Below are 57,671 nucleotides of genomic sequence, written 5' to 3' on the forward strand. Positions count from 1 at the left end.
TCTGCTATTCGAGGAGGCCGGTCAGTTCAAGACGGGCACCATTCTGCAAGACGCCGGCGCCAGCCTGCAGGTGGAGCTGCCCACCGGCAAGCGCGTCAAGGTCAAGCAGGGCAATGTGATGCTGCGCTTCGATGCGCCCGGCCCGGCCGAGATGCTGGCCGAGGCCCTGCAGGAAGCCGAGAACATCGACATCGATTTTCTGTGGGAAGTGGCCCCGCAGGAAGAATTCGACTACCAGCTGCTGGTGGACGAGTATTACGGTGAAAAACCCTCCGTCGTGCAGCAGACCGCCATGCTGATGCGCCTGCATGGCATGCCGGTGTATTTCTACCGCAAGGGCCGTGGCCGTTATCGCCCCGCGCAGCCTGACACGCTGAAGGCCGCGCTTGCCGCCATCGAGCGCAAGCGCCTGCAGGAAGAGGAAATCCGCCAGCTGGCCGCCGATCTCGAGGCCGGCCGGCTGCCGCCCGTCATTGCCGGACACGTGCCCGACCTGCTCGTGGGGGCCGACAAACAGTCGGTGGCCTGGCGCGCGCTCGATCTGGCCTGCCAGCAGACCGGCCTGTCGCCCGAGCGCCTGCTGCTGAAGGTGGGGGCGCTGCCTGGTGCGCGGGCCGTGCACGAACAGCGCTTTTTGCGTTCGCATTTTCCCGGCGGTACAGGGTTTCCGGCGGCGCTGGCCCAGTTCCAGCCGCCCGCACTGGACCATCTGCCCGAAAGCCCGGTCGAAGCCTTTTCCATCGACGATTCCAGCACCACCGAAATCGACGACTGCCTGTCGGTGCAGTGGCTCGATGACGGCCTGGCTCGCATCGGCGTGCACATTGCCGCCCCGGCGCTGGGCATCCACCCGGCCGATGCCGTGGACCAGGTGGCGCGCGAGCGCATGACCACCGTCTACAGCCCCGGCGCCAAGATCACCATGCTGCCCGAAAGCGTGGTGCGCAGCTTTTCACTGGACGAGGGCACGGTGCGGCCGGCGCTGTCGCTGTATCTGGACATCAACGTCGAGACGCTGCAGATCGCCAACGAGTTCAGCCAGGTGGACCGCATCCGCGTGGCGCGCAACATCCGCCACGACGAGCTGGAGCCCTTCGACACCGAAGCCCAGCTCGAGGCCCGTCCGGCGCCCGGCGAGCCCGATCCGCTGGCAGGGCTGCCCTTTGCCGATGCCTTCCGCCTGCTCTGGCGCTTCACGCTGGTGCTGTCGGCCGAGCGCGACCGGGTGCGTGGCCGGCCCGAGCAGCGCTCGCGCACCGACTTCACCTTCCGCATCGACGGCGAGCACGTCGACATCATTCCGCGCCGCCGCGACGCGCCCTTCGACCGTATCGTGGCCGAGATGGCCATTCTGGCCAACTCGCGCTGGGGCCGGCTGCTGGCCGACCATGCCGTCTCGGGCCTGTACCGCTCGCAGAATTTCGGCCGCGTGAAGATGTCCACCCACCCCGCCATCCACCAGGGGCTGGGCGTACCGCAGTATGCATGGAGCACCTCGCCGCTGCGCCGCTACGTGGACCTCATCAACCAGATGCAGCTGGTGGCGGTGCTGGAGGCGGAAGTGCCGCCTTTCACCATGAATGACACATCCCTCTATGCCATCGTGTCTGCTTTCGAGGCACGCTATGGCACGGTGGGCGAATATCAGCAGACAATGGAGCGTTACTGGTGCCTGCGCTGGGTGGCGCAGCAGCCCGAAAAACGTTTCCAGGCCGTGGCCATCCGTGACGAGACCGTCCGCCTGGCCGACGCCCCGCTGTATTTTCAGGTTACGGGCCTGCCGCCGATGAGTGCCGGCCAGCCCCTGCTGGTAGACCTGCTGGAATGGGACGAACTGGACCTCACCGTCCAGGCGCGTGCCGTCCGGCTGCTGGCCGATCCGCACGACTCCGACCCCGTCGGGGCCGAGGCGGCTCCCGGTCCGGACGCCGGTTCCCCGCAGCCTGCCGTGGATTCGATCGATACGGAGTGATTTGCCCAAATGGCCGCTGCTGCTACGCCATGGTTTCGTGCCCTCAACCGGATGGACCCGCTCACCGTCGGCATCGTTGCATCGCTGATCGTGCACGGTGCCATGCTGGCGGTCCGCTTCACCGCGGCCGACCCGAACCGCTTCCTGCCTGCCGAATCGCAGCTGGAAGTGGTGCTGCTCAACGCCTCCACCCAGGCCAAGCCGGTGAAAGCCGAGGTGCTGGCCCAGGTCAACAGCGAGGCCGGCGGCGACCACGACAAGGGTCGTGCCCGGTCGCCGCTGCCCGCCTCGGCGCAGAACCGCGACGGCGACACCCTGCAGGCGCAGCAGGCGCGCATCCAGCAGCTGGAGGCCGAGCAGCAGCGACTGCTGGCGCTGAACAACGACAACGAGTCCACGCCGCAGAGCAGGCCACAGCCCGACGCCAAAACGGCCGACCGCAGCGAGCAGGAAGCGCTGAAGCAGCAGATCGCCCGCATGCAGGCGCAGATCGACCGCCAGCTGGAAGACTACGCCAAGCGCCCCAAGCGCCTCACCTACGGCGTGAACGCCACCGGCGTCAACTATGCCCGCTACGTGAATGCCTGGGCTGACCGCATCGAAAAAATCGGCACCGAGCGCTTCCCCGAAGAGGCGCGCGGCAAGATGTACGATGCACTCACCGTCACCGTCGAGCTGGACAAATATGGCAATGTGGTGGACGTGCTGATCAACAAGAAATCCCGCTTCGACGTGCTCAACCGCAAGGTGAAGGAAATCGTGCTGGCCGGCGCCCCGTACGACGCATTCACCGCCGACATGCGCAAGGACGGCGATATCCTGCAGATCGTCCGCACCTGGACCTTCACCAACGGCAGCCTGCAGACCGCGTCGGCCAAACAGAGCAAGTGAGTGGGGCCTGCACGGGCATCTCCGGTTTCTGGCCGGGGCCGGCACGAAAATGCGCGGGTCCATGACAGGTCGCAGGGGCAGCGTGTGCGCGGTGAGTTCGGGCAGATCCCTTCGGGCTCTGGCACAATGAAAAACGGCGCCATGGTGGCGCCGTTTTTCATGCCGGTACCGCACATGCGGGGTGCCGGTTACCGGCCATGAGGCTCCGTTCATGACGCATTCTGCCCCCTTGACCGCCACGCCTGCAGTCCCCTCTGCTGCTGCGGTTGCTGCCAACGCCAATGCTGCCGCAGCCGCCACTGCCGACGCAGCCGCTGCCAGCCCTGGCACTGCCGCCCCCGACCGCTATCTCGTCGTCGGCAACCCCATCGCCCACAGCCGCTCGCCCGAAATCCACGCCGCCTTTGCTGCCCAGACCGGGCAGCACATCCGCTACGAGCGCCGGCTGATCGACACCGAACCGGCGGATGCCTTTGAAGCAGCCATGCGCCATTTCTTTCTGGAGGAGGGCGGCAAGGGGGCCAACGTCACGCTGCCCTTCAAGGAGGCTGCCTTCCGGCTGGCCGATGTGCGCAGCCCGCGGGCCGGGGTGGCGGGCGCCGCCAACACGCTGAGCTTCGTGGACGGGGAGATCGTCGCGGACAACACCGATGGTGCGGGGCTCGTCAACGACATCCAGCTGCGACTGGGCGTTTCGCTGGCGGGCCTGCGCGTGACCGTGCTGGGGGCCGGCGGCGCAGCCCGGGGCCTGATGCTGCCGCTGCTGCAGGCCGGCGTGTCCCGGCTGGTGGTGGCCAACCGTACGGTGGCCCGCGCGCAGCAGCTGGCCGATGATGTGAATGCCTGTCTGGCAGCCCAACCCCTGGCGGCAGCGGAGGCAACGGGGGCAACAGGGACAACGGATGCAACAGGAGCAATGGGTGCGGAGGCACCCGCAGAGAAGATGCCTGCCGGTACGGCAGCGTCAGCAGGTGTGGCGGGAAAGGAGGGCGTCGTTGCGCAGCAGGCGCCAGCCTGCCGCATCGAAGCCGTGGTGCTGGCGGATGCGCCCGTGGCCGACGTGCTGATCAACGCCACCTCCGCCGGCCTGCATGGCGATGGCCCGGCCCTGAATCCCGCGCTGTTTGCCGGCTGCCGTCTGGCCTACGACTGCATCTACGCCAAAGACCCGACACCCTTTCTGCAGCAAGCCGCCGCTGCCGGCGTGCCGCAGCACAGCGATGGTCTGGGTATGCTGGTGGGGCAGGCCGCCGAGAGTTTTCGCATCTGGCGTGGCGTGATGCCCGATATGGCCCCGGTGCTGGCCATGCTGCAAGGGCACGCGCCGGGGTAAAACTGCCTGGCAGACAGGGCGGGCATTCCATTTTTCAGATACACCCATGCAGCCGCGCGCCCAATGCGCTACCATCGCCCCGCGCGCAATACGCCATGTCCGTTTTCGCCTTGCCGGCCCTGCCGGCACCGGTGCACTTCCTGCGGCGCCTTCCCGCAGAAACCGGCCCGCCGGGCCGGAGCGTGTCATGGATTCTTCGCCTCCGCGAAACCCCCTTTGAGCGGGCCGCCCCGGTAGCGCCGGGGGCCGCTCACCGGGCCGGTGCTGCCCGGGCCGCGTGCCTTTTGTCGCCCAGCATTCCCCTTCATCTGCCCCCATGCCGGCTGCCTGTCCGTGGCCAGCGGCGTGGGCCCGTCCGTGCGAGTGCGCACCATGAACACGTCACCCGTCGATCCGCGGCCGGCCGCTGCCTCGTTGCCAGATTCTGCCGAAACCGGGCCGCGCACCGATGCGCAACCCGCCGTGGCTGCCGAACAGCCTGCGGGTGTGCCGGCTGTTCCTGACGCGGCCGGGCACATACCGGCCGCACCCGAGGCGGTTGGACACACGCCGGACGCTCCTGCGGCTTCTGCACACACGCCGGCCGCTCACGAGGTGGCTGGGCATACGCCGGATGCCGTGAAGGGCGATGTCGTACCCGATCTGGCCGTGGCGGCCGTGGCCGCCATTGCCGCACAGGCAGGCGCAGATGCCGCGTCCTCTTCTCCGGCTGAAGAGGGGACGGGCGCGGTAGCCAGCCCGGCGCCTGCTGGCCCGTCCGCGGCTGACGGGCAGGGGTCTCCTGCCGGGACCGAAGGGGGTGATGCTGGCAATGGTGTCATTGCGGCCAGCCCGGCGCCCACCGTCGGCCCAGCCGGCGATGAGCCGGCTTCGTCCAGCGAGCCTGCAACCGTGGCTGCCGAACCCGAACCGCCCGTGCCGGCCCCGCAGGTCAATGTGGTGCCGCGTGACGCCGAAGAGGCCCAGCACGCCCTGGCCGAAGTACAGCTGCTGCTCGAGCGCTACGCCTTCGCGCTCGACACGGCGCGCTACTACCCCGAGTCCGTCCAGCAGCAGCCTCCCGCCAAACGCAAGGGCGAGGGCAGGGCCGATGGAAAGACCGGCAGCAGGGACGAAAACCGGGCCGACGGCAAAACCGGCAGCCGGGATGACGGGACCATCGGCAACCGGGACGATGGGGATGCGCGTGAAACGGATGCGCAGACCGGCGCCCACGCAGACCGCCAGCAGAGCGGGGAGGCGGCCGATGGCACATCAGGCACCGGCGAGAGCGCCAGGGAACAGTCCGGCGCGGGTATGGCCGGCAGCACGGCAGCCGATGCCGGCGCAGGCAGCGGTGCAGGTGCCGGTGCCGGCGCAGAAGCCGGCACGGACGACACCGCGGATGCTGACGAGCCCGTCCGCGAACCCGAGGGCAACATCTACCTGACCCAGCTGCGCGAGCGCCTGGCCAGCCTGCACGCGGCCGACATCGCCTATGTGCTGGAGGCCCTGCCGCCGGACGAGCGCCGTCTGGTCTGGGATTCGGTCAAGCGTGAAGTCGATGGCGCCGTGCTGCTGGAAGTGTCCGAGCCGGTGCGCGAGGCCCTGATCGACTCGATGACCGAGGCCGAGCTGGTGGCCGCCGTCAAGGACCTCGACGCCGACGACGTGGCCGATCTGGCTGAGCACCTGCCGCCCGCCGTGGTGGAAAAGGTCCAGCACGAGCTGACGCCCGAAGAGCGCGAACAGCTTCGCACCGCCATGTCGTACCCCGACGATTCGGTGGGCGCGCGCATGGACTTCGAATTCGTGCGTGTGCGCGAGGACGTGACGCTGGAAGTGGTGCTGCGCTATCTGCGCCGCTTCGACGAACTGCCGCAGCACACCGATCAGGTGTTCGTGGTGGACCGCAACGGCATCCTGATGGGCAGCCTGTCCATCGAACAGGTGCTGATCAACGAGCCCGACACCGAAGTGTCGGCCGTCATGCACCGTGACGTGCTCTCGCTCGATGCCGACGACGAAGTGGGCGAGGCCGCCCAGGCCTTCGAGCGCTATGACCTGATTTCCGCCCCGGTGGTGGACCCGCACCACAAGCTGATCGGGCGTCTCACCATCGACGAGGTGGTGGACGTGATCCGCGAGGAAAGCGACGCCGATGCCCTCAATCAGGCCGGTCTGCGCGACGAGGAAGACCTGTTCGGTTCCGTCTGGCAGTCGGCCCGCAACCGCTGGCTGTGGCTGGCCGTCAATCTGGTGACGGCCTTTCTCGCCTCGCGCGTCATCGGTATTTTCGATGGCACCATCGAGAAGGTGGTGGCACTGGCCACCCTCATGCCCATCGTGGCCGGTCTGGCCGGCAACTCCGGCAACCAGACCATGGCGCTGATGATTCGCTCACTGGCGCAGGGACAGATCACCGGCAGCAACTTCGGCCGCCTGCTGCGCAAGGAACTCACCGTGGCCCTGCTCAACGGCGTGGTCTGGGGGCTGGTGGCCGGTTGTGCCACCTGGGCGCTGTATCACGACAGCAAGGCCGCCACCCTGCTGGGCGTGGCCATGGCGGTGGCCATTCTGCTCAACCTGCTGATCGGTGCGCTGCTGGGCGTGATCGTGCCCTTCGCGCTCGACCGGCTGGGCCGTGACCCGGCACTGGGATCCTCCGTGCTGCTGACCTTCTCCACCGACGGCCTGGGCTTCATGATCTTCCTGGGGCTGGCGACGATGCTGTTCTGAGCGGTGTGCGTCCAGTGCAGGATTCTGCGGCCCCGCCGCCTCGTCCTGTACGAACCGGCTGAGGTGCGGGAACGGGTGCGTCCATGGCACGCGCTTCCTGCGGCCACGCAGCGACAGGGAAAGGGTGGTCAACCGGCCTGATCGTTTGCCCGGTAATCCGACTTGCCGCCGTGTTTTTCCAGCAGCCGCACCCCTTCCATCACCATGCCCCGGTCAACCGCCTTGCACATGTCGTAGATGGTGAGCAGCCCCACCTGCACGGCAGTCAGGGCTTCCATTTCCACGCCGGTGCGGCCCGTGCATTCGGTGCGCACCTCGCAGCGTACCCGGCTGCCGGCCTCGTCCAGGGCAAAGTCGGCCGCCACCCGTGACAGCGCAATGGGGTGGCAGAGCGGGATCAGGTCGGCCGTACGCTTGGCGGCCATGATGGCCGCCAGTCGGGCCACGCCCAGCACGTCCCCCTTGGCCGCGGTACCCTGCCGGATGCGGGCCAGCGTGCCCGGCTGCATGCGAATCCATCCCTCGGCCACGGCCACGCGGCGGGTTTCGGCCTTGTCGCCCACATCCACCATGTGGGCCTGGCCCTGTGCGTCGAAATGCGTCAGATCATTCATCGTGCCATCATAGCAGGGTGGGGCGGTGTCGGCCGGCAGCGCGCCCCAACCGTTCTCCTGTAACCCGCATTTGCCAGAGAGGTTCCCGATGAGGCCGTCCAAGCCAGCCAGTCACGTCCCGCTGCCCCTGCAGGCTGCGGGGCCTGCGGCCCGGCGTCGCTGGCGCCGTCACCTGGGGGCCCTGCTGACCGCCTCCCTGCTGGTTACGCTTGGCCCCACCGGCGCCTGGGCCCAGATCGAACGCCTGCCCGACCTCGGCTCGGCCGACGGTGACGAACTCTCCGCCACCGCCGAGCGCAAACTGGGCGATTCGGTCATGCGCGAACTGCATGCCGATGGTATCGTCTACGACGACGCCGAACTCACCGATTTCATCAACCGCTTCGGCGGCCGCCTCACCGGCACGGCGCCGGCACGCGGCCAGCCCTTCGAATTCTTCATCGTCCGCGACCCCAGCATCAACGCCTTCGCCCTGCCGGGTGGGCACATCGGCGTGCACACTGGCCTGCTGGCCGCCGCCGGCAGTGAATCCGAGCTGGCCAGCGTGATGGGCCACGAAATGGGCCACGTCACCCAGCATCACATTGCCCGCATGCTGAAGAGGGGGAAACAGGCCCGCATGCTGGATATGGCTGGCCTTGTAGTGGGGTTGCTGGCCATTCGCAATAATCCCGAAGCTGGTGTCGGCACCATGGCGTTGGGCTCGTCGCTGGCCACCAGCGCCATGCTGTCCTTTTCGCGGGACGCCGAGCGTGAAGCCGACCGCATTGGCCTGCAGGTCATGCGCGAGGCAGGCTTCGATGTCAACGGCGCGCCCACCTTCTTCGGGCGCCTGCAGAAGCAGAACCGCTTCAACGAAGGTGGCGACACCACCGCCTACCTGCGCACCCACCCCGTCACGGCCGAGCGCATCAACGATCTCAAGCTGCGCATCCAGCAGCTGGCCGCCACGGCGCGCCCGCCGGCCGATTCCCTGGAATTCCGGCTGGTCCGTGCCCGTGCCCGCGCCATCAGCGCCGACGGCGTGGAAGACCAGAACGAGGTGCGCCGCTACTTCCAGGCCCAGCTGAAAACCGAAGGCGGAAAGAAAGACCCCGCCAACTGGTTTGGCCTGGCCAATGGCGCCTTCATCCGCCACGATGCCATGGCTACCGAACATGCGCTGGACGAGGCCGAAAAGCTTATCGGCAAGCCACATCCCTACATTGCCCGCCTGCGCATTGCCAGCCAGCTGGCCGCCGGCCGCGTAACCCAGGCCGATGAGGGATCGGCCGCGGCCGTCAAGGCATTTCCCAATGCCCGGGCATTGCTGCGCCAGCGCGCCGAGGTACTCAACGCCGCGAAGAAGTGGGACGAATCCATTGCCCTGCTGCGCAACGAAACCCGCCTCTACAAGAGCGATGCCGACATGTGGCGCATGCTGGGCGAAGCCTACATGGCCAAGGGCGAAAGGGGCATGTCACACCTGTCTGCCGCCGAGGGCTATCTGGTGCTGGGCTACCTGCAGCCAGCCATCGAGCAGCTGCGCCTGGCCCGCAACGCGGGCGATCTGGATTTCTACAACGGCTCGATTGCCGACGCCAAGCTGCGCGAAACCGAGGCGGCGCTGCTGCAGGAGCAGGGGGAGAACCGGTGAGCGCGTAGGGCCTGGATCAGCAGGACCGCATAGCACAATTGATGTGCCGGTAATCCTCCCAGTTTTTGATCACGCTCAGAAGTAGAACGATCAGTCGGTCAGGGCGTTTCACCCTTTTCTCTTGTCAACGGCCTGCCAATAAATGGCCTGCCAATTCCGGCTCGCGATTCAGCACAGCCCCTTCCCACGGCGCCAGCATCAGTACCCCATCCCGAACCTCGGCTCTCTCCAGCCCGCACCCGGTATCCACCCGGGCGCCTTTCCAGCCGCGCGGCAGCGTCAGCGTGGCGGGTTCTGCACTGAAGTTGAACACACACAGCAGTGCGTCCTGCACCGGTTGCAGATCTGTATGGGAGACCGTGCGCCTGTCCGGACGTTTCTGCAGGGCAGCATCACCGTGGTGACGTGCCGGCAGGCTGGATGCTGCGGCAGCGCTGGACCTGGAACCGGACCCGGGCATGGCCCCTGTCTCCAGCTGCCGCTCGAACGCCACGATCTGCGGATGCGACGGCAGCAGTTTCAGGCTGCCGGTGATCAGCGCCGGGTGCGTGCGGCGCCAGGCCAGCAGCTGGCGATAGAAGCGCAGCATCGACTGTGGATCGCGTTCCTGCTGGTCCACGGCCAGTTCGCGGTGTTCATCGGGCACCGGCAGCCAGGTTTGGCGCGCCTTCGAAAAACCGGCGTTGGGGCCACGCTTTTTCCACGGAAAGGGCGTGCGGCAGCCGTCGCGCCCCTTGAATTCCGGCCACATGCGAATGCCATAGGGGTCACGCAGCTGGTCGAAGGACAGGTCGGCCTCGGGCAGGCCCAGCTCGTCGCCCTGATAGATGCACGGGGTGCCGCGCAACGTCATCTGCAGGGCGGCGGCCAGGCGGATCAGCCGGTCGTCCGGCCCGGCGGCTTCTCCCCACCGGGTCCGCACCCGCTGCACATCGTGGTTCGAAATGGCCCACGACGGCCAGCCGTCCTTCACGATGCGCCCGAACTTTGCAAACACGCCGTGCAGGTACCCGGCCGTGTGGTGTTCGTTGAGCAGGTCGAAGCTGTAGGCCATGTGCAGCCGGTCGCCGCCGCGGGTGTATTCGGCAATCACCTGCAGGGCATGGTCGTCACCCACTTCGCCCACCAGCGTGGTGTTGGGGTAGCGGTCCAGCAGCCGGCGCATGCGCTGCAGGAACGGGATGTTCTCCGGCTGGGTCTTGTCGTAGACGTGTTTCTGCCAGCTGTACGGGTTGACGATGCCCAGCCCCGGGTCGTGCTCCTCGTCGCGGCGGATGGCCGGGTTGTCCTTCAGCGACGGGTTGTGGAAGTAGTAGTTCACCGTATCCAGCCGAAAGCCATCCACACCCAGCTCCAGCCAGAAACGCATGTCGGCCAGCAGCGCATCCTGTACCTTCCTGTTGTGAAAGTTCAGGTCCGGCTGGCTGGGCAGGAAATTGTGCAGGTAATACTGCATCCGCCGGGTGTTCCAGCGCCAGGCACTGCCGCCGAATACCGACTGCCAGTTGTTTGGTGGCGAACCGTCAGGTTTGGCATCGGCCCACACATACCAGTCGGCTTTCGGGTTTTTCCGGCTCTGGCGGCTTTCCACGAACCACGGGTGTTCTTCGGACGTGTGCGACAGCACCTGGTCGATGATGACCTTCAGCCCCAGTTCGTGCGCACGTGCCACCAGCGCCCGAAAATCGTCCAGCGTGCCGAACATCGGATCCACGTCGCGGTAGTCCGACACGTCGTAGCCGAAGTCGTGCATCGGGCTTTTGAAGAAGGGCGAGAGCCAGATGCCGTCCACGCCCAGCTTCGCCACATAGTCCAGCCTCTGGGTGATGCCGTTCAGGTCGCCGATGCCGTCGCCGGTGGTGTCCTGATAGCTGCGCGGGTAGATCTGGTAGATGACACCGCCACGCCACCATTCATCGTTGGGCGCACGGTCTGCAGACGGATTCGTGCCGCCAGATACCGCTGCAGCGGCCTTTGGCGTTGCGGAGGCCGTGGGCGTGGCGCTGGCCACTGGTGCCGTGTCCGTGACAGCGGGGGCATCCGCGGCAGGTGGCGGGGTCTTGTCGGGTACGGTTTCGCTCACCATTGTTCTCCCTTCAGGCGCGACAGGTCATCCTTCAGCTTTTTCGCGGCTTCCTCGCCGCGGGTCTGGCCCTTCAGCACCTCATGGGCCGCATCCCAGATGCTGGCGCTGACGGCGTTGTAGCGGGCGGCGGTGATGGCGGCCGGGCGCGGCACGGCCTTTTCCAGCACGTCATGCAGTTCGCCGAAGAAGGGCGAGGAGGCCTTGACCTCGCTGTCGCGATACAGTGCCGGGTACGTGGGCATGTAGGCGCCCTCGATGGCCCGGCGTTTCTGGATTTTTTCGCTGGTCAGGTACATCACCAGCTCGGTGGCCTGTTTCTGGTGGCGCGAATATTTCGATACGCCCAGCTGCCAGCCGCCCAGGGTGGCGCTCTGGCCCGCCTCGCCGGCCGGCAGCAGCGCCACGCCCACCTTGTCCTTCACGCGGCTGTCGGCGCCCTGCAGCAGGTCCCACACGTAGTGCCAGTTGCGCATGAAGGCGGCATTGCCGTTCTGGAACACGCTGCGGGCTTCTTCCTCGCCAAAGCCCAGCACGGTTTTCGGGGAGATGGTGCCCACCCACTGGGCCGCGCGGTCGAAGGCGCCGCCGGTTTTGGCCACGTCGATGCTGATCTGGCCGGTGGTGTTGTCCACGAAGGTGCCGCCGCCGTCGCTGTGCACCCATTCGAGGGCATTGCAGGTCAGGCCCTCATAGGCCTTGCCCTCCCAGACATAGCCGCTGAAATCGGCCCGGCCGCCCTGGCGTTCGCCCTCCTGCACCACGCGGGCGGCATGGGTGAATTCCTCCCAGGTCTTGGGCACGGGCTGCTGGTATTTGTCCAGCAGGTCCTTGCGGTAGTAGAGCAGGCCCACGTCGGCAAACCAGGGCAGGGCCACCAGCCGTTCGTGCACGGTGTTGTTCTGGATGAGGGCCGGGAAGTGCTTCTTCACCTCGTCGCTGGCGGCTTCCTTCAGGTCCAGCAGGTGTTCGCCGATCTGGGCCGGCCAGACCGCATCCACGATCACCACGTCCACGTCGGCGGCGTGGCTGGCGAACATTTTCTTGTAGAGATCGAGAATCTCGGTACTCGAATTGGGGATGGACAGCAGCTGGACGGTGTTGCCCGTCTTGCGGGCCCATTCGTCGGTCAGGCGCTTGCAGCTGTCGTAGTCCTGGCCGACGGTGCCACAGGAAATGGTGAGGGTGGCGGCCTGGGCAAGGCCCGCGCAGGCCAGCATCACGGCGCCGGCCAGCAGTTTGTGGGTCAAACGAAGGGTCACAGAACGTCTCCGCGTCGATCTGGCAATCGCGCGATCATAGCCGGAAACGCCGGAAAGCAGCGGCCAAACCCGCATGGCCCGGACCGCCTTGCCTGCGCGGGCGATGGGCTGGTGCTACGAGTTCAGTGCAGCTGCACCGGGGCCGGCGTGGTCAGTTCGATTTCGTCGCCGGCCTGCGAGGCGTGGTGCAGCATCAGCTGCCAGCCCTCGGGCGTGCGCAGGAACACATTGGTGGCGTAGGCCAGAAAGCGCTGCGGGGCCTCGTTGGGCGGGTCGAAGTCGAACTGCTCGATCACGTGGTGCACCGACACGGTGGCGGTCTCGAACGACTGCAGCTCGTGCCAGGTCACGCGCACGCCGCCGTGCTCGAACACGTCCTCGTGGGTGTCGCGGATGGCATCCAGCCCCGAAAGCCGCTCGCCGGAGGGCAGGATGCACAGCACGGCATCGTCATTGACCCAGACCGACATCAGCGCGTCCAGATCGGCATCGACCAGGGCCTGATAGTAGGTTTCCTGGGCGGTGCTGGCGCTGTGATGGAGAAAGGCGTCTGGGGTCATGAGGGCGAGTCGTGAAAGGGAGTAGGGCAGGGGAAAGGACAGGACGTGCGAGGGCTGGTCCGGCCCGGAGGCACCCGTGCCGTGCAGCCCGGCCCGGCACCCGGCCGGCTCAGTGTCCGGCGGGCAGCTTCGTGCCGGGCTTGAGCTTGTACAGGGTGCTGCAGTACGGACATCGGGCCTGGCCCTCGTGGGCAATGTCCAGAAACACGCGCGGATGGGCCGTGCGCAGCGTCATGTGCGGGTTGGGACAGAACAGCGGCAGGTCGGAGGCGTCCAGCTCGACGGCCACGTTCTGGGAAGATGGTTGATTCATCGGGACACCCAGGGTGAATGGATCGGCACCTTCCCCGCAGGGAAGGCTTCAGTCCGTGATGTTATCGCTGCCGGTGCTGGCTGTGCCGGCTTTCCGGCAGGCGGCACTGCGATACCGCGGCATGTGGTGGCATGCAACGTGGAAGAGAGGCGTGCCGGCACGGGTGTAATGGCACAGGCACCAGCAGGTCGCTGGCTGAGCGGTCAGCCGTTGACCGGCTGCAGCCAGTGACGGTAGGCCGGGTTTTTGCCCTTGACCACGTCGAAGAAGGCCGCCTGCAGCTTCGTGGTGACGGGGCCGCGGATGCCGGTGCCGATCGTGCGGTTGTCCACTTCACGGATCGGGGTCACCTCGGCGGCGGTGCCGGTGAAGAACACCTCGTCGGCGCAGTAGACCTCGTCGCGGGTGATGCGCTTCTCGCGGGTTTCGATGCCCATGTCACGGGCCAGCGTCAGCAGCGAGTCGCGGGTGATGCCGTCGAGGCAGGAGGCGAGATCCGGCGTGTACAGCTTGCCCTGCTTGACGATGAAGATGTTCTCGCCCGAGCCTTCCGACACATAGCCTTCGGTGTCGAGCAGCATGGCCTCGTCGTAGCCGTCGGCCAGGGCCTCGTTGTTGGCCAGGATGGAGTTGATGTAATGGCCGCCGGCCTTGGCACGCACCATCGAGATGTTGACGTGGTGGCGGGTGAAGGAGGAAGTCTTGACGCGAATGCCCTTGTTGATGCCGTCTTCGCCCAGATAGGCACCCCACGGCCAGGCGGCGATCATCACGTGCACCTTCACGCCGCGCGGCGACACGCCCAGCTTGTCGTCGCCCAGCCAGATCAGCGGGCGCAGGTAGCAGCTGTCCAGACCATTTTCGCGCACGACGGCCTTCTGGGCCTCTTCCAGCTCCTCGGCGTCGAAGGGCACGGCCATCTGGAAGATCTTGGCCGAATTCAGCAGGCGGCGGGTGTGCTCGGGCAGACGGAAGATGGCGGTGCCGATGTCGGTGTCGTAGGCGCGCACGCCCTCGAACACGCTCAGCCCGTAGTGCAGGCTGTGGGTCAGCACGTGGATCTTCGCGTCCCGCCAGTCGATGAGCTTGCCATCGAACCAGATTTTTCCGTCACGGTCTGCCATTGACATGATTGTTCCTCTCCACGACAGGGCGGGGCGGGCAGACGTCGGCTGGAAAAGCAGGGTCCGTGGGCCGTGGCCATTCGTGGGCCCGGGCCATGAACGGCGCCGTCAGGCTCCCTTCGCTCTGAAGAATAGTGATCAAAAAGGGGAAACCATTCTAGCAGCGGGGCGTCACGGGGGTGCAGTCTGTCGCATCCCCGGCAGCGTGCGGGAGCCCATGACATACGCCAGTCCCGGGCGACGTGTCCGTTCATGCGGACAGTCGCACGGCCTTGAGGGCGTCAAAGCTGGCCCTGGCTCCGGGCGCTGTACCCGTTCATGCGAACGGTCGCGCCGTGGATGGTTGCACAGCAGGCGCCTGCCGTGGGCACGGGCCGTGCTCAGGCATGCCCCGGCAGCAGCTTCTGCCACAGCGCCCGCACGGCCTCGGCCTCGGCCGCCACGGTGGCGTGCGGCACACGGGCGCGTTCGGCATCGTTGAGGCGGATCTCGTGCTGCAGCTGGCGGTAGCGGCGGTAGGCATCTCCCACGCTGCGGGCCTCGTCCATGGTGATCAGCCCGGCCGCTGCCGCGCGGCGCAGCAGCTCGATGTTGCCCCTGTTCTCGATCAGTTCGGGGTGATCGTGGCTGTACGCCAGCACCAGGAACTGCACCATGAACTCGATGTCCACCATGCCGCCGGCGTCATGCTTCAGGTCGAAGAGCCCCGTTTTGTTGGGGTGACCGTCGTGCATCTTCTGGCGCATGCCGCGGATCTCGGCCGACAGCGTGCCCAGCACGCGGCGCTGCGAGAGGATGTCGCTGCGCAGCTGTTCGAACACGGCGCCGATGCGCGGGCTGCCCGCCGCATGGCGCGCCCGGGTCAGTGCCTGGTGCTCCCACACCCAGGCCGATTCGTTCTGGTAGAGGCGGAAGGCGTTCTGGGTGGACACCAGCAGCCCGGCGTTGCCATTGGGCCGCAGCCGCAGGTCCACCTCGAAGAGCGTGCCGGCGGCGGTGCGGGTCTGCAGCCAGCCGGCCATGCGCTGGGCCAGCTGGGCATAGATGCGGGGCGCATCCTCGTGCGGGTCGTCGTACAGGAACACCAGGTCCAGATCGGACGAATAGCCAAGCTCCTTGCCGCCCAGCCGTCCGTAGGCAATCACCGAGAACTGCGGATCGGGCCGGTGCCGGCGCGGCAGGTTGGCCCAGCAGCGCTCCAGGGTGATTTCCAGCACCGCATCGGCCAGCGCACTCAGCTCGTCGCTCAGATGCTCCACGGTCAGGCGTTTTTCCAGATCCTGTCCCAGCAGCCGGAAGACGGCGCCGTGGTGCGCCTCGCGCATGGCGTCCATCTGGCGCTCCACGTCGGGGGCGGGGCGGCCATCGTCGTCCAGCACGCCGGGCAGCACGGTGGCATCGAGCTGCTCGCGCAGGTTCTGCGCCCAGCGGGGGATGTCCAGTGGTTCCAGCAGCTGGCCGCTGGCCAGTTCGTCGATCACCACCGGATGGCTGCGCAGATAGTCGCTGGCCCAGCGCGCCTGCGCCATCATCCGCAGCAGGTGCACGAAGGCTTCCGGATGCTGGGTGAGCATGTCCAGATACACCGAGCGCCCGGCAATGGATTCCAGAAAATCGCAGAGCCGCCCGATCAGCGTGTCCTGGCTGCAGGCTTCCGTCCCGGGCCGGAAATGCAGCGCCTGTGCGAGCAGATGCTCGACCATCTGCTGCGAGCTGTCGCGGGCCTTGCGGTAGGCGCGCGACTCGCGCAGCGCCCCGATGCGGCGCAGGCTGTCGTCGCCCGGCGCGGCGGGGGCCGGGGTGACGATGTCGGGGGGAGGCGGACGCAGGCCGGATGCCTCTGGCTGGGGAGCGAGCGGTGAACCGGTGTCCTGCAGCGCCGTGCGTCGCGAGGGGGCCAGCAGGTCGTCGAACACGGCTGCCACGCTCTGGCGTGCGGTGTGCAGCCGGGCATCGAAATCGCTCACCGCCAGCCCGAGCATGGCGGCAATGGCCGCGTGCTGCTGGGCATCGTCCGACAGCCAGTGGGTCTGTGCATCTTCCTGATACTGCAGCGCATGCTCCACCCGGCGCAGCAGCCGCCAGGCATCGAGCAGCTTCTGCACATCGCCTTCATCCAGCAGCTGGCGGCGGGCCAGCCGCTGCAGGGCTTTGGGGGTGCTGCGTTCGCGCAGGGATGGGTCCTGCCCGCCGCGCACGATCTGGAACATCTGCGCGCAGAATTCGATTTCGCGGATGCCGCCGCGTCCCAGCTTCACGTCGAAGCCGGCATTGTCGCCCTGGGCGCGGCGGGTCTCGGTTTTCACGGCTTCGGCGCGGATCAGGTCGTGCAGCCTGCCCAGCGCGGCAAAGGCCGGAAAATCCAGATACGGCCGGAACACGAAGGGCACCACCTGTTGCATCAGCTGCTGCTCGTCGGCACGCGTGCTGTCGAAGGGGGCCAGCCCCGTGTGCGCGATCACGCGACCCTTGAGCCACGCAAAGCGCTCCCACTCGCGTCCCTGTTCATGAAAATAGCTGCCCAGTGCCGGCAGCGTGGCAATCAGCGGCCCCACGTCGCCATAGGGGCGCAGGCGGGTGTCCACGCGAAACACGAAGCCGTCGGCCGTCACGCTGGAGAGCAGCTGGTTCAGGCGCTTGGCCATGCGCTCCATGTAGCGCGGATCTTCGCCGGCATCGCGCGCCACGTAGATGAGGTCGATGTCGGACGAGACGTTCAGCTCGCCGCCGCCCAGCTTGCCCATGCCCACCACCATCATGTCCTGTGGCCGGCCTTTGGCGTCGAGCAGGGTGCGTCCCTGTGTCTGCAGCTCGGTGGCGGCCACCTGCAGGGCATGGCGCACGGCCACCTCGGCCCAGTGGGTGATGGCGCCCAGCACTTCTTCCAGCGGGGCTTCGCTGCGGATGTCGCGCTCCATCAGCGCCATCATCAGCAGGTTGCGAAAGCGGCGCAGGGCCACTTCCGGCGGCTGGCCGTAGCCCTGGTGGCGTACCCAGGCTTCGTCGATGGCGACGGGGGTGAGGGGGATGCCGATGAGCGCGTCGAGGTCGGCCGGGCCGCCATCGGTACGGGTGGCGATGACCTGCAGGTTGCGGCGGAAGAAGGCGCTGTGGGGTTCAGCGGCGTAGGTGGTCATGGTGGGGGCTGCGCTTCACTTCGTCACTTCGTGGGGGAGAGCGCCGGCGCCGGGCGGAACCCCCTTTCGGCTTTGCTGCGCTGGCGCGCAGAAGGCGCCGAAAGGGGGCATCCGCCCGGCGCCGGCTTGTGCCTTGCCGACGGGAGGGATGCCCGGTCGTCACCGGCTTTCGCCTGGCGAGGGGCTGGGTGAAGCGTAGCACTACATGGGCTTTTCTGGTCAGATCACAGCCACGGACGGGTGCAGCGGATCATCCACCAGCGGGCTGATGCCCTGCCAAACGGACAGGGGGCTGGTACCGGTGGTGTGCGCATCGGTCTGAACCGGGGTTCCGGTGACGGCCTGTGCGCCGGTGTGAGCCGGTGTGCCTGCGGCGTTCGACAGATCGTGCAGGGCCAGTGTGTCGGGCGTGGCCGGTGCGTCCTGGGTATCCGGCGCGTCCTGGATGTGCTGTGTGCCCAGGGACTTTCCGCTGGTCGTGGACGGGCTGCGCAGGCCCACCTTTTCGTGCCACTCTTCCCAGGTGCCGGTGGTGTCGTTGCGGCTGCGCTCCTGAAAGCCCCATGTGGGCCAGCCGTTCTTGACGGTGTCGCTGGGTTGGCTGGGATCGTCGGCCTTCGGTTCGAGTTCGGCCATCCGGAAATTGCCGCCGTTGTTGCGGGTCGAATCCCAGGCCAGACGCTGCAGTTCGCGGTTGGTCAGGATCTCACCTTCGTGCACATAACGGAAATCATTGGGACCACTTTCGCTGTACAGCCGCAGCGGGGATTTGTAATCGCTGTACTCCACGATGAAGCCCTTGGTGCCGGGGCCCGGCTCCACCACCGTACCAGCGGCCGCCCCCAGCTTGCTGGCGTCCAGATAGCCGGATAGATCGGTATCGTCCGGGCCCTTGCTTGCATCACCGTGAATGCCGAATTTTCCATTTTCGACCATGTCCTGCAGCCATTTCAGTTCCTGCTGGCTGTCGATGGTCAGCAGCGTGCCACCGCGTTCCGCTGCTTCGGCTTCGGCCTGTTCCCGGGTGAGACCTCCGTGCAGAATGATCTCGTAGGCCCGGTCCTTGCCGTCCTGGCTGGTGGCGGCGTCCATCACGATCCGGGTATAGCCACCGTTTTCCTAGGCGCTGATACCGCCCATCTTGAAGAAGCGCAGCGTTTCCGGTGCGGGGCCGTAGGCATTGGGGGTCAGCCAGGTGATGGAGTCGGTGATCACGTTGGGAACCGTTTTGCCGCCGTCCTTCGAGTAGCCGGCCACGGCGTCTTCGTTGATGTCGATGCGGTGGGTGATGTTGTTGCCGTCATCGCCCAGGAAGGCCTCTCCCCGGGCGTCCAGCGGCTCGAAGGTGATCGAGCCGCCGTCGCTCTTGCTGGCGTCCCAGACCAGTTTGGCAAAATCTGCCGCGGAGATGGTGTTGTTGCTCTCATCCGCATTCATCGGGGTCAGCGTACCGTCCTCACCCTTCATGTACAGCGGCGTGCTGGCGCCGTCGAGCAGGTGGGGGGCCTGTGTTTCGACGATGCGGATGGCAGCAGGCGCCCGGTTTTCCTCGCTGCCGATGATCTTGGCCAGGTGGTGCTCGCCCAGTGCGACCAGCTGCTGGAACGGGGCGGCCACCGGATCGGCTTCCTGTTCATAGACCGGCGGCAGCGGCTGCTCGTGCACGTGCAGTGTCTGCGGCTCGGCGCCGATGATGGGCTCCCCGTCCACATCCAGGGCAGTGAACGTCACCGTGCCGCCTTCGTTGTGGGTGGAGTTCCAGCGCAGGTGCTCGTAGTCGGCCTGCTGGATGGTGTCACCCGCCTTCACGGCCCGGGCGGCTTCCGGCCCGTCACCATCCGGATCCAGCAGCAGCGCAGGGGCATTGGGGTCGTCCGGGTTGGTCGGCTGGATGCTGTCGATGCGTACGGCAGGCGGAATGGTGTCCTCGTTGTCACCGGTGAAGACGGTGAAGGGAATGGCGTCTTCGTTGTCGAAGCGGGCGTTTATGTCGGTGACGCCGTTTTCCATCGTATAGTCGGGCACCGGCCGCGATTCATGCACGGTGATGCCCTGGGAAACCGGCGAGCCATCGGCGTCCAGGATGGGCTGGATTTGATTCAGGTCGCTGCCCTCCATGGGCGTGACTACGAAGACCCCGCCTGCATTGCCCGTGGTGTCCCAGCTCAGCTTGCCGAAATCTTCACGGGCGATGACCTGGGTCGTATAGACGGCCTCTGGCGCTTCCGGGCCGTCGCCGTCGGCATCGAACATCAGGCCGCCCGTGCTGGTGCCATCATTGGGGTTGTTCGCGAGCACAGTGATCTGGATGAACGCAGGCTCGCGTGTGCTGTCGGTGCCCGCAAACAGGGTGCGGTCCAGCGGAGTCACGTGGTCGTGTGCAAGGCGGACATACTCCGTGTCGTACACCGGGGCTGCGGGTGATCCCTGCACCTCCACCGCCTGCGCACTCACCCCGGCGATGGGGAATTTCGAGGCATCCAGCGCTTCGAAGGTGAAGGTGCCCCCCGCGTTGCCGCTGGCGTTCCAGGCAATGGCATCGAACTGGTCGGCCGGGATGAGGTCACCCACCTCGTGGAACCGGCTGCACCCGTGCCGCTGACGGCAAGTTCGCCACCCGCCGTGCCCGCGCCACTGGTTGCGCCTGCTGCGCCGGCAGCACTGCGTGTGCCGGCCGCCGCGCCTGCAGCAGCACCATCCGATGCGGTGATGTTGGCCACACCGGCCGCTCCCGTCACTGTGGCGGCCGTGGCTTCTGCAGCGGCTGCCGACCCTGCCGTGCCCACGGCACCGGCAGCCCCGGCTGCTCCCGTGGTACCAGCAGCCGTGCCGGCCCCGGCAGCGGCAGATGCCGCTGCGCCTTCCCCTGCGGGAAGCAGGACGGCGCACCGGCTGTCATCATCGTCGTGCTCCGGATGATGGACGACGGGATTGCCCTGTTCATCGCGCTCTTCCTGCCGGCAGGCCGCATCGTCCTGTTCATCATGTCCGTCCTCTCCGTGCCGGCGTGCACCTGCGCGTCCTTTCCGGACGGCAATCGCATCGGCTGCGGCCAGCAGACTGCCATCGCTGAGTACCTGCATGCCGGAAAGCTCGTCACCCGAATAAATGCGGTGCTTCTGGAGTGAACCACCCTGCACGCGGGGCGTGCTGCCTGACAGTGTGTTGCTGGGGACATCACGTGGCGTATGGGAAGTCATGATGAACAAGGCCTCTTCAACCAGAGTTGTTTAGGATATTCATCATCCATATTTGTCCGACCGGACGCCATTGTTCACGGCATGAATGGTCGGTTGGGGCTGCACTGTGTCATTTGTCATTAGATACGTAACAAAATGGCTGTGTCCATGCCTGTGCCCAGTGAACATGAACGATGGGGTTGCCCGGATGAGGCCCGGCCACCATCGCAGGCAGCCTGGCCAACGCAGCGCCAGCCGGGTCACGTCCGGCGAGAGGACGAATGAGTCCCAGGATGCAGTGGTATCGCGCCCCTGCACGCCCAAAGGGGCGCGAACCATGGCACAACTCGGGCAGCCGGGCCGACGCCCGCTCAGATCAGTGCCAGCGATGCATGCTGCAGATCATCCAGCAGCGCGCTGGTGCCTTTCCAGAGGTTCAGCTGGCTGGCGTCCACGGCCGCGTGCGTGTCGGCATCGGCCTGTGTCGTGGCGGAGGGCGCTTCCTGGCTGGTGGCGCTCACGCTGCGCACACCCAGCCTGTTGTGCACTTCTTCCCACGTACCGTAGGTGCCCAGGCGGTCGCGTTCCTCGAAGCCCCAACCAATCCATTCACCCGTGGTTTTGTCACTGGCTTTGGTGGGATCATCGGCCTGCGGCTCCAGTTCGACCAGCCAGATCTTGCCGCCGTTGTTCTGGTGCGAGTCCCAGGTCAGCCGTTGCATGTCGTGGTTGGACAGAACATCGCCCGTGTGCAGATACTCGAACTTTCCGGAATCGGTGGCGCTGTGCAGGCGCAGCGGGGACTTGTAATCGTTGTATTCGATGATGAAGCCCTTCGCGTTGCTGCCCTGGGCCTCCGGCGTGCCGTCGGCCGTGCCCAGCCTGCTGGTGTACACGTAGCCAGACAGGTCGGTGTCGTCCGTACCCTTGTCGGGTTCGTTGTGAATGCCGAACCTGCCATCGGTGACCTGTTTTTGCAGCCAGTCCAGCTCCTGCTGGCTGTCGATGGTCAGCAGTTTGGCGCCCCGGGCCGCGGCCTGTGCCTGGGCTTCTTCCAGTGTCAGGCCGGCGTGGCGAATGATTTCGTACGCGGCTTCCTTGCCGTCCGGGCTGGTGGCGGCGTCCATCACGATGCGCGTCTGGCCGCCACTTTCCCAGGCCGTGATGTCACCCAGCCGGAAGAATCGCAGGGTTTCCGGTGCCGGGCCATAGGCGTTGGGCGTCAGCCAGGTGATGGAATCATTGGCCACGTTGTTGGCCACGTAATCCTCACTGTCACGCGTGTGACCGGCCACGGCATCTTCATCGATCTGCACGCGGTGTGCCAGGTGTTGGCCCGTTGCGTTGGGGAAGGGCTCTCCCTGGGCGTCCAGTGCCTCGAAAATGAACCAGCCGCCATCGCTCTTGCTGGCATCCCACACCAGGCGGGAAAAATCGGCAGCCTGGATGACATTGTGACCATCCCCGGCCGTCACCGGCGTCAGCGAGCCATCGTCGTTTTTCAGGAACAGCGGCGTTTGGGCGCCGTCCTGCGGGTGCGGCGCCGTCAGTTCGTCGATGCGGATGGCCGACGGGGCGCGGGTGGCGTCGCTGCCGATGATGGTGCTCAGGTGGTCACTCAGGTTCACCATTTTCTGGAAGCCGGCCTGGATCGGGTCGATATCCTGGGCATAGACCGGTGGCAGTGGCTGCTCGAAAATCGTCACCTGCTGCGTCGTGCCGTACGCAACGCCGTCGGCATCCACGGGCGTGAAGGCGAGTCTGCCGCCGTCGCTGCCGTGGGCATCCCAGCGCAGTTTGCCGAAATCATCGGCAGAAATCCGTTGTCCTTCGCTGACAAGGGTGGCTTCCTTGGGGCCATCCCCGTCCGGGTCCATCAGCAGGGCAGGGGTGCCCTGTTCCGACACCGAACCATCGGCGTTCGTGGCCTGGATTTTGTCGATGCGCACGGCGGCCGGTTTCAGGGTGTCGTTGTCGCCGGTAAACAGCTGCGCCTTCAGGGGCGTGACCTCGTCATGCCCGACGTGGACGACCGGCGTGGCGCTGTAGGCGGGTACGGCCGGCGACTCGTGCACGGTGATTTTTTGCGGTGCGGCACCCTCGATGGGGTTCCCCCTCCCATCGAGGGCCGTGAAGGTGAAGGAGCCTCCCGCGTTGTGTGCACTGTCCCACGCCAGTTCGGAAAGCTGGCTGGGCGAAATGACGGTACCGGCCTGCACGGGGATGCGCTGCGGCGTGCCCGATGCGTCGGTCACCACACGATACAGCGTGCCATGGTCTGTGTCCTGACTGGCCGCATCGATGCGGTCGATGCGGATGCCACCGGCCGGTGCCTTGCCGGCATCGCTGCCCGCCAGCAGGGCAGACGGCAGGGAGAGCGTCTGGTCGTGTGCCACGGTCTGCGTCCGGGTCTGTGCGTCGGCGTCATAGACCGGCGGTTCCGGGGACTCGTAGATGGGCACGATCTGCGGCGTGGCGTTGCTGACCGGTACACCGCGTGCGTTGCTGGCCACGAACTGGAATTCGCCGCCGGTGTTGCCTTCGGTGTTCCAGTACACACGGTCGAAATCGGCCCGGGCGATCACATCGCCTTCCTTCAGCAGTCTGGGTTCCGAACCATCGGTGCCACGCAGCCACAGGCCACCCTGAGCGCTGTCCTGGCTGCTGCCGTTGAGGGACACGCGCTGCAGCACCACATACTCGGGTGACACGTCGGCGTTGCCCGTGCCCGCACCGTGGTTGCCGCTTCCACTGTTTCCATTGCCGCTGGCACCGCTGCCGGCGTCACCATTGCCTGCAGGATTGCCGTTGTCACCGCTGCCGTTTCCGCTGCTGGTGCCGCCGTTGCCTGCATGGCTGCCATTGCCGCCCTGTGCTCCATGGGCACCGCTGCCGTGCAAGAACAGGTCACCCAGCGAGCGCTGGCCGTTGCTGGGAACGGGTTGTGCGTCGAGCGTGACCGCCGGTTTCAGCGAATTCTGGGCGAGGCTGCCCGTGTCGTCCTGGGTCTGGGCGTTTCCCGGGTTTTGTGTATTGCCCGGGTTTTGTGCATTGCCGGGGTTTTGAGCGTTTCCCGGGTTCTGGGGGCTTCCCGGATCGATGGAGGGCGTATCGTTGCCGTGACGGCCATTGGCCGAACGGCTGTCCGACGCAGTGCTGTCGCTGCCACCGAATCCACCCAGAGCCACGGCACCGCCCATCAGCAGTGTCTGGGTCAGTGCCGCCGCGCTCGGGGAGATGCCCGTGGCGGCGCCGGCCGTGCCTGCGGCGGCAGCGCCCGAGCTTCCCGTCGTGCTGGCGATACCCGCAGCGCCTGTGGCGCCCATGGCTGCGGCCGCGCCAGTACTGCCGGCCGAACTGGCTGCAGCACCTTCACCGGCCGGAGCGGCCAGCAGGGCGGCACAACTGTCGTCGTCGTCGCGGCCGTCCGCATGCTGGACGGGATTGCCCTGTTCGTCCCTTTCCTCATCCCGGCACGCCCGGTCGTCCTCGTCCTGTCCGTTCCGGCCAGGGCGGCGTGCGCCCGGAAGCCCCTGGCGAACGGCAATGGCATCGTTTGCAGCCAGCAGGCTGCCATGGATGACCGGCGGCATGCCGGCGGGCGAGTCACCGGACAGGCCCGGTTGATGCTGGTGCGAAGCCCCCTTGACCTGGGACGCTTCGCCGGCCGGCATCATGCTGGAGAGACCATGTGACGTGTTGGGATTCATGATGAACAGGGGCTTTGCAGCCATGGTTGTTTATGATGTTCATCATCCCCGCCCCCTTGGCGCAGGGCCAGCAGATCCGGCATGAATGGTCGGCTGGCGCTGCCCTGTGTCAGATTGTGATTTACTGGCTTACCACATGGGGCGTGATACTGGCCAGCACATCCGCCAGTGCTTCTCTGGCGTTGGCCATGTCGTGATCGAGCTGCAGCCCGGTCCAGAAGCCGTCGGACAGGCCGAAAAAGCGGGACAGCCGCAGGCCCGTGGCCAGCTTCAGACCAGTGCCGGATGCTGCGCCGGATCATCCAGCGGGCTGGTGCCGTGCCAGATGTTCAGCGAGCTGGGTGCTGGTCCGGGATCAGCCGTGCCAGAGGAAGCCGTGCCGGTTGCATGGTGAGTCTCTTCCAGGCCTGGCACGTTGTCCGTGGGGGCCTGTGTCAGATCCTGCAGCGTCACACTGCGCACACTGCGCTGGCTGCCTTGCGTGGTCGGGGTGTCTCCCGGAGATTGCCCGGCACTGACCTCCCTGAAGGTCAGGGTGATCGGGTAGCCGACGAACTGGTTCCCGCTGAGCGTTTTATCGGTATGGTTGTCCTCGGGATCCTGGTCGCTGTGACGCAGGCTGGTGCCTTGCACTTGCTGGAACGTGACGGTTCCCCAGCTGTTGGTCGTGGAGTCCCAGCTCAGGCGCTGCAGCTGCTCCGTGGAGAGAATGGTGCCATTCCAGAGCAGGCCCGCGTCGGGATCGAGCTGATCCGGGTTGCTGGCGTCCCGTAGTTGCAGCGGATGCCTGTAGTTTTCGAACTCGATGATGTAGCCGCGGCTGTGACCGGGCTGGCGTCCGCCGATGTGGTCGATGAAGTAATAGTCATTGTCGCTGAAATCGTTGGCGCTGAGGTTCTGACTCTGCATCCAGGCCAGCTCGGCCGGGCTGTCGATGGACATGATTTTGCCACCCAGTGATGCGGCGTGTGCCTGCATCTGTTCCGGGGTCAGGCCGGCTTTCTGGATGAACTCGTAGGCATGGGGGCCTTCCTGGCTGGCCTGCCACCAGATGTATCGTTGACCGGTGGTTTCCTCTGCTGCCGTGATTTCAGAGAAGACCTTGAAATACCGCAACTCGCCCGGAGTCTGCGCTTCGAGTGCATCGGGCCTCATCCAGGTGATGGTGTTGTGCCCCACGGCGACGGTAGCACTGTGTGTGCCTGCCGCTGCAAGCGCGCCGAGGTCTAACGTATTTCCCGCCACCGCATGCTCATCGATGCTCACCGTATGCGTGACCTTCTGCCCCTGCGGGTCGTGCATCACGCGGTCCTGGGCGTCCAGCACCTCGAAGGTGAAGCTGCCGCCGTCGGTCTTGCTGGCGTCCCAGACGAGCTTGCCGAAGTCCTGCTGTTTGATCACGTCGTTTTTCTGGAGCTGCTGCGCCACCGTGCCGGAGCCGTTGTTGTCCCGCAGCTGCAGCGGTGAATGGCTGGTGTCCAGATCATGCGGCTGCACGATGTTGGTGATGCGGATGCTGGCAGGCTTGCGTGTGCCGTCGGTGCCGTTGAGCATGTCGGCATGGTCGGCACCGATTTTCAGCACCTGCGCGAACGGCACGTGCTGCACATCGGTTTCCTTCGTGTACACCGGTGGTGCAGGCAGCTCGTCCACGGTCACGGTCTGCAGCGGCACGCCCGGCACGGGGTTCTTGTAGTAGTCCAGCACCTCGAAGGTAAAGGTGCCGCCATCGTTGGTGGATGCATCCCAGGTGACGCGCTTCATGTCCTCTGTGGAGAGTGTCTGATTCGGGCCAATGGCACGGGGCGCATCGGGGCCGTTCGGGCCATCGCTGTCCAGCATCAGGCCTGCGCTGCCGTTTGTGGGGTTTACGCTGGTGATGCGCACGTAATAGGGCTTGCTGGTGGCATGGGCGCCCACGAAGGTCTTTTCCGGCAGCGTCAGTGTGCCGTCGTAGGGAACGAACTGGACGGGCTGGGAGGCCGGATAGTTTGGGTTTTCCCCGGCTTCCCGCACGGTTACGGTCTGCGCCTGCATGCCCGGAATCATCTGGCCGTCGGTGTCCAGCGGTGTGAACGTGAAGCTTCCGCCGTGGTTGTGGGCGCTGTCCCAGTGCAGACTGCCGAATTCTCCGGGCTGAATCACATCCCCGTCGTTCAGATAGACCTTCTTGCCGCCTCGCAGCACATAGACGGGGGCATGCCCCGGCGTGGTGCCATCGGCCTCGGTGTAGCTGTCGAAGCGAATGGCGGCCGGGGCCCGCTCATGCTGGCTGCCTTCCACCACGGAGGCGTCGAGTGGGGTGCCGGTGGCGCGTTTCACGCTGACCGGTGCGTCAGACGAATAATCCGGATGTACCCGTCCCTCCGAGATGGTGATGGTCTTCTGCACCTCGCTGCCATCGGCGTTCAGGATGGGCTGGCGGCTGCTGTCCAGGGCCGTGAAGGTGAAGGTACCGCCGTTGTTGACATCGGCATGCCAGGTCAGGTCATGGGCGCTGGCCAGCCCCAGCACCTTGCCGGCACCGATGTTTTCCGTGTTGCCATTGACGGTGAGCGTCAGGGCTTCGCTGCTGGTGCTGGGGTCGGCTGGCGAGACGCTGTCGATGCGGATGTAGGCCGGTTTGCTGGTGCCGGTTCCGTCCAGCAGGCTCTGGTAGGTGCTGCGGAAATCCACGGTGCCGTCGTGCTGGACCCGGGCCGTCATGCTGGCAGGGTATTCGGGTGCAACGGGAGATTCCGACACATCGATGACGCGGACCGCGGGCTGGTAGGGTTTTTTCTGGATTTCCACGCCCTGTTCATCCAGCGCGGTAAAGCGGATGCGGCCGCCATCATTGTGGCTGGCATCCCAGCGCACCTGGTCGAATTCACTGGCCTGTACCGTGCTGTTTGTGGCAAGGTCCACCCGAACGCCATTGCGCAGCACATACAGGCCGGGCTGTGCCCCGGCACCGCCGCGTGCTTCGATGCTGTCGATGCGAATCTGTGCCGGCGCAGGGTAGCTGGCCTCGTCGTTGCCGCGGAAGGCCGTGGCATCCACCACCACGTCGGTCTGGTCGTGCGTGGCCCGCGGCCGGATGGTGTCGGGCTCGTAATATGGCGTTTTGGGCAGTTCGTGAATGGCAATGGTGTGTGTCACCGGCAGCCCGTCGGTGCCAACGACCGGAATCTGGTCGGCATCCAGCGCCAGCACGCGGAAGGTGCCGCCATCGTTGAGACTGGCGTTCCAGCTCAGCTTGCCGGCGTGTTCGGCAGCAATGGTGTCGCCGTCGTGCAGTACCCGGTTGGCCTGGCCCGGTACGCCGGTCAGCATCAGCGAGCGGTCGCTGCGGGCGTTGGCTGGCGCCAGGTCCATGATCATGAAATACGCGGCACGGTGCCCGTCGTCATTGCCCAGCAGCATGCTGACGGCTGCGGGGGTGTTCAGCGGGTGATTGTTTTCACCGGCCACGTCGAAGCGGGTGGTATTGCCATTTTCGCCGCTGTTGCCGGTGTAGGTGGGGGCCACCGGCGACTCGTGCACGGTCATGGTCTGCGGGCCGGATCCGGTGATGGGGTTGCCGTCGCGGTCCAGCGCCTGGAAGGAGAAGCTGCCGCCCCCGTTGCCGGCTGCGTTCCAGCCCAGCCGGCCAAAATCGGCAGCGCTGATGGTCTGGCCCACCGCAACCGGCGTGGGCGCTGCGCCACCGTCACCGCCGGCATCCAGCTGCAGGCCGTGGGCCGCGTCGCCGGAGGGTTCCTTCGGATCGATGGCCGTGATGCGCACCTGCGCGGGCGCCCTGCCGGGTGTTTTGCCGCTGAAGATTTCTGCACCCAGCATGGCCGTCTGGTCATGGCCCACCACCACCATCTCGCGCGGATCGGCGTAGTCGGGGATGGCTGGCGCTTCCTGAACCGTGATCGTCCGGGTGAGCGGATTGCCCTGGTCATCCAGATAGGCAAGCCCGTCAGGGTCGGCCACGACGAACGTGACGCTGCCGCCTTCGTTGACCGAGGCGTCCCAGACCAGTTTGCCGAAATCGGCTGCGGGAATGATGTCCCGGACGGCCAAGGGTTTCAGGCTGCCATCGTCCTGACGCAGCAGCAGGCTGCCGGCCGCCTGTGCCCCGCTGCCCGCCGCACTGATGTCCTGAATGCCGATCATGCCCGGCGACAGCGTGCGGTCGGCGCCGGCAAACAGCTCGCGAGCCAGATCATGCTGCTGGTCGTGCGGCACGGTGACGATGCCGGGTGCGCCGGCGTAGTCCGGCGACTGCGGTGATTCGTGTACCGTGACGGTCCGTTCTTCTGCGCCCGGAATGTCGTGCTGGTGACGGTCCAGCGGCTGGAAGCTGAAGCTGCCCCCATGATTGCGTGACGAATACCAGCGCAGCCGGTCGAAATCCTCGCGGCTGATGATCTGGCCTTCCTGAACGACGCCGCCGGGCGTTGCACTGCCCGGTTTTTCGTCCATGACCAGGGCACCCGGATGGTCCGGGTCTTCATCGCGGGGATTTATGTGGGTGATCCGGACGAATGCAGGGCCATTTTCGGGGACGCGGCCGGTGAACACCAGGGTCTGCACGCTGGCGTCTTCCTGCCAGCCCGTCACCAGCGCGCCGAGTTCTTCGTCGTAGCTGGGGGCGACGGGAGACTCGTGCACCGCGATGGTCTGCCGGACGGGCTGGTTATCGGACGTGAGAATGGGCTGGTCCTGGTCGTCCAGCGCCGTGAAGCGAAAGGTGCCGCCGTCGTTGCCGGCCCCGGCGTCCCAGCGGATCCGGCCGAAATCGGCAGCGTCGACGGTGCTGTCCACCGTCAGCGGTTCGCGCTGGCCGTCCCGCTCGATGTACAGGATGGTGGACGGGGTCGTGGCGGTGTCCGGTTCGCCGGTACGGTCGGGGCGAATGTCGTCGATGCGGATGCGTGCCGGCGCGTTGGCAGGCACGCTGCCCTCGATCAGGCTGGCCCCGATGGTCCCCACGGCATCGTGCGCCACCCGTACCGGGGCATTGCTGTCGTATTGGGGCGCCGCCGGTGATTCCTGCACCTGGATGGTCCGCGGGTCGGCACCGCGAATTTCCAGCTGGTTGGCGTCCAGTGGCGTGAACAGAAAACTGCCGCCCCGGTTGCCGGCCGCATTCCAGATCAGTTGGGCAAACCGGGCCGCCGGGATGATCTGTCCTTCGGTGACGGGTTCGCCGTCGACTCCGGCTCCCAGCAGCAGGGGCGGGGTGCCGGCTGGATCATCGCCGTCCGGCTGGATGTTGCTGATGCGGATGAACGCCGGTGCGTGTTCCGGGCTGGTGCCGCTGAACAGCGTGTCGGGCAGCGCCAGCGTACCCTCCCAGGCCACCCGCTGGACAGGCTGATCGCTGGGGTACGCGGGGGGCTGCGGCGATTCGTACATGTGGATGACGGCCGGCCGGGCTCCCTCGATGGGGTTGCCGCGCTCATCCAGTGGGGTGAAGCGGAATGTGCCACCGTCGTTGTGCCGTGCGTCCCAGTGCAGGGTGCCCAGACGGTCCCAGGGAATGATCTCTCCCGGTTTGACCGGCACGGACGTTTGGTCGGCGTGGTTGTATTTCACCAGGCCGATGCCGCTGCCGTCCGGCCCCTTCGTATCGATGCTGTCGATGCGAATGCCGTGCCTGGGCTGATGCGCCGGATCGTTGCCCAGCAGTGCGGCATGGGTGATGGTCGCCAGGGTGTCATGCAAGACGAACAGGGTTACCTGCTCCGGGTAGGCTGGCGGCTGCGGTGATTCGTACAGCGGCAGGATCTGCGGTGTGGCGCCGCCCACGGGCGTGCCGCTGGCGTCGCTTGCCACGAACCGGAGCACGCCGCCGGCATTGCCTTCGGTGCTCCAGTACACGCGGTCGAGATCCGCGCGTGCAATGACGGCACCTGCTTCCAGCTTCGTGGCGGGTGATCCGTCGGTGCCGCGCAGCCAGAGTCCTGCACCACCGGTGGTGCTGGCAGGGTCGGCGTCCTTGGCGCCGGCGTGCTGAACGAGCACGTAGTCCACGGTCTTGCCACCCGGGTCGCGGCCGAGCAGGGCGGCGCCCAGTGTGCGTTCACCGTTGTAGGCCACCGGCAGCGGGTCGAGTGTGACGTTGGGCTTCAGGGGCTCGGGGGCTGGCTCCGGTGCCGGCTGTGGCGCGGGAACCGGGGCTGGGGCGGGTTCGGGCGCAGGCTCTGGCGAGGGAACGGGAGCAGGAACCGGCACGGGCTCGGGTGTGGATGGGGGCTCCGGTGCCGGTGCAGGTGTCGGTACGGGCGCTGGCTCGGGGGCTGGCTGCGGAGCAGGTGAGGGGTGGGGCGCGGGTTCCGGTTGCGGTGCGGGGGCCGGAGATGGTTGAGGGGCCGGCTGCGGCGCAGGGGCCGGTGAGGGCCGTGGTGCGGGTTCCGGTTCGGGCTGGGGCGTCGGCGTGATATCTGCCGGGTTGTCGTTGCCACGCGTATTGCGTCCGTCCAGGGCCAGTCTGGCCGCAGGCGAAGTGCCCATGCCGGCGCCCTGGCCATGGGACACCACGGCAATGCCACCGGCCAGCACCGCAGCACCGGCTGCAATGGCCACCGGGCTGAAGGCATAGGGGGCGCCGGCCGTGCTGGCCAGAATGACCTCGGAAGCAGCGCCCGCCGCGGCCGTCTCCGCCGGTGCCACGGCAGCAATGGTGGGCAGGGTGCTGATGCTGCTTCCGGCTGCGGCGGCCGGGAGCGAGCTGACACTGCCCTGAGTGGCGACGGCTGACACCGAACCGCCAGCCCCCGTTTGCACGGCAGCGGTCATGCCCGCCGGGGCCGCCTGTCCGGCCGGTGCCAGGGCGGCTGCATCGGCCAGCCCCGGCAGCCCGTCAGCGGTGCCGGCCAGAGGGTTCAAACCTTCCGGGGGCAGCAGCGCCACACACTGGTGCGGGCTGTCTTCGTACAGAACCGGTTCCAGATAATCCGGCAGGGCACCCTGTTGCTGTTTCAGTGCCGCCAACAGCTCTTCTTCCGTGCCATCCAGCATTTCCTGCGGCAGCCGTGCACCCTGCGGCGCTGGCCTGACGGGCAGCCTGGCCCGGCCGGCATGTCCGGTGCGGGTAGAGGCATCAGGGGCAGAGGCAGGCGTGGATGATGAGTGGTTCTGCGGCATCATGATGTGAACGGCAAGGCAAGTCCATGGTCACGGTGTCCGATCGTCCGGGTTTTGCCCACGCCCCGGTAGTGGCCCGGGTACGGGCGGCATGTGACGCCCGTCCAGCGCCCGGGTGCGCCGTGGGTGTTGGGTGGAGGCAACGGTACGGGCGAGGGACGGGGGCGCGGGAGGGGCAGGAGCCGGCAGGGAATGCGGGGTGGGGAAGGAAGGGCAGGGGAGGAAGAGCAGGAAGGCAGGGAAGCAGGGAAGCAGGCAGGAAAGCGGACAGGCAGTGCCGGGTTGTGGCAGATACACATGTTATGATGCACTTATCCTGTAACACATCGAGGCCCAGATGACGGACGCAACCTTCACCTTTCGTGTGGATGAGTCCCTGAAGGCAGATTTCACGGCAGCCGCTCGGGGGCTGGATCGCACCGGCGCCCAGCTGCTGCGCGATTTCATGCGTGATTTCGTGCGCCAGCAGCAGGAAAAACAGGCTTATGACGCCTGGTTCCGGCGGGAAGTGCAGGCCGGGCTGGATGACGTGAGTGCCGGGCGCCTGCTGTCGGCAGATGAGGTGGAAGCGCGCTTTGCTGCGAGGCGGGCAGAGGTTCAGCGACGCGGCCAGAAAACACCATGAAACTCTGGTGGACGGAGCGCGCCGTTCTGGACCGGGATGCCATTTTTGATTTCATCAGTGCCGACAGTTCGCGCGCAGCGGTGGAGACCGACGAGCGTTTTGCAAAACAGGCTGGGCTGTTGACCACACAGCCGGGGCTTGGGCGTATCAGCCGGGTGAAGGGACTGAGGGAGCTGGTAGTCGGTAACTACATCCTTGTCTATCAGGTCGTTGACCAGGATATCTACGTCATCCGTGTTCTGCATGGTGCGCAGGACTGGGGTGCATGGTCTGTGAAGACCATGCATGAGCCTCTCGCAAACTACGGTCGCGAACGCTGACAGCGCCCGGATGCGCCGTGGGTGTTGGGGGCATGGAACGACCCATGGGCATGACAGGGGCAGTCAGTCAGATCAGCGCAGGGACTGAATGCTGAAGCCCGTCCAGCAGCAGGGGCTGGCCGATGGGGGCGGACTCGATGATGTAGGTGATCTGGCTGCTGCCGGGCTCCATCTGCACACGGTGTTCGGACAGCACGCCTTCGCTGGTGATGATGTTGAATTTGTCGCCGTCCAGCGCTTCGAACAGGAAGGTGCCGCCCTGGTTGCCATGGCCGTTCCAGTGAAGGCGACCAAAATCCTCCCGGCTGATCACGGTACCGTCGTTGCCCGTGGTTATCGTGGTCACGCTGCCGTCATCCTTGCGCAGTTCCAGGGTGGGCGCGGCGGCACCCGATGCCGTATCGGCGCCGGTCAGCGATGCAACGCGGATGAAGGCGGGCGCATGGGCTGTGCTGGTGCCGGTGAAGATCTCTTCCGAAAAATGGAACTCGCCACTGAGCGGCAGCTTCAGGTGGGTGGTGTCCGTGGTCCAGGTGGGCGCCTCCGGCGATTCATGAATCTGAACGGTCTGTGGTGCCACGCCGGCAATGTGCGCCTGCGACACGGTGTCCCCTTCGTGCAGTTCATCGCGGGTGCCGCCGGTTTCCTGCAGGTACAGGGCACTGTGTTCCGTGTCGGTGTCGTACATCTCCTGAATGGTACCGATGCGGATCATCGGCGGTGCCTGGCTGTCATCCGTGCCTTCCAGCGCCTGCTGCAGGGTACCCTGACCATCGTGCGGGACCAGCATGGTCAGTGAGGTTTCGGAGTAGACGGGCAGCGTGGGTGATTCGTGAATCCCCAGCGTCTGTGCTTCGGTGCCGCTGTAGGGCTGGTGATCTGCGTTCAGTGGGGTGAACGTCAGCGTGCCGCCCTGCGACGAGCGTGCGTTCCAGGCCAGACGGCCCAGATCGGCCAGCGCAATTTCCTGACCCGCCTGCACGGGCTGTGCGTCCCCGTTCCATCGGCCGGGCGCAGGACCAGGTCTGCATCGCCCTGGGTACCGTCTGCACGGGTGATGCGGTTGATACGGATGTAGGCCGGCAGGTGCTTCGGATCCGTACCGGTGAACAGGCTGCTGTCCAGCGTGGAGAGCTGGTCATGGGCAACGGTGGTGCGCTGCGAGGCGGCGGCGTAGGTGGGGCCGGTGACGGCCTCGGTCTGCGCGGGCGGGGTGGGCTGGGTGGCAGGTGGGGTTTCAGCGTTCGCTGGCAGTGTGCCAGTGCTGGCTGGCGGTGTTTCAGTACCGGCCGCAGGCGTGTCAGTGCTGGCAGGAGACGTGGGGGCATCCGTGCCGGCTGCGCTGTTTCCGGTGCTGCCGGCGCCGGTGTAGTCGGGGTCGCCGGCGCCGTTGACGGTGCCGTTCGAGTCGTCACGCCTGATATTGTCATGCTGGAGGGTAGTGGCGGCTTCACCGTTCTGGGCAATGACGGACGGCGTGTTCTGGTTTCCCTGTTCCCTGTGCACCGGGCTGGACCGGCGATGTCGAAGGCAGCGTGCCGAGGCTGGAACTGTTGCCGCTGGCAACCGCTGCCACGCCGCCAAGTATGACTGCGCTGCCCACAGCGAGGTCCATTGCACTGAAGGCATGTTCGGCCCCGGCTGTTGCGATACTGTTGGTGTTGGCCGCTGCGGAGCCCGGGCTGCCAGTGGCAGAAGCGGCCCCTGCCGGCCTGGCGGCCCCGGCTGCATTTGCGGGGCCAGCGGGGATAGGGCCGATGCCGGCAGCCCCCGTAGCGGAGCCCTCTGCGGCCGTGACGTTCGCGACTATCGCGCTGGAGGTTACGCCACTGGCCGTTGCCAGAGACGCATCGGCCGTGGCATTGGCAGCCGCCTTATCCAGCAGTACCGGATTCAGTGGGTAACAGCCGGCACCATCGTCGCGGTAGGCCAGTTCGTCCTGGGGCTGGGCTTCCTGATCGTGGCTTTCCTGCCCGTATGTGTCCTGCTCGTGCCTGTGTTGTTCGTGTCTGCCTTGCCCGTAGGCGTCATCCTCGGGGGCGTACCGGTTCGCATCGCCGGAACGTGTCGAGCCGGGCTGGGAGAGAACGCGCCGGGTGCTGGTCTGGGTTGCCTGCTGGCTGGTCGGGGCGGAAGCGGAATGTGCGGACATGAAGGGCACCGTCTGGTTGGTATGTGCCCATCGTTATATGTTTTCTGCACATTGTGGAGCAGGGGCGTTCGGGCGGGCTTGTGGTGCCGATGAACGCAGCCAGAAAATGACACGCGCCCGGATGGTGGCGCGGGGATATCACCGGCTGAAATGGTGACGGCTGGTGCGGGCATGAAAAAACCGCACAGCCTCCACCGCCGGAAGGGCAGTGGGCGCTGTGCGGCCGGGCTGCTGCGTGACCGTCGTGTCGTGTGGCAGTTGCACGCGGGATTGTCGCACCTGCCACCGGGCGGGATGGACGCTGCGCGGGGGCGCAGAAGTCCATGAAACGCCCTGTCGTACCCGCCCTATTGCAGCTGGAACACCTCGTCCAGCGTCTGGGCCGACAGGATCCTGCGCGACCAGTGCTTCAGCTCGTCCAGGCTGGCCGAGGCCAGACGGCGGGTGACGGCTTCGTCCAGAGGACCGAAGCGTTCGGTCAGCAGTTCAGCCAGCGTCTGCTGGCGGCCGTCGAGGAGGCCTTCCTGCCGTCCTTCCTGCAGTCCCTTGTGCCAGCCTTGCTCGATCCAGCTTTCTGCCAGTTGGTTCATGTGTCGTTTCTCCTGTGGGTACAGCCGAGCGTACAGTTGCTGCTCTGTGGTGTCGAGTTTCAGGTAGGTGTGGATGATGCCCAGGTACTTGACCAGCTGGTCGGGATCCTGCTCCAGTTCCAGCAGCCCCTGCCAGGCCTGACCATACACCCGAACCCGGGCTTCCGGGGTGTTGGGGTAGTCCATCAGGGCCGTCAGGATGCGTACGGCGATGTTGGCGCTGTGGGCGTAGTCCGCCGCCCGCAGGTCGGGCAGGTGGCAGCGCAGGAAGCCGAACTGCAGCGTGGTTACGTGGTCTCCGCCGAGGGTGAGGCCTTCTTCCATTGTGCCACGCTTGACGGAGATGACAATCTGTACGATGTGCCGGGTCTGTTCCCGCCGCATCACCCGCACCGTGTACCCCAGCAGCCGCTCCGGGTTGAAGCGGGAGGGTACGGTTTCTTCTTCCAGCAGGATGATCAGGTCCTCCCGGGAACCGTCCCGCCAGCGTACCCGGATAGGCATGTCGAGAATCAGCTTGCCCTCGGTCATGTCCGTCTCGGGTGGTTCCTGACCAAGGAAGGTAATCTCGATGTCGTCGTCCAGCCCGATGTGCTCGTCGGCCGCAAAGAAGGCCAGCGCGGCCTGGGGATAGTCCTGCACGAGGTTCTTGAAGATCCTGTCGTGGTTGATGGGTGGGGAAGGGGATGCGTTCATGCCAGTGCCCAAAGGTTTGTTCATGAAAGACAGCGCGGGCATTTCAGCAGAACGGTGCGGGTGTGAATATAGGCCAGATGGATAACGGCATAGGCCATCTGGCCTTGTGTGGATAAAGTTGGCAGGCCGGAAAAGGTACGGGTCGTAAGGCGCGCCGACAGGTGGCGATAGCACATGAAAAAACCGCACAGGTGGCACCGGCGGGAAGACGGCGGAACCTGTGCGGTTGAAAGGGGCTGCAGGGATTGGGCGGGCACGGGTGCCTGCCGGCTGCAGCCCGAGTGAACGGGAGCCCGGCCCTCCGGGGCTGTTAGGCGGGGGAGGGTGGGTCTGCGTTCGGGGAGAAATCAGCCCTGAGTCAGTTCATGGTGGAGCTGGTCGATCAGTTTGGTGCTGGGTTCGAGGCTGGCAACGTCGTAACTATCGGTTGCCGACTCGTGGCCCGGGCTGCTGAACAGAGACTTGGCGCTGATGGATCTGGGTTTAGCCCCCTCAGTAGTAGCGTCGGCATCCGCTTGTTTGGTTCCGGCGGGATCTTTACCTGGCGCTGCGGTTGTGGAAGGATCATCCGAAGACGGATTTCCTTCATTTTGGATGACGGGTTTGGAGGGCGTGCCTCCCGGGGGGGGCTCGGTTGCAGAGCCGCCGCTACCCGTGGTATCACCAGTTTCCTGTACGCCGCTGTTGGTGCTGTCGCTGGATGGTGTGCCAGAGGTGGCCGGTGCGGGGGCTTCCGTTACCGTCACGGTCTGTTCCTCCGCACCCTCGATGTCCTTCCCGTCGCCGCCCAGGGGCTTGAACTTGAAGGTGCCACCGTTGTTGTGTGCAGCATCCCAGTGCAGCTGACCCATTTGCTCTACGCTGAGAATCAGGGTGCCGGTAGGCGTTGCGTCGCCAGCCTTGAACTCATGGGTGACCTTTTCACCATTCTTCAGGAACAGCACGTTGTGATCAGCCGATTCCCCATCTGTTTCCGCAATGCTGGTGATACGGACATACATAGGCGCCTTGGTGGGCTCGTCGCCTTTGAAGAGGGCTTGATTCACGTGCACATCGCCGTTGTTTGTCGCAACGTTCTGCACTTCCAGCTGTGCCGGATAAACAGGCTTATCAGCGGCTTCATGGATGTAGAGCGTTTGCTCCGTGGCACCTTCAATGACGTTGCCGTTGGCATCAGCCGGCTTGAAGACGACACGGTAGTTGCCGCTGCCATTGTCGAAAGCGGCGTTCCACTGAGCCTTGTCGAAGTCTGCGTTCAGCAGAACTTTATTGACACCCAGGTTGTCATCATACTGCTCGCTCTTGCCAAATGCCGGCTTGGTCCCGCCAACCGGCTCCCAGGCGTTGTCGTTGCCAAAGTTCTGTTGATCAACCGAGATGATCTTGACGGCAGCCGGTTCTTTGCTGGGGTCTGTTCCCTTGAAGACGGAGGCTTCGATCTTCTTGGCAGCCTGATCGTGCGTCAGATTGATCGTGGTTGCATCGCCATAGACTCCAACCTTGGGCTCTGCTGCACTCTGGGTCGGCGGTTCCTGCGCGGCTGGGGCAGCTGCTTCCTGCACGGTGACGGTGTGCTCGGTCGCACCTGTCATGGCGCCGCCATCGGCCTTGACCGGTACGAAGGTGATGGTGTGGTTGCCATCGCCATGGGTCGCGTTCCAGACCAGCTTGTCGAAGTCGGCCTGCTTGATAATCTCATTGGGCTCAACAGCGACCGGATTGCCGTTGACCAGTTTGTACAGGCCCTGGACATCGCTTTCACCACTGCCCTTGACGTGCAGAATCTTCACGGCAGGCGGTTCCTTGCCTTCTGCACCGCCGAAGACTGCCTTGTCGAACGGTGTGGACTCGGCATTGTGCACTACCTTGACGGGCTCGGCATTTTTCGGGTACTCACCGGCTTTGTCTTCGGACGCAGCGGGTTTTTCCGGGGGCTGTTGCTCATTCTGGCCGGGGACCTTGCCACCCTGATCCTGGCCATTTCCGCTCTGGCCTGAAGCGCCGCCGGTTTGACCAGAAGTATTGCCGCCCTGACCCGAGGCGTTGCCGTTTTGGTTCTGATTTCCGGACGCATCGCTGCCTGAGCCCGAATTGCCCTGGTTCTGCTCTTCCGACGTGCCCGGTTGCTTTTTCGGATCGTCGGTGGTGGTATTGCCTGGTTTCTGGTCGTTGCCCGAACTGCCTTGGTTCTGGTTTTGTGCAGGATCCTGCTGCTTGTTGGGATCATCCTGCTTGTTCGGATTCTCGGCCGGTTTCTCGCTGATGGTGACAGTCTGCTCGTCGCCGATGGCTTGCTTGTTCGCATCCAGCGCCTGGAACTTGAACGTACCACCGGTGTTCTGGGCGGAATCCCACTTCAGTTTGTCGAAGTCTTCCTTGGAAACGATGAAATCGCCCTTGGCCGGGTCGCCCCAGTAAGTGTTGTGGGCATGTTCATTTTCGTCCACCTTGCTCAAGTAGAGAGCGCTCGAATCTTCTTTGGTGTCACCGGTTTCTTTCATATCGGTGACCTTGATGAAGGCAGGAGCCTTGCTCGGATCTGTGCCAATGAACAGCGATTTGTCCAGTGCAGCATCTACCTTGTCATGGTCGACATTGGCGGACTGATTTTTGCTTTCCGGGTAGGCGGGTTTTGTGACGGTCGGGTTGGTTTCGTTGCCCTGGCCCGAGGCGTTGCCACTTTGGTTCTGATTTCCAGACGCATTGCTGCCTGAGCCCGAATTGCCCTGGCCGTTACCACCGTTACCATTGCCGGCCTCACCACCCTGATCGGCAGGTGCGGGAGGAGCCGGCGGGGCAGGGGGCGCGACCGGTTTTTCCGGTGCCATGGTGTGGGCGACGGTGGAGGATTCGGTCAGCGTCAGGGTCTGCTTCTGGGCACCTTCCAGCGGCTTGGCCGTTTTGGCATCGTTGCTGTCCACGGCCTCGTAAGTGATCTGGCCGCGTGCGCTGCGCGACGAATCCCACACCAGCTTGTCAAATTCGTCCTTGTTGATGATTTGGCCATCAACGACCGGCTTGCCATCCAGGGTCAGCGGCGACTTGTAGTCGGGGTATTCGACCACGAAGCGGCTCAGTTTGTCACCGGTGAAGTCGATGGTTTCGATCTTGACCGGTGCCTCTGGCGTGTCGTTGCCCGTGCGGATCATGGCGTCCAGCTTGGTGGCATCCACACCCGTGCCGGCCACTTTGCTGGAGGCAATCCAGGCAGCCTCGCTGTTGTCCGGTACGCCTCCCGTGCCTTCGCCCTGGTGGCCCATGGTGCCTCTCAGGTTTTCGGCCAGATATTTGGCTTCGTCGGCATCGTCGATCACGGCCAGCTGGCCACCCATTTTCTGGGCCATTGCCTTGGCCTGTTCGAGGGTGACGGGATCCTTGGTCTTGACGACCTCATAGGCGGTGAACACCGTCGTCGTTTTGGCTGCGCCGGCAGCCTCACCCTGTTCGTCACTGTCAGACACCACAGTGCCGGTGTCGGCCTTGGTCACTGTCGTGGCGGACTTTCCGACTGGCACTTCCACTTCCCGAACCACGCGTGGGCCAACTTCATTGTCGGCCTCGATCTGGCCTTCGGACGCAACAATGTGGCCAATGCGAATGTACTCGACGGTCTTGCCTTCACCCGCAGCCTTTTCGAAGAGCTTGGCAACGACGTCACCCAGTTTGGTGTCGCCGCTTTCGGCAATCAGGGGCTGGCCGTTGTCGGCGGCCTTTGCCTCGGCAGGCTGTTCTACCAGCTTGGGCTGTTCAGCGGGGTTTGGCTGCTCGCCCGGCGTGGAGTTTTCCCCGGGCTTGGGCTGATCGGCAGGCTTGGGGTCTTCTGTCGGTTTGGGATCATCTGCAGGCTTGGGCTGATCAGTCGGTTTCTGCCCTTCTGCAGGTTTCGTAGGCTCCGTCGGCTTGTCCGTGGCGTCGCCATTGTCGCCGGAATTGTTGCCGCCGTTGCCAGCATTGCCGTTATTGCCGGCATTGCTGTTGTTGCCCGGTTTGTCCGTGGCAAGCCCATTGTTCGAGGATGAGCTGCCACCGCCACTGCTGCCACCGCTGGCGGCGGCTGCCACGGCAACCACGCCCAGGGCGGCTGCGCCAATCACGGCAGGGCTCACAGCGGCCGCGCCGGCTGCAGCACCAGCGGCGCCCGCACCGGCGGCACCGGCTGCGCCCGCTTCAGCGGCGGCACCGGCGGCGGCTTCGGCGCTCACGGCACCAATCGAGCCTTCGGCGGCCATGGCGCCAGCGGCTTCGGCCTGGGCGACGGTCATGGCGCTGACTTCCTGCACGGCGCCGGCCTGTTCGGCCTGGGCCAGCTGTTCGGCTTCCTGGTCTTCGACTTTTTTGGCCAGTTTGGCGGCGTCATCTGCCTGGGCGGTGCCGGCCTTGCGGACGGCGTTGCCAGTGGTGATCGGGTGTTTCGTTACGTGGTTCTGGGTTGCCATATTAGCTTTGGACTCTCGATGGACTGTGTCTCCGGGACGCCAGCAACGGTGCGGCATCTTCCGACCAGAAACGCCCGTGCCGAATGGCTTCCGTGTGTCCGAAAAGAGAAAGGAACCAAGCGAGCTGGGACGGCACGGGACTGGGCGTTCCCGACCATATTGACCCTCTCCCCGGGGCTTTGCCCGGGCAGCGGCATGAGTGGTCGATGTGGCCCGCCCGGCGTGATATGCGGTGGCTAATAGTTGTCTGGTGGACAACGGGGAAGAGGGAGCGGGACCGTTCCCGGGAGGATCTGATCCTCCTGCTGGAAGAAGAAACCGTACCCTCCCGCTTCAACCCGGAGCGGCTGCTGGGGTACACGGTGCGAGTGATGCGCCGGGAGGGCACCCGGCGGGTGATCCCCATTGTCATCTCCCTGAAGCGTGGCACAATGGAAGTGGAGATGGCCGTGGGTGGCGACTACGTTCAGCCGTTGCCGTTTCGCGTCCCGCACTGTCATCTGGCCATGCTCGATGCGCTGGACCATGCTCACAGCCCCAACATCGCTGTGCGCATCCTGACGGTCATGATGGGCTACCCCAACACCCCGGAGGCCCGGGTTCGGGTGTTTGGTCAGGCCTGGCAGGGGCTGCTGGCACTGGAACCGGACCCCGACCAGCTGTTCAAGTATCTGGGCATCATCCAGACCTGGCTGAAACTCGATGCCGCCGAGCGGCAACTGTACAAACGGCTGTATCCACAGGAGAAACGACGCATGAATCAACTGGCTGAACGGCTGATCAGGAGAGGCCGGCAGGAAGGGCTGCGGAAAGGACTGCAGGAGGGGAGGCAGGAAGGCGTCCTCGACGGCCGTCAGCAGACGCTGGCAGAACAGCTGGCCGAACGTTTCGGGCCGCTGGACGAGGCGGTCACCCGCCGTCTGGCTTCGGCCAGCCTGGACGAGCTGAAGCACTGGTCGCACCGCATCCTGTCGGCCCAGACGCTGGACGAGGTGTTCCGGCTGCAGTGAGCGACCGTCTGGCCGTTGAGGGCTACCCCCTGATTGACAGCTGAGGCGTGGGGAAGAACCGCTCAGATGTCTGTGATAGGGGCGATGGCTCAGAGATCGGCCAATGCCAGACGCCAGAAGGGCCACCCTGTACAAGCGGTGGCCCTTCTGGTGTCTGTGCCTGTGTTTTTGCCTCCGTCCTGCCCTCGTTCCGGCTCCTGTTGCCTGGTGCCGGATGCCCCCCTGCCGGACACACAGGGCGGTCAGCAGGGGAGACTGGGCAGGGAGGAGGGGCTGCGCCTTACAGGTGGGTCACCTCCGGGTTCATCGGCACCAGATGGCCCATATCCGTACTGCTGTGGATGTAGAGGCTGTCGTGTGCCGGAGCGGGGGCTTCACCGTAGGTTTGGCCGTCGTCGCTGAGCAGGTCGTCGAACTGCAGGGCGTGGACGGATTTCAGGACCGAGCGCGGCGAGTGTGCGGCGGATTCATGTCGCAGTTCCGACACGCCATCCGAACCGGACTGACCGTTCACGGCGCTTTCTGCCTGGTGGGTTTGTGTAGCCCCAGTGTTGCCCTGCTGGTCACCACCGCCCACATTGGCTTTGCCGCTATCGCTATCACTTTGCCCGCTTTGATTCACCGCGTTCTGCCCACCCGAAGGGTTCTCGTTGTGGGTAGTTTCTGGCGGGTCGGAGACGGGGGGCGCATGGCCCTTATCAGACGGATCACCAGATGCCTTGTCCGAATCGGATTCCTGTTTTTCCCCGCCCGGGACCGTACTGCTGGCTTTGGGGTCGCTGGAATGGTCTTCCGTTACTACCTCTCCCTTCGGATCAGTCCCCTGTGACTGCGTGGCGTTCGGGTCTTGTTGATCCGACGCGTCTTTTTGAACGCCGCCGCCCACGCCCGTTTCGCCGGCCGGCTTCTGACTACCAGTCGGGTCTTCGGAAGCACCATGGCCAGCCCCTTCAGCCGGTTTTCCGCCCGCAGGGGCCGAGCCCGGCGTGCCCGATTCTTCGCCTGACGGCTGCGAATCATGGCCCGACGCGCCTGGATGCTGTTCCTCGCCAGCAGCCGGTTTCTGGCCGTTTTCGGGCGTCGTGGTATCCGTCGTCGTGGTATCCGTCTTTTCTCCTTCCTGTTTTGGCGGGGGAGTCAGCTTATCCTCCTGCGAATGCTGCTCCGCCTCCTGCGACTGATGTTCATGTTGGGTCGTCACCGCCGCATGCTCCCCGGTTTGGGTCGTTTCTGCCGCGTGTTCATCCCCGCTGTTGGCAGCCGGAGCTGGTGCCTCCACGATCGTGATGGTGCGGTTTTGGACGTGCCCGGGAATGTCCTGGTGCTGGGCATCCACGGCCGTGAAGCGGAACCGGCCGCCTTCGGCGAGGGAGGCGTTCCAGTGCACCCTGGCAAAATCGGCCTTGTCGATGAAGTCGCGGGCCTCGATGGTTTTGGCGTTGTCGCCTTCACCCACGGTCAGTGCGGCACCGGTAATGGGGTTGCCCTTGCCGTCCACGATGTAGTCGATTTTCACGGCTTCGGGTACCTTGCCGTCCTTGCCGGTGAAGATCTCTGCTTTCAGCGCATGGGATGCCTCGTCGTGCGCAACGTTCACACTCTGGCCATCGTTGCCGTAGTAGGGCTGGTCCGACATTTCCGAGATGTGGATGGTCTGCTCCGTAGTGTGGGGCAGCGGGTCACCATTCTGGTCCACGGGGATGAAGCGGATGGTGCCACCGGTGTTGGTGCTGGTGTCCCACAGCAGGTTCTGGAAGTCGGCCTGCCGGACGAGGTTGCTGCCATTGGCTGTGGAGATTTCCGTGGCGGCGACACCGCCCTTGTTGAGCGTCAGGGGTGAATGGGCGTTGTCGTCGGTGGCGCCGGTTTCTTCAAAGCCCGTGATCTTGATGAACGCGGGTTTGCGCTCGCCGTTCGAGCCATTGAACAGGTCAGCGTCCAGTTTTTGCACGCTGTCATGGCCGACGTGGGTGGTCTGGCTGTTGCCGTCCGGATAGCGCGGAGGCAGCGGGGCCGCGGCTTCGTGGATGCGGATGGTCTGGGCGTCGATCTTGCCATCGATCTCGCCTTCCGGGATGTGCTCGCCATTCGCCTTGACCGGAATGAAGTGGAATTCACCACCGTCCGCATTGCGGGCATCCCACGCAACCTTGTCGAAGTCAGCTTTCGGGACAATGGTCTCACCGTCGATTACCGGCTTGCCCTTGAACAGCAGATGGCCACCGCCGTTCAGAATCTTCACGGCATCCGGTTGCTGGGCGTAGATGTCGCCCTTGAAGAAGTGGGCGTCGATCTTCGCTGTCTTGTCGTTGTAACCAACCTCGGCTGTCTGGTGGTCGGCGTTGTAGATCGGCGCTTTGGGAAGCGTCACCTCCCCGTGCACCGTGCCGGATCCGCTGCCGTTCGAGGTCGAACCGCTGGCTGAAGAACCACCCGTGTTGGAGCCAGCCTGGACCGAACCGCCCGGGGGCGTACCACCCTGGCCCTGCGCATCCTGATGGGCCGGCGTGCTGTCCTGATGGCCGCCATGGCCGGCGTTGCCATGGCCGTTCTGGAGGTTATCCTGTGGCGCTGGCGTCTTGTTGCCTGGGTTGTTCTGGCCCTCCTGTCCCGGCAGCTTGTTGTCTGCGTCCGGGTTGGCGTTCTGTCCCGGTTTGTTGCTGCCGGCAGGCTGCTCCTTGTCATTGACCTCACCCTGGCTGGCCTGTGGGGCAGGCTGGGACGGGGCGACCGGTGCGGCAGGGGCCTTCACGTCCGCGCTTTCGGTCACGTGGATGCTGCCTTCCTTCGCATTCGGCAGTTCTTTGGCATCGTCACCGTCTCCATTCATGGCGATGTACCGGATGGTGCCTGCTTCACTCTGGCTGCCGTTCCAGACCAGACGGTCGAACTCGTCGGCGTGAATGATCTGGCCTTCAACCACGGGGTTGCCGTCCAGTGTCAGCGGGACCTGGTAGTCATCGTATTCGATGACGAAGCGGTTGAGTTTCTCTCCGGCCTCATGCTGCGGCACCACCTTGAAGTTGGCAGGTTTGTCACCTTCAAGGGTGAGGGCGTTGTCTTTGCTGGGGTCGGCATCCGGCAGCTCAACCTTGTTGTTGCCGATCCAGGCCGGACGCGTGCCACTTTCTTCCGACAGCCGGCCCAGCAGGTTTCTCTGCAGCCATATCAGTTCGTCCTGATCGTCGATTTCCAGCAGCTTGCCACCCAGCCTGGTGGCTTCTGCCCGGGCTTCGGCAAGCGTCAGTGGCTTGTCGCTGGTGATCACTTCGTAGCCGGTGAGCTTGACAGGCTGTTCGCCGCCGGCGGCGGCCTTGCCGTTTTCTGCGTCGACTTTGGCGTTCACGGTCCCGCCCTTGTCGTCTGCGTCCCCTGCCTGTGCATTCACCGCTTCGGCCTTGACGACGCTGGCCAGACGAGTCAACGAGGCATGGACGCCACCCAGACCCTGAGCGTCATGGTCGGCGCCAGCAGCGGCGGATTTGTCGCTGCCATCGTCGTTGCCCCAGCGCACGACCCGGGCATTCGGGTGTTTGGCGTCATGCGACGATTCGATGTGGGTGATCTTGATGTACTTGACTTCACCGTCATAGCCTGCGGGCTTGGCCGCTTCGAAGGCCGCCTTTGCGTTGGTCAGACGGGTCTCGCCGTCCACGGCCACTTTCGGGGCGTTGGCCGTCCCCTGGGCGATGGCGGGGCCACTTGCCCCGGATTGCGGGGGCGGGGTGTCACCGCCGGGCTGGGCTTCGGCGGACGGGGTGCTACCCGGGTTGCCAGGTTGCTGGCTGCCGTTGTCGGTGCCGGTTTTGTCGGCGTCGGCCTTGGGCTGACCGTCAGCGGGGGTCTGCGGGTTCGTGTTCGGCTGTTTGCCGGGTTCCTGCTGGGCCAGCTGGTCATTGCCCGGCTTGGCCTGGGCGCTGGGGGCCGGGGCGCTGCTGCTGCCACCGCCGCCACCTGCGGCGGCGCCCACGGCAGCCACGCCCAGCACGCCCAGGCCGATGGCCATGGGGCTGACGGCGGCGGCCGTGCCGGCGGCAGCACCCGTACCGGCGGCGCCCGCGGCACCCACGCCGGCAGCCGAAGCGGCATCGGCACTTGCGGTGGCACCAACGACGCCTGCGGCGGCATCACCACCGGAGGCGGCCATTGCGCCTTCGGCCGAGGCAACGAGCAGCGTGCCGTCGGTGGCCTGGGCGGCGGAGGCGTCGGCCAGCTGTTCGGCGTCGGGCTGTTCGGTGGCGGTAGGCTGCTCCAGCTGCCGTTTGGCAGCGGTGCGTTTGTGCAGCAGGTCCAGGGCGTCATCCTGGGCCTGGGCGTTGCGCACGGCGGCCGCGTGGGCGGCTGCGTGCGGGTTGTTCGTCATATGGGGCTTCTGTGCCATGTTCGAGTCTCGCGATGTGATGGGCCGCGGTACCCGTCGTGTTCATGACGGTGGCTGTGAGTCTTTGGAAAGGTCTGGTGCGTGTTCGTGGAGGCTCGCCCGGCATGGGCAGGTAGGGCACGCGGCAAAATGGACCGGAGTCACTGTGGCACTGTGGTGCGGATGCCGCATCCGTTTCGGGCCGGGCGGTCGTTGTTGCCCGCCGGGCGCAGCAGCAGCCCGGGATGGGCGGGGAGCGTACGGATGGTGCCCTGAAGGCTTGCCTGCACATGCCGTGGGAAGAGGTGATGCGCGGTGTCACGCCGCAGCCGGCTTTGGGTTAGGATGCAGGGGCAACTGGTATTGGTATGCGGGTTTCTGGAAGGATTTCGATGAAGATCAGGGTAGCGGCGGTGCAGATGGTGTCCGGGCCGGATGTGGCGGCCAATGTGGAGGCGGCGGGGCGTTTGGTGGCGCAGGCAGCGGCGCAGGGGGCGCAGGTGGTGCTGTTGCCGGAGTATTTCTGCCTGATCAGCGGCAACGACCGCGACAAGCTGGGCATTCAGGAGGTCGATGCCGGCGAGCAGCCGGAGGCCGACACACCGCTGCAGCATTTTCTGTCGGTCACGGCGCGGCAGCATGGCATTACGCTGCTGGGCGGCACGGTGCCGCTGAAGTCGCCGAAGATCCATAAAATCTGCAACAGCCTGCTGGTCTATGGCCCCGACGGCAAGCGGCTGGCGCGCTACGACAAGATTCATCTGTTCGGTTTCCAGCGCGGCGAGGAGTCGTATGATGAATCCGTGGCCATTCATGCCGGGCGCACGCCGGTGGTGGTGGATGTGCCGGTGGGGGCTGCGGCAAGGGCTGTTGCGAGGATGAGGGCTCCGGGAGGCGCAGACGAGAATGAAGTGGCGTCGATCCGGGTGGGCCTGGCGGTCTGCTACGACCTGCGCTTTCCGGAGCTGTTCCGGCAGATGGCGCCGCTGGATCTGATGGTGATGCCGGCGGCCTTTACCTACACTACCGGGCAGGCGCACTGGGAACTGCTGCTGCGGGCGCGGGCGGTGGAAGGGCAGTGCTGGGTGCTGGCCTCGGGGCAGGGCGGCACGCACCCGGGTTCGGGGCGGCGCACCTGGGGGCATTCGATGCTGGTGGATCCATGGGGCGAAGTATGTGCGGTGCTGCCGGAAGGCGAGGGTGTGGTGGTGGCCGATCTGGACACCGAACGGACGGCGCAGGTGCGCGAGAGTCTGCCGGCGCTGCGGCACCGGGTGATCTGAGATGTGCCGTCCGGTTTGATTCGTGATGCCTGGTTTGACGTGTGTCGTCTGGCCGGGAAACGGTACCGGACGGGGTGACGTGCCGGCCGGGTGATGATCCGGGGTGGCGTCAGGGATTTGAGGATATTGTGAATGTTGATGAAGGCAGAGATGACGCGAAAAGGCAGGAAGGATTCTCCCAACGGTACATCCGGTGCATCCGGTACATCCGGCAGGCGGTCTGCAAAAGGTGGCCGGAGTGCACCGGCGGCGCATGCGGCAGGTCGTACCGGTACGGCGCGCGAGGTGGTGCAGCAGGCCGATCCGCAGGCGGTGGCGCGGGCGTTCCTGCTGGAACCGGGCGGGCTGGTGGAGGCCGATCTGGAGCGGGCCATCGGGCGCATTTTCGAGCACCGGGTGGACTATGCCGACCTGTATTTCCAGTACACGCGCAGTGAGGGCTGGAGTCTGGACGAGGGCATCGTCAAGTCGGGCAGTTTCTCGATCGGGCAGGGCGTGGGCGTGCGTGCCGTGGCCGGTGACCGTTCGGCCTTTGCCTATTCGGACGAAATCAATGCCGCCGCGCTGATGTCGGCAGCCGATGCCACGCGCACGATTGCGAAGAGCGGCCGTTCGGGGCGCGTGCGTGCGGCCGGTGCTGCGGGTACGGCTGGCCAGGTGTCCGGCGCAGAAAGCGGGCGTGGTGTACGGGCGTCTGCGCTGACGCCGGCACAGCTGTCACAGGCTTTGTCGGGCGGTGCCCGTGCGAATGGCCGTGGCGACCGGGGAAGACGTGATGCAGTGCCCCCCGGCCTGCTGTATGGCATGGCCGACCCCATTGCGTCGCTGACGGCGGCCGACAAGGTGGGGCTGCTGCAGAAAATCGAGGCGTATGCGCGCAGGAAGGATCCGCGCGTGACGCAGGTGATGGCCGGACTGGCGGCCGAGCACGACATCGTGATGGTGATGCGTTCGGACGGTGTGCTGGCGGCGGATGTGCGGCCGCTGGTGCGGGTGTCGGTGCAGGTGATCGTGGAGCAGAATGGCCGGCGCGAGCAGGGGCATGCGGGCGGCGGTGGCCGCTTCGATCTCGATTTCTTCACCGACCGGCAGATCCGCGCCTATGTGGACGAGGCGGTGCGGCAGGCGCTGGTGAATCTGGAGGCGCGGCCGGCACCGGGTGGCGTGCTGAGCGTGGTGCTGGGGCCGGGCTGGCCGGGCGTGCTGCTGCACGAGGCGGTGGGCCACGGGCTGGAGGGCGATTTCAACCGCAAGAAGTCGTCGGTGTTTGCCGGCCGCATTGGCGAGCGGGTGGCGGCGAAGGGGGTGACGGTGCTGGACGACGGCACGATTCCCGACCGGCGCGGGTCGCTCAACATCGACGACGAGGGCAATCCGTCGCAGTGCAACGTGCTGATCGAGGACGGGGTGCTGAAGGGCTATCTGCAGGATTCGCTCAATGCCCGCCTGATGAAGGTGCCGGTGACGGGCAATGGCCGGCGCGAGAGCTTTGCGCATCTGCCCATGCCGCGGATGACCAACACCTTCATGCTGGGGGGGCAGGACGACCCGGGCGAGATTCTGGCGTCGCTGGACCGCGGGCTGTATGCGGTGAACTTCGGCGGTGGCCAGGTGGACATCACCAATGGCAAGTTCGTGTTCTCGGCTTCGGAGGCGTACTGGGTGGAGAACGGCAAAATCCAGTACCCGGTCAAGGGCGCAACCATCATCGGCAACGGACCGGATGCGCTGACGCGGGTGACGATGATCGGCAACGACATGGCGCTGGACCCGGGCATCGGCATCTGCGGCAAGGATGGCCAGAGCGTGCCGGTGGGCGTGGGACAGCCAACGCTGCGCATCGAGGGGCTGACGGTGGGGGGAACGGCCTGAAACGGCCTGAGCGGCCTGGGGGGCGCTATGCGGCGCCGGCCATCGCCTGGTGCCGGCCCCTGTCCGGCACTGCTCCTTGTCCAGCACTGCTCCCTGTCTGGTGCGGCTCCCTGTTTGGTGCTCGAGCGGCTCCCGTTTGACGCCGGCGTCTGTTTGCGGCTACATTAGCCACTTCACCTTTTGGGGTTTGCGTTCCATGCTGGGTTTTTCCCGATTTTATTTTGGCTTCTTCTGGTGCGATTCCGCAGGCGGAATGGCAGGGGAAGCTGTTGTCGGGTGAAGCCGAACGAAAAAGCGAAGCAGACTTCCACTGAACATCGAAAACCGCCAGCGTTGCAGCAGCTGGCGGTTTTTTTTTACCCGGCCCGGAGGGGCAGGCTGCGGTGGCTCCGGCGGGATGTGGTATTTCTGGTTTTTGTGTTTGCTGCTTTTTGTGTGCCTGCTGGTTTTTGGTTTGATGATTTTGTGTTTGCCGTTTTTGAAGAGGAGTGTTGCTGAATGAACGCCACGGTATCGACTGATGATCTGCGTATTCTGTCCCTGGCCGAGCTGGTCACGCCGGCGCATCTGATTGGCGAGTTTCCGGTACGCGAGGAGGTGGGGCAGACGGTGGCGAAGGCGCGCCAGACCATCCACCGCATTCTGCATGGCATGGATGACCGGCTGCTGTTGGTGATCGGCCCCTGTTCCATTCACGATCCGGTGGCGGCGCGCGATTATGCGACGCGGCTGATGGAGCAGCGCCGGCGTTTTGCCGACCGGCTGGAGATCGTGATGCGGGTGTATTTCGAGAAGCCGCGCACGACGGTGGGCTGGAAGGGGCTGATCAACGACCCGAAGCTCGATGGCAGTTTCGACATCAACGAGGGGCTGCGGGTGGCGCGCGGGCTGCTGCTGGACATCAATGCGATGGGCATGCCGGCGGGTACCGAGTTTCTCGACATGATCACGCCGCAGTACATTGCCGACCTGATTTCGTGGGGAGCCATTGGCGCACGCACGACGGAGTCGCAGGTGCACCGGGAACTGGCCTCGGGGCTGTCGTGCCCGGTGGGCTTCAAGAATGGCACGGACGGCAATGTGCGGATTGCACTGGATGCGATCAAGGCGTCGTCGCAGCCGCACCATTTCCTGTCGGTGACGAAAGGGGGCAATACGGCCATCGTGTCGACGGCGGGCAATGAGGACTGCCACATCATCCTGCGCGGCGGCAGGACACCCAACTACGACCGCGAGAGTGTGCTGGCGGCCTGCCGCGAGGCGGGCAACGCGGCACTGGCCTGCCGGCTGATGATCGACTGCTCGCACGGCAACAGCCAGAAAAAGCCGGAGAACCAGCTGCCGGTGGCACGCGACGTGGCGGGCCAGCTGGCCGATGGCGACAGCCGGATTTTTGGTGTGATGGTGGAGAGCAACATCGTGGGCGGCCGGGAGGATCTGGTGGCCGGTCGAACGCCCACTTACGGGCGCAGCATCACCGACGGTTGTCTGGACTGGGACAGCAGCGTGGAGGCGCTGGAGGCACTGGCCGAGGGCGTGACCGAGCGGCGGCTGGCGCTGGGCCGGGGGTAGGCCGGGCGCTGCAAGGAAGTCTGGCAACAGGCGGTATCCGTCGGTCCCCTGCGGCTGCTCGGCCGTCAGCCGGGGCGCGGCCGGCAATACGCAGGGCGAGGGGCTGGGGCAGTATGGGCCTTTTCTCTGCGTATTGTGAGCGGGTCGGGCGGATGAACCAGATTCAGGAAGCGGGGGCGGTTGCCCCGAAGTCGGTGGAAGAGGCGCTGCAGGGACGGCGACTGAAGCTGTTGGGTTCCGGGGCTGCGCATGCGGCCGACCTGCAGCAGCTGCTGGCACGCACGGCGCTGTTTTCCGGGCTGGGGCGCAAGGAATCGCTGCTGCTGGGGGCGGTGATGCACGTGTATGAGGCCCATGCAGGGCAGACGCTGATCACCGAGGGAGATTCGGGCGACTACATGATGCTGCTGATGCGTGGCTCGGTGGACGTGGTGCGCCGCAATGGCCACAACTTCCCGGTACGCATTGCGATGGCCAAGCCCGGCCAGACGCTGGGCGAGATGTCGATGGTGGACGGCCAGGTGCGGTTTGCGTCGTGCGTGGCGCAGACGGAGTGCCGGGTGGCGGTGCTGAGTCGCTCCGCACTGCTGGCACTGCTCAAGCGCGAGCCGGTGCTGGGCAACAAGGTGCTGCTGAAGCTGGTGAGCCTGCTGTCGGACCGGCTGCGCGAGACGAGCGCGCAGCTGGTCAACTGCGTGGGGACGCGGCCGGGCTGCGTCTGAGGTACCGTGGCCGGCCTGCTGCCGGCAGCATGGCTAGTCTCTGCTTCCGCCCGGCCCGATATGCTCGTGCTGAGGGGGCGTTTGCCCAGCCGGGCGTTCCGATGCCCGGGGGCATCTGGCCGGCCGGACGTTCCGGTACGACTCAGCGCAGTTCGATGGTGCCGCTGGCGGTGAGGGTGATGGTGGTGTCACCGCCCTGGTCGGCCAGGCTGGGCATGCTGCCCTCGTCCCTGGCCATGCGCGGGGCGGCGGCAAAAGCCACCACGCCGTCGTTGTTGCCTTCGCTGTGGTGGCTGGTGCCCAGTTTAATTTGTTTGATTTCGTAACTCTTGTAGCCGAAAGCCTCGGCGGTGGCCGCGGCGCGGGCACGGAAGGCGTCCACGGCTTCCTTGATCAGGCGGTTTTCTTCGGCGCGGCGGCGGGGCGTGCTGAGCTGGTAGGTGACGCCGTCGAGCTGCAGGCTGCTGGCCAGCTGGCCGGCCAGTCGGGCCACGGCGGCGGTATCGGTGCCTTCGAGGGTGAGGTTGCCACGGACCTGCCAGCCGTCACGCTTGCCATTCTGCGTCCATTCCGGGCTGGTGTTGATGCCGCTGGCCCAGGCGCGTACGCCGGGGCTGCCCTTGGCCCTGTCGAGGGCGGCGTTGATGGCTTCGATGACCTGGGTGTTCAGGGTTTCGAGATTCTTGCCGCTGCTTTCCTTGACGAGCTGCACGCGCATTTCGTCGTTGGGCACACGCTGGCTGGCCGAGGCTTCGAGATCGACGCTGGGGCCGGCCGCCCAGGCGGCGGTGCTGCCGGCGGCGATCAGGCCGGCCACGAGGCGGGCCGCCTGCGTGCGGAGTGTGGGGGTGTGGGCGGCGCGGCCATGGGCCGTGCGCGGCAGCGTGAGGCGGGTGTGGTGGGCGGTGGCCGTCTGGCGGGATGCGTGGTGGTTCGAAGCCATGGTGAGTTCCCTGATGGAAAGGGGGGAAACGTTGGGCAGGTGGTATGTGTACGACCTGCCCCGACAGGCACTAACGTACGAGCTGCCCCGGAGGGATACAGGGGCGATGGTGTGAATGGCGACTGTCTGCCTCAGAGGGATATACAGGCGATGGTATGAATGGCGGCCGTCTGCCCCGGAGGGATACAGGCGATGGTGTGACGGGACGGCTGTCTGCTCCGGAGGGATACAGGCGATGGTGTGACGGGAGGCTGCCTGTTCCGGAGGCATACAGGCGATGCGGCGAATGGTGTCCATCCCTCATGGGGCGGTCTTGCCTGGGCGCCGGCGATCAGCGCCGGGCCGCGGGTGTCTGGCGCGGCAGGCGGATTTCGGCGATGAGGCCGCCGTCGGGGGCGTTGTCGAGGTAGACATCACCCTGGTGCCAGCGGGCGATGTTGCGGGTGATGGCCATGCCGATGCCGGAGCCGCCGCTGTTGCGGTTGCGGGAGGGTTCCAGCCGCACGAAGGGTTCGAAGACGCGCTCGCGGTCGGCCTCGGGGATGCCGGGGCCGTGGTCGCGGATGAAGATGCGCAGCTGGCGCGGGCTGTCGACCACGCTCATTTCCACCCGGTTGCCGTAGCGGATGCCGTTGGAGATGAGGTTGTTGATGGCGCGCTTGAGCATGGCGGGTTCGGTGGGGTAGGCGGCGTTGGCCTGGCCGGCCAGCTTGATGGGGGTGCCGGTGTCACCCCAGTCGGTGATGATGCTCTCGAGCAGGGCGTTGATGTCGACGGGGTAGCGTTCGCGCGATTTGCCCAGTTCGGCAAAGAGATCGAGCGACGAGCCGACCAGATCCTCCATTTCCTTCAGGTCGTGGATGAATTTGGCGCGCTGGGCCTCGGGCAGCAGTTCGGCACGCAGCCGCATGCGGGTGATGGGGGTGCGCAGGTCGTGCGAGATGGCGGCCAGCAGGCTGGAGCGCTCGATGATGTAGCGCCGGATGCGCTCCTGCGTCTCGTTGAAGCGGGCAATGAGGCGCTGCAGCTCGATGGGGCCGTGGGCGGGGATGATGACGGGGCGGTCACTGTCGCCGCCGGCCGGGTTCTTGCCGATGCGCTGGACGGCGCGATCGAGCTGGCGCAGCGAGCGGGTGATCATCCGGCCGATGAACAGCGACATGAGAAAGATGATGGCGGCCCAGATGAGCAGGCGCGGCAGCAGGGCCTCGACCTGGCTGAGCGGTTCCTGGGGCATGCGCACGAAGAAGGCCGCCGTGGAACCGTCTTCCAGTTCGATCTGGGCCACCACCGAGAAGGTGGCCGGCAGCAGGAAGTAGAAGCGCCGGGCGATCCAGTTCTCGAAGGCATTGGCGCTGGGGGGTTCGACTTCGTCGGGGGTCTGGGCGCGGGCGGCGCGGGTGATCTCCACCGTGGTGAGCAGTGGCGGATTCATTGCGTCGCGGATGTCGGCGGCAAAGTTCTTTTCGTACTCGTTGAGTTCGGCAAAGCCGCTCTCGATGTCGATGGGCTGGTTGCCGAGCTGGATGCGAAAGTCGCTCTTGGCGCCCAGTTCGGTGACGACGGCATTGCGTGCCCCGGGCGGGATGCGGTTGATGAGGCTGGCCGTGCGGGCGATGCGGCTGGCCATCTGTTCGGCGTTGAGCCGGTAGATGGAACTGCCCCGGTCGAAGAAGTTGAGCAGCTGGCTGGCCGCCTGCGACAGCAGCAGCGAGGCCGCCAGTACCAGCACCATGCGGCCGTAGAGGGAGCCGGGCAGGAGCTTCATGGCAGGCCGGGGAAGCCAGATGCCGTGTGACGGGCGTATGTGTTGCAGCGCAGGCGGGGGCACGTCGCCTGGCTGACCGCCACCGCATGACGAGCTGACGCAGTGCAGCACCCGGGGGGTCTGCGACCGCCGAAAACCATGCTGCAGGTCCGTGTGGTGCGGTGGGCGGGCGCAGCAGGGCAACGCCCGGTGGTCTGGCGGGCGTGCCGGGGTGGCGGGAGGTCAGGCCACGCGCTCGACATGGGCCGCGAGGATGTAGCCCTCGTTGCGGATGGTCTTGATGATGCGCGGTTCGCGGGCGTCGTCGTTGAGGCGGTTGCGCAGCCGGCTGATCTGCACGTCGATGCTGCGGTCGAACGGCGTGGCTTCACGCCCCAGCGTGAGGTCCATGAGCTGGTTGCGGTCGAGCACGCGGTTGGGATGCTGGATGAGTACCGACAGCAGCCGGTATTCGGCCCCGGAGAGCGGCACGATGACGTTGTCGGGCGAGATGAGGTGGCGGGCGCCGGAATCGAGCGTCCAGCCGGCAAAGCGCACCTGCTGGGCGTCGCCGAGGCTGGGTGGCAGGGTGCGGGTGCGCCGCAGCACGCCCTTGATGCGGGCCAGCAGCTCGCGCGGGCTGAAGGGCTTGCCGAGGTAGTCGTCGGCACCCATTTCGATGCCGATGATGCGGTCGACCTCGTCGGCCCGGGCGGTGAGCATGATGACCGGCACGTTCGAACGCGAACGCAGCTCACGGCAGACGGTGAGGCCGTCCTCGCCCGGCATCATGACATCGAGGATGATGATGTCGGGGCGCGATTCGTCGAAGAGCTGGCGCATTTCGGTGGCGTCGCGGGCGACGCTGACCTTGATGCCGTTCTGGCTGAGGTACTCGGCCAGCAGGGTACGGATTTCCGCGTCATCGTCGACGACGAGGACGTGATCGGGCGTTTCCTGGTTTGTCTGTTGGGTATCCATGTATTCCATGAACTCCAGCGGATCGAAAGGGAGAGGCTCCGGCGGGGCCGGATGCGACCGGACCATGGGAGCGCAGGGCTGCAGGACCATCGGTCCATGGAACCTCGGGGTCACATGACCACAGGGTTACATGGCTGTGACACCGCGGAGCCACATGATCGCGAGACCACGGGACTCGAGACTCGGGACCACGGCACTAAGGCACCATGAGGCCACGGGAGCACAGGTCCGGCCATCTACCCCAGTTGGGGCTGCTTTCCCAATATTAAACCCCCGACTGGCGCGATTGGCGGCCAGATGTGTAAAGCTGGGGTAAAGGAGGGGGCAAGGCGGGGTGCAAAGGCGAGGACTCGACGGGGATTCGGCGGGATAAAGAGGAGCGGCAGCGCGGGCAGGGATGGGGGCAGTGGCGCACACAGGGGGGCTTCCCACCGGACGATGGATGACTGGAGGCAGCAATCATGCCGGGGCTGGCTGGCCGAAGCCCTGCTTGTCCGGGACACGAACACAGTGACAGGGCATCGATAGTGACAGGGCATTGGAACAGATGGGGGCCGCGACGCGCACTAAGCATCCACTAAGTTACCAAATGCAAAATATGCTTCCTGCCTGAGCCTGATCAAAAAGCAGGCCCGATGTGAGGCCGGGCCTTTTTGAGTCAGGGGCGCGCGATCCTGTACCATCGTGGCAGTGTTCTGACCAGTACCTGTGGTGAGTTTTGCCACGCGGGTACGTTGCGGGTCGGAGGGGGCGGCGGTTTCGTCGGCCCGGAATGTCGCGTGCCGGCCGGATGGGGCAAGCTGCCCGTAATTGGGCAAGCTGCCTGCCATCCCGGTTCCGGCGCCTGGAGGCTGCTCCCGCCGGGGGTGTGTCCTGAATCGATGCAGATGGAGCGATCCTGTTCCATCGGGTATTTTCATGAGCTATCTGAAGCGGTTTTCTGTCACGGGCAGTGTCTGCCCATCTTCGCCTGTCTTTGGCCAGCGTGCTGCACACGAAGTGCGGCGTCTGTCGGCCGGTTTCGATCAGGTGGTGCTGGCCGGTATCGGGAGCGGGGTGGTGGCATCCCGCGTGCTGCAGCTTCTTCCGGATACCCTGTTCTTCGAGATCGAGTCCGGGTTCGCCCACCACTTTCAGGCCCAGCATCCGTCGGCCCGGGTGATCGCCGATGGTGTCGAGAAACTGTACGATCATTTTCCCGAACTGCGGGAGAAGCGGGTGCTGCTGGCCTCGTTCATCCCCACGGCCGGTCTGTTCTACTCCGACGATATTGCCGACTTCTTCACCCATCTCTGTCAGAACGGCGGGTATGTGATGCAGATGCGTTACCTGCCGCACCGCATGAGCGCCCGCTTCTTCGACGGCATGCGCGACCGGGGCGTGGAGAACGAGCGGCTCTTCACGGTGGCGCGCAATCTGCCGCCGGTTTCCATGTTCGGCATGCATGCCAGGGTAGTGCGGCGCGCCAGTGTGCCAGCTGGCGCCCGTGGCAAGGCAGCGGCCAGGTCACACGCCAGTGCTCCGGCCGAAGAAGAGGTGCTGGCGGCCCGCACGCTTACGTCTTCAGTCTGAGGCGTTGGGCCAGGCCGGCGCAGTGCGGGCCTCGCGTTTCACTGCCCGGGTTCTGCGGTCAGGGTTCCGTGGCCTGCGTGCCGTAGCCGGAGGTCTCGCCACCGGCCTTGCGCGCTTGCCACTGCTTCCACATCCGCGCCCGGATTCGCGCGCCCGCCACTGGCTTCACACACCCGCCAGAGGTGCGCCATTTTTGAGTAGCAGCACCCGCAGCTGGGCGTTGCCTGCCGGCGTGTTGCCCGCGGGGATGCTGCTCGCCGGGGCGGTGCCTGCCGACGTGTTGTTCCCGGGGATGCTGCCTGCCGACGTGTTACCCGCTGGGGTGCTGCCAGGCTGCGCCGTGTTTGCTGGCGAGGTGTCCGGCAGCAGGGCGCCGGGCTGCGCGACACCGGTCGGGCGCGCCTTGCGCACGTCCACCTGAATCTGCTGGGCCGGCAGCCCCTGCTGTTGCAGCCACTGACGGGTTGCCATCAGCCGGGCCTGGCCCAGAATGTCATTGTCCGCCGGGACCAGCAGATCGATCTGGGCTGCATCGGCACGGCCGGCCTGCTGCCCGAGCTGCATCATCAGCGGGTGATGCGCGTCGAGCTGGGCGCTGTGCTGGCCAAAGGGCAGCGGCGTCCATGCGCTGCTGATGTGGGTTGCGCGGGTATTCACCGTGACGTGCCCTGGTGTGCGCTCGTCTGTTGTGGCAACAGGCGCAGCAGTGCCGGACGTGGCTGCGTTGGATGAGATTCTGCCGGATGAGGTTCTGCCCGATGGGGGCGTGCTTGACGTGACCGTGCCGGATGCAGCTGTGACGGATGCCGTGCGGCTGCCTGTGCCCCGTTCCCGGAGCAGGGCGCGGCGGACGTTTCTGGGGGGACGTGACGGACCGTCGTTGCCGGACAGCAGGGGGGCTGGCATGGCTCCGGCAGGTACCGGGGCTGCGGCTGGCTGACCCATGGACGTGCGCAGGCCGGCTGCCTGGTTGAGCGCAGGATCGGCGACCACCCCGGCGCTGCGTTCCAGGGCCTGGCGCAGGGGCGTCTTCAGGATGACCCGGTTGCGTGCCTGCACGTGGGCTGCCCATGCCGGCGTGTTGCCGAGCTGTCGGGGCGGCGCGGCCTGTGCCTTTGGATTGGGTGCGATGAACA

The 57,671-nt window shown here is 65.7% G+C and carries 36 protein-coding genes (2 of these 36 cut by a window edge); 16 read left to right on the forward strand and 20 right to left on the reverse strand.

What is annotated here, in order from left to right; translation table 11 throughout:
- The 4 genes from EHV23_RS00240 to mgtE all read left to right on the forward strand — a co-directional run.
- A protein-coding gene (locus tag EHV23_RS00240) for a ribonuclease catalytic domain-containing protein (RefSeq protein WP_125094188.1) crosses the window boundary here: on the forward strand, positions 1 to 1,972 show its 3' portion. The gene continues 14 nt to the left of window position 1, outside the view; only the last 1,972 of its 1,986 coding nucleotides appear in the window; the start codon falls outside the window, past its left edge; the stop codon is at positions 1,970 to 1,972.
- Between the two features lie 9 nt (positions 1,973 to 1,981).
- Positions 1,982 to 2,863, forward strand: a complete 882-nt coding sequence (locus tag EHV23_RS00245; protein WP_125094190.1) for a hypothetical protein — start codon at positions 1,982 to 1,984, stop codon at positions 2,861 to 2,863.
- A gap of 211 nt (positions 2,864 to 3,074) precedes the next feature.
- The gene (locus EHV23_RS15710; RefSeq protein WP_238990210.1) at positions 3,075 to 4,196 is read left to right on the forward strand and encodes a shikimate dehydrogenase; all 1,122 of its coding nucleotides are present in this window, start codon (positions 3,075 to 3,077) and stop codon (positions 4,194 to 4,196) included.
- Between the two features lie 372 nt (positions 4,197 to 4,568).
- Positions 4,569 to 6,914: a magnesium transporter gene (mgtE, locus tag EHV23_RS15715; RefSeq protein ID WP_238990211.1), complete on the forward strand. Its 2,346-nt coding sequence runs from the start codon at positions 4,569 to 4,571 to the stop codon at positions 6,912 to 6,914.
- A gap of 128 nt (positions 6,915 to 7,042) precedes the next feature.
- On the opposite strand, the gene moaC is transcribed toward mgtE, so the two are convergent.
- A complete protein-coding gene (moaC, locus tag EHV23_RS00260) occupies positions 7,043 to 7,528 on the reverse strand; it encodes a cyclic pyranopterin monophosphate synthase MoaC (protein ID WP_125094192.1) in 486 nt (161 codons plus the stop codon).
- Between the two features lie 88 nt (positions 7,529 to 7,616).
- Here moaC and EHV23_RS00265 point away from each other — a divergent pair, with 88 nt between their 5' ends.
- Positions 7,617 to 9,164: a beta-barrel assembly-enhancing protease gene (locus EHV23_RS00265; RefSeq protein ID WP_125094193.1), complete on the forward strand. Its 1,548-nt coding sequence runs from the start codon at positions 7,617 to 7,619 to the stop codon at positions 9,162 to 9,164.
- A gap of 124 nt (positions 9,165 to 9,288) precedes the next feature.
- Here the strand turns inward: EHV23_RS00265 and EHV23_RS00270 are convergent, their stop codons facing one another.
- The 8 genes from EHV23_RS00270 to EHV23_RS00305 all read right to left on the reverse strand — a co-directional run bounded on the left by EHV23_RS00270 (position 9,289) and on the right by EHV23_RS00305 (position 20,214).
- Positions 9,289 to 11,250, reverse strand: a complete 1,962-nt coding sequence (locus tag EHV23_RS00270; RefSeq protein ID WP_238990212.1) for an alpha-amylase family glycosyl hydrolase — start codon at positions 11,248 to 11,250, stop codon at positions 9,289 to 9,291.
- On the reverse strand, positions 11,244 to 12,509 hold the full coding sequence (locus EHV23_RS00275; protein ID WP_238990213.1) for an ABC transporter substrate-binding protein: 1,266 nt from the start codon (positions 12,507 to 12,509) through the stop codon (positions 11,244 to 11,246). Before EHV23_RS00275 ends, EHV23_RS00270 begins: the two co-directional genes overlap by 7 nt.
- Before the next feature lie 122 nt (positions 12,510 to 12,631).
- The gene (locus EHV23_RS00280) at positions 12,632 to 13,069 is read right to left on the reverse strand and encodes a YybH family protein (protein WP_125094195.1); all 438 of its coding nucleotides are present in this window, start codon (positions 13,067 to 13,069) and stop codon (positions 12,632 to 12,634) included.
- 109 nt (positions 13,070 to 13,178) lie between these two features.
- A complete protein-coding gene (locus tag EHV23_RS00285) occupies positions 13,179 to 13,382 on the reverse strand; it encodes a zinc-finger domain-containing protein (RefSeq protein WP_125094197.1) in 204 nt (67 codons plus the stop codon).
- 203 nt (positions 13,383 to 13,585) lie between these two features.
- Positions 13,586 to 14,512 carry a branched-chain amino acid transaminase gene (locus EHV23_RS00290; RefSeq protein ID WP_125094199.1) on the reverse strand — a complete coding sequence of 309 codons (927 nt, stop codon included), beginning with the start codon at positions 14,510 to 14,512 and terminating at the stop codon, positions 13,586 to 13,588.
- 374 nt (positions 14,513 to 14,886) lie between these two features.
- Positions 14,887 to 17,643, reverse strand: coding sequence for a bifunctional [glutamate--ammonia ligase]-adenylyl-L-tyrosine phosphorylase/[glutamate--ammonia-ligase] adenylyltransferase (gene glnE / locus EHV23_RS00295; RefSeq protein ID WP_125094201.1), 2,757 nt, complete (start codon positions 17,641 to 17,643; stop codon positions 14,887 to 14,889).
- Positions 17,644 to 17,862: 219 nt separating this feature from the next.
- On the reverse strand, positions 17,863 to 18,735 hold the full coding sequence (locus tag EHV23_RS00300) for a hypothetical protein (protein ID WP_125094203.1): 873 nt from the start codon (positions 18,733 to 18,735) through the stop codon (positions 17,863 to 17,865).
- A 27-nt stretch (positions 18,736 to 18,762) separates the two neighbouring features.
- Positions 18,763 to 20,214, reverse strand: a complete 1,452-nt coding sequence (locus EHV23_RS00305) for a hypothetical protein (protein ID WP_125094204.1) — start codon at positions 20,212 to 20,214, stop codon at positions 18,763 to 18,765.
- Between the two features lie 3 nt (positions 20,215 to 20,217).
- Here EHV23_RS00305 and EHV23_RS00310 point away from each other — a divergent pair, with 3 nt between their 5' ends.
- The gene (locus EHV23_RS00310) at positions 20,218 to 20,562 is read left to right on the forward strand and encodes a hypothetical protein (RefSeq protein WP_125094206.1); all 345 of its coding nucleotides are present in this window, start codon (positions 20,218 to 20,220) and stop codon (positions 20,560 to 20,562) included.
- Positions 20,559 to 20,771 carry a hypothetical protein gene (locus EHV23_RS00315; RefSeq protein WP_125094208.1) on the forward strand — a complete coding sequence of 71 codons (213 nt, stop codon included), beginning with the start codon at positions 20,559 to 20,561 and terminating at the stop codon, positions 20,769 to 20,771. The genes EHV23_RS00310 and EHV23_RS00315 overlap by 4 nt, the downstream gene beginning before the upstream one ends.
- Positions 20,772 to 21,193: 422 nt before the next feature.
- Here the strand turns inward: EHV23_RS00315 and EHV23_RS00320 are convergent, their stop codons facing one another.
- Positions 21,194 to 24,556 carry a hypothetical protein gene (locus EHV23_RS00320; protein ID WP_125094210.1) on the reverse strand — a complete coding sequence of 1,121 codons (3,363 nt, stop codon included), beginning with the start codon at positions 24,554 to 24,556 and terminating at the stop codon, positions 21,194 to 21,196.
- 246 nt (positions 24,557 to 24,802) lie between these two features.
- A complete protein-coding gene (locus EHV23_RS00330; RefSeq protein ID WP_158615756.1) occupies positions 24,803 to 31,657 on the reverse strand; it encodes a C-type lectin-like domain-containing protein in 6,855 nt (2,284 codons plus the stop codon).
- A 334-nt stretch (positions 31,658 to 31,991) separates the two neighbouring features.
- On the opposite strand from EHV23_RS00330, the gene EHV23_RS00335 reads away from it, so the two are divergent.
- Together EHV23_RS00335 and EHV23_RS00340 are read left to right on the forward strand one after the other, a co-directional pair.
- Complete coding sequence (locus EHV23_RS00335; protein WP_125094215.1) at positions 31,992 to 32,279, forward strand: CopG family ribbon-helix-helix protein; 288 nt, start codon at positions 31,992 to 31,994, stop codon at positions 32,277 to 32,279.
- The gene (locus EHV23_RS00340) at positions 32,276 to 32,599 is read left to right on the forward strand and encodes a type II toxin-antitoxin system RelE/ParE family toxin (protein ID WP_125094216.1); all 324 of its coding nucleotides are present in this window, start codon (positions 32,276 to 32,278) and stop codon (positions 32,597 to 32,599) included. Before EHV23_RS00335 ends, EHV23_RS00340 begins: the two co-directional genes overlap by 4 nt.
- 67 nt (positions 32,600 to 32,666) lie before the next feature.
- Here EHV23_RS00340 and EHV23_RS00345 read toward each other — a convergent pair whose 3' ends face one another.
- The 4 genes from EHV23_RS00345 to EHV23_RS00360 form a co-directional block, all read right to left on the reverse strand.
- Positions 32,667 to 33,581 (reverse strand): hypothetical protein, encoded by a 915-nt coding sequence (locus EHV23_RS00345; protein ID WP_125094217.1) that lies wholly within the window; start codon positions 33,579 to 33,581, stop codon positions 32,667 to 32,669.
- Positions 33,500 to 34,105 carry a hypothetical protein gene (locus tag EHV23_RS00350; RefSeq protein ID WP_125094218.1) on the reverse strand — a complete coding sequence of 202 codons (606 nt, stop codon included), beginning with the start codon at positions 34,103 to 34,105 and terminating at the stop codon, positions 33,500 to 33,502. Before EHV23_RS00350 ends, EHV23_RS00345 begins: the two co-directional genes overlap by 82 nt.
- A gap of 993 nt (positions 34,106 to 35,098) precedes the next feature.
- A complete protein-coding gene (locus tag EHV23_RS00355) occupies positions 35,099 to 36,037 on the reverse strand; it encodes an RpnC/YadD family protein (protein WP_125094219.1) in 939 nt (312 codons plus the stop codon).
- Between the two features lie 347 nt (positions 36,038 to 36,384).
- Positions 36,385 to 40,530 (reverse strand): hypothetical protein, encoded by a 4,146-nt coding sequence (locus EHV23_RS00360; protein WP_158615757.1) that lies wholly within the window; start codon positions 40,528 to 40,530, stop codon positions 36,385 to 36,387.
- Between the two features lie 338 nt (positions 40,531 to 40,868).
- Here EHV23_RS00360 and EHV23_RS00370 point away from each other — a divergent pair, with 338 nt between their 5' ends.
- On the forward strand, positions 40,869 to 41,483 hold the full coding sequence (locus EHV23_RS00370) for an RpnC/YadD family protein (protein ID WP_125094221.1): 615 nt from the start codon (positions 40,869 to 40,871) through the stop codon (positions 41,481 to 41,483).
- A 280-nt stretch (positions 41,484 to 41,763) separates the two neighbouring features.
- Here the strand turns inward: EHV23_RS00370 and EHV23_RS00375 are convergent, their stop codons facing one another.
- Positions 41,764 to 45,846, reverse strand: coding sequence for a C-type lectin domain-containing protein (locus EHV23_RS00375; RefSeq protein ID WP_125094222.1), 4,083 nt, complete (start codon positions 45,844 to 45,846; stop codon positions 41,764 to 41,766).
- Positions 45,847 to 46,211: 365 nt separating this feature from the next.
- Between EHV23_RS00375 and EHV23_RS00380 the strand changes: the two genes are divergently transcribed.
- From EHV23_RS00380 to EHV23_RS00400, 5 genes are all read left to right on the forward strand, one after another.
- Positions 46,212 to 47,126: a carbon-nitrogen hydrolase family protein gene (locus EHV23_RS00380; protein WP_125094223.1), complete on the forward strand. Its 915-nt coding sequence runs from the start codon at positions 46,212 to 46,214 to the stop codon at positions 47,124 to 47,126.
- Positions 47,127 to 47,258: 132 nt separating this feature from the next.
- Positions 47,259 to 48,998 (forward strand): metalloprotease TldD, encoded by a 1,740-nt coding sequence (gene tldD, locus EHV23_RS00385; RefSeq protein ID WP_238990215.1) that lies wholly within the window; start codon positions 47,259 to 47,261, stop codon positions 48,996 to 48,998.
- A 276-nt stretch (positions 48,999 to 49,274) separates the two neighbouring features.
- Positions 49,275 to 49,496: a hypothetical protein gene (locus EHV23_RS00390; protein ID WP_125094224.1), complete on the forward strand. Its 222-nt coding sequence runs from the start codon at positions 49,275 to 49,277 to the stop codon at positions 49,494 to 49,496.
- Positions 49,497 to 50,570, forward strand: a complete 1,074-nt coding sequence (locus EHV23_RS00395; protein ID WP_125094225.1) for a 3-deoxy-7-phosphoheptulonate synthase — start codon at positions 49,497 to 49,499, stop codon at positions 50,568 to 50,570. It abuts the gene before it with no gap.
- Positions 50,571 to 50,722: 152 nt separating this feature from the next.
- Entirely contained in the window at positions 50,723 to 51,292 is a 570-nt protein-coding gene (locus EHV23_RS00400) for a cyclic nucleotide-binding domain-containing protein (protein ID WP_125094226.1), read from the forward strand.
- Positions 51,293 to 51,434: 142 nt separating this feature from the next.
- On the opposite strand, the gene EHV23_RS00405 is transcribed toward EHV23_RS00400, so the two are convergent.
- From EHV23_RS00405 to EHV23_RS00415, 3 genes are all read right to left on the reverse strand, one after another.
- Positions 51,435 to 52,235, reverse strand: a complete 801-nt coding sequence (locus EHV23_RS00405) for an SIMPL domain-containing protein (RefSeq protein WP_158615758.1) — start codon at positions 52,233 to 52,235, stop codon at positions 51,435 to 51,437.
- 331 nt (positions 52,236 to 52,566) lie between these two features.
- Positions 52,567 to 54,003, reverse strand: a complete 1,437-nt coding sequence (locus tag EHV23_RS00410; protein ID WP_125094228.1) for a sensor histidine kinase — start codon at positions 54,001 to 54,003, stop codon at positions 52,567 to 52,569.
- Positions 54,004 to 54,225: 222 nt separating this feature from the next.
- The gene (locus EHV23_RS00415; RefSeq protein ID WP_125094229.1) at positions 54,226 to 54,972 is read right to left on the reverse strand and encodes a response regulator; all 747 of its coding nucleotides are present in this window, start codon (positions 54,970 to 54,972) and stop codon (positions 54,226 to 54,228) included.
- A gap of 909 nt (positions 54,973 to 55,881) precedes the next feature.
- Between EHV23_RS00415 and EHV23_RS00420 the strand changes: the two genes are divergently transcribed.
- Complete coding sequence (locus EHV23_RS00420; protein ID WP_125094230.1) at positions 55,882 to 56,535, forward strand: hypothetical protein; 654 nt, start codon at positions 55,882 to 55,884, stop codon at positions 56,533 to 56,535.
- Positions 56,536 to 56,700: 165 nt separating this feature from the next.
- On the opposite strand, the gene EHV23_RS00425 is transcribed toward EHV23_RS00420, so the two are convergent.
- A protein-coding gene (locus EHV23_RS00425) for a TrbG/VirB9 family P-type conjugative transfer protein (protein WP_125094231.1) crosses the window boundary here: on the reverse strand, positions 56,701 to 57,671 show its 3' portion. Its footprint extends 547 nt past the window's final position; only the last 971 of its 1,518 coding nucleotides appear in the window; its start codon lies off the right edge, out of view — the gene reads right to left on this strand; the stop codon is at positions 56,701 to 56,703.

This window comes from Lautropia dentalis, assembly GCF_003892345.1.
GTDB lineage: Bacteria > Pseudomonadota > Gammaproteobacteria > Burkholderiales > Burkholderiaceae_E > Lautropia > Lautropia dentalis.

Coding starts and splice junctions, on each gene's coding strand:
- EHV23_RS00420 (WP_125094230.1), top strand. CDS start 55,882: ATGAGCTATCTGAAGCGGTTTTCTGTCACGGGCAGTGTCTGCCCATCT.
- EHV23_RS00375 (WP_125094222.1), bottom strand. CDS start 45,846: ATGACGAACAACCCGCACGCAGCCGCCCACGCGGCCGCCGTGCGCAAC.
- EHV23_RS00335 (WP_125094215.1), top strand. CDS start 31,992: ATGACGGACGCAACCTTCACCTTTCGTGTGGATGAGTCCCTGAAGGCA.
- EHV23_RS00315 (WP_125094208.1), top strand. CDS start 20,559: ATGATGGACGACGGGATTGCCCTGTTCATCGCGCTCTTCCTGCCGGCA.
- EHV23_RS00265 (WP_125094193.1), top strand. CDS start 7,617: ATGAGGCCGTCCAAGCCAGCCAGTCACGTCCCGCTGCCCCTGCAGGCT.
- EHV23_RS00395 (WP_125094225.1), top strand. CDS start 49,497: ATGAACGCCACGGTATCGACTGATGATCTGCGTATTCTGTCCCTGGCC.
- EHV23_RS00280 (WP_125094195.1), bottom strand. CDS start 13,069: ATGACCCCAGACGCCTTTCTCCATCACAGCGCCAGCACCGCCCAGGAA.
- EHV23_RS00360 (WP_158615757.1), bottom strand. CDS start 40,530: ATGCCGCACCGTTGCTGGCGTCCCGGAGACACAGTCCATCGAGAGTCC.
- EHV23_RS00400 (WP_125094226.1), top strand. CDS start 50,723: ATGAACCAGATTCAGGAAGCGGGGGCGGTTGCCCCGAAGTCGGTGGAA.
- moaC (WP_125094192.1), bottom strand. CDS start 7,528: ATGAATGATCTGACGCATTTCGACGCACAGGGCCAGGCCCACATGGTG.
- EHV23_RS00330 (WP_158615756.1), bottom strand. CDS start 31,657: ATGATGCCGCAGAACCACTCATCATCCACGCCTGCCTCTGCCCCTGAT.
- EHV23_RS00320 (WP_125094210.1), bottom strand. CDS start 24,556: ATGGCTGCAAAGCCCCTGTTCATCATGAATCCCAACACGTCACATGGT.
- EHV23_RS00355 (WP_125094219.1), bottom strand. CDS start 36,037: ATGAACGCATCCCCTTCCCCACCCATCAACCACGACAGGATCTTCAAG.
- glnE (WP_125094201.1), bottom strand. CDS start 17,643: ATGACCACCTACGCCGCTGAACCCCACAGCGCCTTCTTCCGCCGCAAC.
- tldD (WP_238990215.1), top strand. CDS start 47,259: ATGTTGATGAAGGCAGAGATGACGCGAAAAGGCAGGAAGGATTCTCCC.
- EHV23_RS00270 (WP_238990212.1), bottom strand. CDS start 11,250: ATGGTGAGCGAAACCGTACCCGACAAGACCCCGCCACCTGCCGCGGAT.
- EHV23_RS00285 (WP_125094197.1), bottom strand. CDS start 13,382: ATGAATCAACCATCTTCCCAGAACGTGGCCGTCGAGCTGGACGCCTCC.
- EHV23_RS00290 (WP_125094199.1), bottom strand. CDS start 14,512: ATGTCAATGGCAGACCGTGACGGAAAAATCTGGTTCGATGGCAAGCTC.
- EHV23_RS00380 (WP_125094223.1), top strand. CDS start 46,212: ATGCGGGTTTCTGGAAGGATTTCGATGAAGATCAGGGTAGCGGCGGTG.
- EHV23_RS00410 (WP_125094228.1), bottom strand. CDS start 54,003: ATGAAGCTCCTGCCCGGCTCCCTCTACGGCCGCATGGTGCTGGTACTG.
- EHV23_RS00415 (WP_125094229.1), bottom strand. CDS start 54,972: ATGGAATACATGGATACCCAACAGACAAACCAGGAAACGCCCGATCAC.
- EHV23_RS00300 (WP_125094203.1), bottom strand. CDS start 18,735: ATGGACGCCGCCACCAGCCAGGACGGCAAGGACCGGGCCTACGAGATC.
- EHV23_RS00405 (WP_158615758.1), bottom strand. CDS start 52,235: ATGGCTTCGAACCACCACGCATCCCGCCAGACGGCCACCGCCCACCAC.
- EHV23_RS15710 (WP_238990210.1), top strand. CDS start 3,075: ATGACGCATTCTGCCCCCTTGACCGCCACGCCTGCAGTCCCCTCTGCT.
- EHV23_RS00340 (WP_125094216.1), top strand. CDS start 32,276: ATGAAACTCTGGTGGACGGAGCGCGCCGTTCTGGACCGGGATGCCATT.
- mgtE (WP_238990211.1), top strand. CDS start 4,569: ATGAACACGTCACCCGTCGATCCGCGGCCGGCCGCTGCCTCGTTGCCA.
- EHV23_RS00245 (WP_125094190.1), top strand. CDS start 1,982: ATGGCCGCTGCTGCTACGCCATGGTTTCGTGCCCTCAACCGGATGGAC.